This window comes from Neorhodopirellula pilleata (genome assembly GCF_007859915.1).
In the GTDB taxonomy this organism is placed as follows: Bacteria; Planctomycetota; Planctomycetia; order Pirellulales; family Pirellulaceae; genus Rhodopirellula; species Rhodopirellula pilleata.
Window position 1 is genome coordinate 424,893 of the sequence record NZ_SJPM01000005.1, and the last position, 57,671, is coordinate 482,563.

The window sequence follows — 57,671 nt, forward strand, 5'->3', positions numbered from 1 at the left end:
GGAAGCTATCGACCGAACTTTGGAAGCCGACCCGGCGACTAACGAGTTGACTTTGCGAGTTCAACAATGCCGAACGCGCTTGGGCAATTTGCAAACGCTGACGAATGATCGCTTCAGGGTCATCGGGGATCGTGGTCAGCAATTCGACCAAGGTGTTTTCCAAGATCACCAAGTTCTCACCCAAGCGAGCGATGTTTTCTTCCAGGTTTCGGATCTGCAATTGGTCCTGAAGCAATCCAAAATAACCGCCCGCTTGCGGGACACCACCGCCACCGCCACCGCCCAGGTTAGCGAATCCCGAATCGAAACCAGTGAATGCGCCCGTGTTGGCGGCGAACGTGCCACCGGTCCGGTTGACTTGGCTGTCATTGTTACGGCCGGTGACGATATCGAGATAGAACCCTCGACGGAATCGTTCGAAGTTTCGAACATTGGCGAGCAAACGACGCTCCGCAAGGGTCAACAGTTCCAAGACGCGATCACGGCCGGCGTCCCGCAATAGAGGTTGCAACAGGGTAAAGTCCAACAACGTCGACGTTGCCGCAGTGTCAGGACCGCTGAGATTCCAGACAACTTCGTTGGCGAAGTTCACGATAAGGTCCGCGCCGGTTGCAAACCGTCGCCGCATCGCCGCATCACCGCCAAGGGCAATCGACGTATCGCTGTTGCTGATCGCCCCGAATCGTTGGTTACGTTGGACAAACTCGGTGCCGGCTCCGGCAAAAAACTGAGTATCGAACTGAAACCGTTGGCTCGTCACGTCGAGGGCGGACAAGTAGAGCTGTTCCAATTGACGCTGGTAATCGGGCGAATGCAACAGTGCGATTTGAACCGCGTTTTCGGAATTCAGCTCCAAGATCCCGTTCTCATTGAGCGGCAAGAACTGCCACCAATCTGGGTTTTCGGCCGTATTGGTCAAACCCGGAGCCTCCCACATCGGGTAGCCACGTCTGCCGTCGACGCACTGCATGTATCGATGCGACGCGGGATCATCCAGCGGCATCGGCTGGAAATCCAGATCAAACGGATTGTACATCCGGCTACGTCGATCGATGTCAATGACTAGCGGCGTGTTTGGCGGCCGGGCGACATGCGAGGCCTTCTGTGCCATCAATGCGTGGGCTTCTTGGTCGGCCTGAACCCGATAATGGGTTCGTGAACAACCGCTCATCAGACTCAATCCCCCGATCGTCAGGACACCGAACACAGCGAACCGAAATGCAAGGCGGTTGCGTATGGGATGCTTAACCTGAGTCGTCGGTGGGGTCGCCATGAGATCATTTGCCCGGAGTGAAGATCCTATTCACCTCTTCCATTCGGACGATCCGACGAACCGGCTTGATCGTTCGGCCGTGCAAAGCCCGACTAACCCCCACCCTGGGCGGCCGGTCGGTCGGGTTGGCAAGGATTTACGGGTTGCAATGGTCAAGGTGGAAGGATTGATGAGGCCGGTTGCCCTGCGTTCGGAGCACGAAAGCTCGCCCTAACCAGAAAAGTTGATGAAAAAGGTGCCTGAACCGACCCTGATTGATTAGAATTTGCATTGATTCCACTCGGCGAAACCGCCGCTTTTCGACTCGCTCTTCCACCTCTTCCTGCCTTTTCTCAATGCAGTACGCCCTTCTCGCATTTCTGATCGTGCTGGTATTGGCCCAGGCATTCTTGCTGTGGAAAGCCAAGGACAGCTGGCGTTGGTACCCGATGGTAGCGATCATCACGACGACGATCTTGGCTGTCGTATTCCTTTTTCCCCTTGCCGGAGCGCTCAAAAGCCGAGCCGCGTGGCACCAAATCAAAGAGGAACTCGAAGAACGACTCGTGAAAGTCGAAGCCGAACAAGCGGAACTTCGTTACGGCGACCCCAATAGCCCCTTGGCCGAAGACGGTGTTTTGCCGATGGCCCAGAGGTTAGCGAAACTAGGAACCGAAGCCGGACGACGCTGGCGTGGATTGCGTTTAACGAACCAAAATTTCGGTGGTCAAACCTCGATCGTTTTGAGCGCGCCGGTGGATGCCAATCAAGTCGAGGGATTGCCGGAAGACGCTCCCGCCGACGCACAAGCCGCAGCGGCCGCTGCTCGTCCGCCCCTAATTCCCAATGGCATGGTCGTTTATGGTTTCGCCGAAGGTCAACAGCCCAACGTCGACCGAATGATTCCGACATTTTATCTGGGCGAGTTTCGCGTTACCGCCAGTACGCCCGACCAAGTGACGCTGACGACGACCGGACCCTTGCTACCGCGGCAACAACAAGCCATCACCAGCGGCCAAGCGTCGAGTTGGTCCGTTTATGAACTCCTGCCGCTCGATGGACACGAACCGTTCATCGCCGAAGGCAGTCAGCCGGACGACGATAACGTTTTTGGACGCATCGACGATGAATTGGTTAACCGAATCCTCTCGGGTGTATCCGACGCAACTCGCCAAAACTACTTGCGAGATGGCTCTCGATCGCTCGACGACGATCGGCCATTGACGCGATGGGTGAAAATCGAAATTACGAAATCGCACACGATCGACGTCGACAGTCCAGACCAACGCGGCGCCCTCGACGGGGGATTCTTCGACGGTAGCGGTCGCGCCGTCGACAGCCGTTTGCAAGCCGGAGGCGAAGGCAAAGTCAAATTCGACAAAGGCGAATTGTTGGTCCTCAAAGAAGAAGCCGCCAATGCCCTGCAACAAGAGGGCGTGGCCCGCTTGGTCGATACCTACTATTTGCGGCCATTGAACGACTATCGATTCGTACTGCGTCGGATTCGGTTGCGTTTAGCCGAACTGGAAACTCGGACCGAAGAACTCAATTTTGAACGGGACATTCTGCAACGGGCCATCGACGCGACAGTCAAAATGCTCGGGGAATATCAAACCGATAAGCTTAAATTGGAACAAGACCTCGCCCAAACCGAAACCGAGCGTAAGGCGATCCAAGATTACAATGAAAAACTGCGGGCAACCGTCAAAGCCACTCGCGAGAAACTCGTCGGCTTGTATCGCAGCAATCAATCGCTCGAAAACGAACTCGAACAAATCCATTTAGACATCAAGTCCAACATGGATTCGCTAACAAGCACCCGCTGAGTTTGCTTTGGCTTGCCAGACGCGCGAGTTTTGAAGTTGCACTTTTGCCTGTGGCATTTGTTTTTCGTAACCCGCTGCGTAAGTTTTGAAGTTGCGCTTTTGCCTGTGGCATTGGTTTATCGTAACCCGAAGCGTAAGCGAGGGATGAGTCAATATCAATTATCCCTCGCTTACGCAGCGGGTTACGAAGAAAGTGCAACTTCAAAACGCGCGAGCCGTCCTGGTCAAACGGAAGCTGGCGTACTTGTCTTAGCCGGCCGATGCTCGTCACTCTTGAGACGCTTCTCACATCGGCTTTTAGGCGATGACCGCGCCGAAGGCCGGGACCCTGAACGGTCCCCCAAAAACAAGTGAGAGTGCTGGGACTCGAACCCAGGACCATTCGATTAAAAGTCGAATGCTCTACCGACTGAGCTACACTCTCGTTGAATCGTTCGGGAACCCGATCCTACTTTGTGGACCGCAAGTTCTCCGTCCAGGTTCACAACCGGTCGGAAAATGAAACGAAAATACGATTTGATCGACGCGTCTTCGAGAGGACCGTCAAAACATCGTCAGTTTCGCGAGCATTCTCAGCGGAGCGGACAGGATTCGAACCTGCGGAACCAGTTTCCCGGTTCACCGATTTAGCAAACCGGCGCTTTCGACCACTCAGCCACCGCTCCAGGTGGTTTCTCAGGGAGTAGCATTCCCTGGGAACGTCATCGGTCAGTTGCGAATTGTGCTCCATCAAACTTGTTTTGACAACCCGGTTACATTCCTTTTTCAGGTGTTATGATTGGACGAAATCTTGCAACCGTGCTCTCCGTCTGCTGAACCGCCATGTCTGACCCGGAATGGGATCTCGACCCCAAGTTTGACTTTATCGAAGCCCACCGCATTGCGACCGGGAGTCGCGTGTCGCTTGACGACATCGACACTCAAATGGAAGGGCCGTTTCGCGGAAAAGACCACGGCCGGGCGTTCACGCATCAGGCCGTCGAAGACATCCGAAATCTGCAATACCGGATGTTTACCGAAGCGAAGCAGTCGCTGCTGATCGTTTTGCAGGCCCCCGATGCGGCCGGCAAGGATGGGCTAATCCGAAAAGTCCTCGGACAAATGAATCCCCAGGGGTGTCGCACCTACCCCTTTAAAGTTCCGAATTCGGAAGAATTGGCTCACGATTTTTTGTGGCGAATTCACGCATGCACGCCGGCGGCCGGGAAGGTTTCGATCTTCAACCGGTCACACTATGAGGACGTGCTGGTCGTTCGCGTCGAAAACATCGTGCCCAAGTCGGTTTGGAAGGAACGTTTCGAGCTGATCAATGATTTCGAGAAACTGCTCGTCCATCGGGGGACTCGCATCCTCAAGTTCTATCTGCACATCAGCCACGAAGAACAGCTCGAGCGATTCAAGAAACGTTTGGACGATCCGACCAAGCACTGGAAACTCAATGCCGGTGATTACGACGCCCGAGACAAGGCCGCCGCCTACCGCGAAGCCTATGAAGACGTCTTTGAAAAGTGCCATTCCAAAGACAGCCCATGGCACATTATTCCGGCGGACAAGAAGTGGTACCGCGACGCGTCCGTCGCAGCGATCGTTCGTCAAACGCTGCAAGAAATGGACCCACAACTACCTTCCATCGACGCCGACTTGGACGAAATCCGGCGACTCTACGAACGCGAATCCGCTGAGTTGCAAGCGAACAAAAAATAACGGTTCTCTCTTTGTCATTTTTTCCCTTTCCCCATTACTTTGCCCGTCATGACTATTCGCCGAAACCCAACCCGTCCCGTGCCGATCGGAAACATCACGATCGGTGACGGCCATCCGATCGCGGTTCAGTCGATGACGGCGACAAAGACCCAAGACATCGACGCGACCGTCGCCCAAGCCGAAGCGTTGCGCCAGCGCGGCGCGGGCGTGGTACGGATTGCGGTCGACAGCACCAAGGATGCCGAAGCGCTCGCCGAAATTCGACGACAGACGACGGCGAACTTGGCCGTCGACTTGCAGGAAAACTTTCGCTTGGCCGAATTAGTCGCTCCGCATGTGGACAAAGTCCGCTACAACCCCGGACATCTGTACCACCATGCTCGCGAATTAACGTGGCAGGACAAAGTCAAGTACCTGATCGATGTAGCCGGCTCGAACGGATGTGCCGTGCGGATCGGGGTCAATTGCGGAAGCGTCGATCCGGCTAAAAAAGAGAAGTATGCGGCAAACGATTCGATCACGCCGATGCTCGAGTCGGCATTGGAACATTGTGAGCTAGTCGATTCGCTCGGGTTTCATCACTTCGTCGTTTCGCTCAAAGACAGCGACCCGTCGAAGGTCGTCGAAGTCAACAAGCGGTTTGCCGAGCAACGCCCCGACGTTCCCTTGCACTTGGGAGTGACCGAAGCCGGAATGCCGCCCGACGGGATCATCAAGACGCGGATCGCGTTTGAACAATTAATCGGCAAAGGCATCGGCGACACCGTTCGAGTTTCGTTGACCTTACCGAACCCTCGCAAGCCCGAAGAAATTGATGCCGGTTTGGAGATCGTCGCCGACATTCAAGCCGGTCGCGTTCGCAGCGTCGTAAGATTTGACGACACGAAACTGAACATCATCAGTTGCCCGAGTTGTTCGCGGGTCGAGAACGAAGCGTTCGTGGACTTGGCCGCGAAGGTCAAGGAGATGAGCGCGTACGCTCAAGATTACGCGATCACGATCGCCGTCATGGGATGCCGAGTCAACGGACCAGGTGAAACCGACGACGCCGACTTAGGATTGTGGTGCGGCCCGGCCAAAGTCAATCTGAAGAAGGGCGAAGAACCGCTCGGTGCGTTCGGATACGACGAGATCCTACCCAAGCTGAAAGCCGAATTGGATGCGCTCGTCGACGCGAAAAAAAGGATGAGTACGTCCACTTTATAGCGAAAATCGCGAAGAAGTTCGGCCGTTCCTTAGCAGACCAAAAGTCTTGGCAACTTTCGCTACGGCGGCCGCACTGCATGCGGGCTGTTGATTTAATCAGATACAGCGATACAGTGATTAGCCGAAGGGTGTTAGCCTGGGCCGCTAACGGCGTGTTGATTTAATCGTAACCCGAAGCGTGAGCGAGGGATTGAGCGCCATTAAGTCCTTTGTATGTATCCCTCGCTCACGCTTCGGGTTTCGATGAGGACTAAATCAACAGCCCGCTAGCGCCATCGGCACACAAAAACTGACGAACGCACTCAATCAACGGCCCGCATGGATCAATTCCGGCGAGGTAAGTTTTCTCAGTTGGCGTCATTTTTACTTCAGTTCCGGCGACTGGATTGTCGAGTTTAACGATTAGACGGAATGTCCGCTTTCTACGTTTTATGCCGCTTGGGAACTTCGACCATGTCGCCGGTTGAATCACAGTTTCACGTCCCCCCGTTTCCTCCCTTTCCCAGTGCCGAGCGTTACGTTCGGTTGGGATCTCAGGACGAGGCGTTGCAGCGTCTCTGCCGTGCGGTGGACGCTTGGGAGGCCATCTCGTTAGTCATCGGTCCGCCCGGCATGGGCAAGTCGTTGATCTGCCGGATGCTCAAAAATCATTTCGCTCGCAAACGGGAAGTGATCGTTTTCGGCGACGCGATGTTGGAATCACCGGCGTCGTTACAGCGTCACCTACTGAGCCGATTGGATCGGATTCGAGGGATCTCGGCCGCCGCGACGGATCGTCAAGACCCGCAATTGGCGATCATCGACCGCATCGCCAATAGCTCGAAAGAATTCGCCGGACTGTTGTTGTTGGTCGACGAGGCCCAAGAGTTGTCTCCGGAAGTTCTCGATACGATTCGAATCTTAACCAACACCATGACCAACGACGGACGGCCGCGGGTCAGCGCCGTCTTGGCCGGCGGTCCTAAACTCGATGAAACGTTGTCGCTGCCGTCACTCGAGGCGCTCGTGCAACGAGTCGCCACCCGGTGCTATGTCCATCCTTTGTCGAGCGATGAGACAGTCCAGTACGTCCGCGAAGTTCTGCGACGATGCGGCGGTTGGGACGAGAGTCAAATCGAGGAATCAGCCATCCGATCGATTCATCGTGCCTGCAGTGGCGTTCCGCGACTGGTCAATCAATTGATGACCGCGTCAATCGAATACGCCTTGTCGAAAGGCAAGAAACAAGTCACCGGCCAAACCGTCGATCAAGCTTGGGCGATTTTGCAACAACTGCCCAGCCCGATCATCGACGAGCCAGAACTAAGCCGGCCGACGTTCGACGTCGAGTACGGACCGTTGCAGGACGACGACGATTTGGTTTCCGAACCGGTCGCCTCGTTTGAACCACACGAACCTGCGTGTGAGCCGACCGAAGGCTCGATCTTTGATCGTGGAGCGTCCATCGTCGACGACGATTTCGACATGCTGGAGATCGAACCGTGCGATGAACCGATGACGTTAATGGAGATGGATTGTCAAACGATCGGCAACTTCGAAAACATGCCTTCACAGTTCGCTGACTTCCAGATCGATTCGCTGCAATGCGATCCGATGCCATTTGATGTCGAGGGCGTCAGTCACAGCGAAGCAATTGGTGCTTGCGGTTCGTCAAACGACGATTTGTTTGGTGAGTTTGACGAGGAAGAATCGGTCGAGAATGCGGCTCCTGCACTCAGCTTCAACGAGAACGATTCGTTGCGTCGGCCGAGTGAAGACTTGGAAGAGTCTCTGCATCGCGAGATTTTAAGTCTACGCGGTGCCGCGTCGGCCCCGGTATTGTGGATGGAGGACGGCGATTCGGGCGATCCGATCGTCGACGATCGCGATCTGCTCGTAATCGAAGACGACGTGGAGGTCGACGGCGTCGCCGTGTCCAACGAAGTCGAGCGAATCGATCGCCCAGGCAAACCGGTCGCGGTCGATTTCCAAGCCATGCTCGCCAAAATGCGATCGCCGTCGAAGTAACTATCTATATGTTGCCCAGTGCCCACCAATCGTCGACGATCTCAGCGGACAAGACACTGATCTCGTTCTTGTGTCATGCCGTCGCAGCCAATCGAGCCGAGCGGAAAACGCTGACTTTGGTGACGCCGACGACGATCGCGCTTCAGCCTCAGTTCTTTTGCGACTTGGCGGAGACGTGGCATTCGCTCCGCCAACAGCTTTCGATCAGCGAGGAAACTCGCTTGCGAATCGACTGTTGCCACAGCCAATCGCGTGACGGTTGGCTGCGAAATCGGATCGAACAATTTGGGATATGGCGTTGCCGACGTGAGTTTGCCAAACGCCGAATCGAACAGCAAATTTCTTTAACCCGGTGTCTGATCATCGGTCGCCCCGATGATCACGACGGATCGATCGTGTTGGGGATCACGGACGAATCGACCAAGCTTCCCACGTGGGCCAAGCCCGCGATCATGCGATTGCCGCAAGCGGCGTGTTGATTGAATCGTAACCCGATGCGTCAGCGAGGGATGAGTCAACATCACTGATCCCTCGCTTACCGGCGTGTTGATTTAGTGAGCCGACAGCGTTAGCGGGCTGTTGTTTTAGTGGTATCGCAACCTTTTATCGTTTAACGGCAAGCCGCAGGCGTCGATTCGTGTCTTCTCGGACGCCTTTGGCTTGCCGTTAAACGATTAAATCGACAGCCCGCTAGCCGCGGGCTTTAAGGCAAATAAGCGATCATTCGGAACCCGTGGCTAGGGGCGTGTCGATTTAATCGTAACCCGAAGCGTGAGCGAGGGATACATCACTATTAAGTCCTTTGTATGTATCCCTCGCTCACGAAGCGGGTTACGATGAGGACTAAATCAACAGCCCTCTAGCTGTGTTGTGAGATAATCTCACTCCAGTTGGCTCAAGACGCGGCGAACGATCTGTTCGATCGCATCAACCGAGGAGGCGGCCTCCACCTTCGTCGCTCCGACATTACCCAAGCCAACCGAAACCGCTTGAGCGATTTTCGCAGCACCCTCGTTGGCTTGGTGGCGTTGTTTCGCTGTGATCGGAACACGACCGTTGCCCAAGTCCCAGCCGCGTGCCCTCGCACCAGCGCGGAATCCTTCGGGGAACTCGCCCAAGCCGATCATCATGTCAAACAGCGGAATGAGTTCGTACTGCAATGCGATCGCCCGGTCGATGTCTCCCGAGCGCACAGATTGGTAAATGGCCCGGGTCAGTTCGGGCAACACGCCGCTGGTCGCATTGGTGCCGCCGTCGGCCCCCGCGATCAACATCGCCGACAACGAAGGGTCCCATCCGGTCAGGAACGAGAAATCATCTCGCATCGGACGAATCGCCGACATCATTCGCATCAGATTGGGTAGGTCTCCCGAACTGTCCTTCAATCCGACAACACGCGGTTCCTCGGCCGCTAAACGAACGACCGTATCAACATCGATCGGCGATGCAAACATCGGAATGTTGTACAAGGTCACGTCGACATCCACGTGACGGGCGATGTGCTGGAAGTAAGCGTATACGCCTTCGCTGCTAAGACGGTAATAAAACGGAGCGACAATCGCGACCGCTCGCACACCCATTTGCCCGTATGCATTGCAAGCCCGAATCGTCTCATCCGCGTTCGCTTCGGCCGCCCCCGCCAGCACGGGCACCCGACCGGCCGTTTGATCGACAACCACCTCGACGATCCGACGGCGCTCGTTCGCCGTGAATCGCACAAACTCACCCGTGCTTCCGTTGGGATAGAGTCCGTCGACGCCGTGGTCGATCAACCAGTCGACATAGCCGCGAAGGGTTTCTTCGTCGACACGACCTGCCGAATCGACCGGCGTGATATTCGGAGTCAAAATTCCCGAGATGCGATCGGTCATGATATCGATATCGTTGTAAGGAGCGTTTAACGAACTACACCCGCCGACATCGGATCAATCGTTGCCGTCGTTGGCGTTTCAGTCGGGGCGGCCTCGCTCAAAAACTCATGGAACTGTTCGACCGGCTGATAGCCGATTCGATGAGCCAAGACCTTTCCGCGAGGGTGAGCTACTAGAGTAGTCGGATAAGCAGTGACTTCGACCCGCGAAAGTACTTGGGCATTCGAATCAGGCCGCAATCGGATCGGAATAAACCGCTTAAGCAGCCTATCCCGCACTGACGGTTCACACAGAGTATTCTTTTTCATCACATCGCAATACTGACAATGGTCACTGGTGATGAAAATCACCATCGGCCGACCGGTATCGCGGGCCGCCTTCCAGCCTGATTCCAGCGTATCGAACCATTTCAGTTCTTCCGTTGCGGCAAGCGGGCTTGCATCGCCGGCGGTCGAGTTGGTCAATCCGGTCGCCGCAACAGCCGATCGAGTTTCAGAAAAGTCACCCATTTCGGCCCAACTGCGTCCGCATTGCCCGATCGCAATCACCGCCAAAACCACACCGACGCCAAAACCCTGTTGAATCAAGTTCATTCATCGCACCTAGAAATAGTCTTGCCAATCCATCTTGCTGGTGAAGCGCCTCAGCCTGAACACCAGCAAGGGGGTTTGAACCACCGCTGTTTGGCAATAATGAAGAGAAGCAGCCGCTTAGATGGTGGCAGATTAGTCGGTCTGCGATGAATAGGCAAGAAGAAACGATTTTGACGGTTAGTTCAGGTCGTGTACAACGCGTTGAATCGCACGTAATCGACGGTTAGATCGCTCGACCAGTAGTGGCCATAACCAATTCCATGGCCGACGGCCAAACTTAGCTTCACTTCGGAGGCCGCTTTCATCGCGTTGCTCAACTTCGCCGCGTCGCAGGCGACCGGTTGGCCGCTTTCGAAAACGATGGTGCCCTCGATCGTCAGGCTGGTGTGGGCCACATCAATCTTGGGTCCCGCGTATCCGGCGGCCGAAACGATCCGGCCCCAGTTCGGGTCGGCACCGGAGATCGCGGTCTTGACCAAGGGACTGGCCGCCACGCTTTTGGCGATCACCAAGGCGTCGTCATCGGACTGGGCACCGGTTACTTCGACTTCGAAGAACCTTGCGGCGCCTTCCCCGTCGGCAACGATCAGCTTGGCCAAACGCAAGCAAGCTTCGGAGGCGGCGTCGACGAAAACATTCATGCCTTCGTCGCTCGCGAGCGATTGAGCATCACCGCCGCTCATTAAAATCACGGTGTCGTTGGTGCTCATGTGACCGTCGACGCTAACACGGTTGAACGACCGTTCGACGATCCGTTTTAAGGCCGTGGAGGCTTGACCGTCTGACAACGGGAAGTCGGTCACGACGACGCCGAGCATCGTAGCCATATTCGGGGCGATCATACCGGCCCCTTTGCACATCGCTGCGATGCGGTAGGTCTTGCCATCGAATGAAAACTCGGCTGCGGCGTTCTTGCGGTACGCGTCGGTGGTGCAGATCGCGTCGTTGGCGGCGAGGAAGTGTTCGAACCGATCGCCGAGTTGGCCGAACGCCGATTCGATACCGGCGCGAACCTTGTCCATCGGCATCGGGTGTCCGATCACGCCCGTGCTCATGACGAAGACGTCTTCGCCGTCGCAACCGAGTTGTTCGGCGACAAGTCGCCCCATCTCGCGGGCGTCGGCGTCGCCTTGTTTGCCCGTGCAAGCGTTTGCGTTGCCGCTGTTGGTGATCACGGCACGACAGGTCGCACGGGGTGAACGTTCGCGGCACAACGTCACGGGTGCGGCGAAGACCTGGTTCGTCGTCGTGACCGCCGCCGCGACGCATGGCCGGTCGGAAACGATCAGCGATACGTCCGGTTTGCCGCTGGCCTTGATGCCTCCGGTCGCGCCGGCGAATCGAAACCCGGCGGGCAGTTCAAACGGGGTCTCGGTAGTGTGGGGTTGGGTCATGAACAGGGGGATCCGTTTTGGACGTTTCGGTGAAGGATTGACGTCGAATCATAATGCGGCCGGGTATGATCCGTCGCGGCGACAAGCTATCAATGACGGCTGGTTTTTGGAAGCGTCGAGTCGGCTTCGTTAAACTTCTCACTTTTTCAATCGCTCGTCTTTCTGTTTTTTCGGGTACACACCGATCGCCTCCATGGAACGCCCCTTCCCGCCACCGCCTTTCAAAGGGACTTCTTCCAACGAATCGGAATCGAACGGGGCAACGTCTCATGATCCGGCGGACTTGATCGTGCGGACCCGCGACCTGACGAAGCGATATGGGAATTTCCTGGCGTTGGATCGGTGCAACTTGGAGGTCCGGGCTGGAGAAATCTTTGGATTGCTCGGCCCCAACGGTGCCGGCAAGTCGACCTTGATTCGGTTGTTACTGGGATACTTGCACGTCACGTCAGGTTCGTGTGAAGTCGTCGGAAAGAATCCGGAAATCGATTCCGTCGCCGTCCGCCGGGGCGTGGCCTACCTTCCCGGCGATGCGAGATTGCCGCGTCACATGCGGGGTGACGGATTGTTGAAATTCTTTGCTCAAATGCATCCGCTCGGCGACTTGAAACGATCCCTCGAGGTGGCCGAGCGATTGGAATTGGACTTGTCGCGGAGGGTCGCGTTCATGTCGACCGGGATGCGACAAAAGTTAGCGTTGGCGGTCGTTTTCGGTCCTCGCACGCCGCTGCTGATTCTTGACGAACCGACCGCGAACTTGGACCCGACCGTCCGCGGCGAGGTCTTGAACTTGGTCCTGACGCAGCGAGACGAAGGCCGCACGGTGATGTTTTCCTCGCACGTGCTTAGCGAGATCGAGCAAACTTGCGACCGGGTGGCGTTCCTACGTCGCGGGGAATTGGTCAGACGTTTGACGATGCAGGAATTGTTTCAACGACATCGGGTGACAGCGGTTTTAAACGACGAGGAAACCGACGGTAGCGATACGGATGAACCGTTGGGCAAGATTCCGGAAATCCTGGCCGATCGGATCGAACGCGTTTCGATCGTCGGACGGCAAGTGCGAATCGACACGGCGGGCGACTTGGGACCGGCGCTAAGTTGGTTGGCGTCGTTGCCGGTTCATCAAGTTCGGATCGAACCGTTGGGTCTGCACACGGTTTACCAATCGGTGCACCGTGCGGTCCCGGTGGCTGAGGCGACCGGCCCTTACGATTCTCCCGACGTGACCTCAGATCAAATGGGAGAGGTGTCATGATTGCGATCCGAGACATTGGCGTCGACCGCATGATGATCCGAAAATTCATCGGTCAGTCCTCGTTGTTGTTCGTGTTCTTGGCGATCGCCCTATTCGCGTTCGGGTGGGTGCGGGTGTGGGTGGTCAAGTTGCTCGACATGAGCCAATTTCAAACGATCTTGGAACAGTTCCGTGACTACGAGAAGTTCGCACCGATCGAGTTTGAGGCATTGTTCACTTACTCCGGCCGCGTGGGGATGACGTTCGATGAACCGATCGTGATTTTGTGTACGGTGATTTGGTGCATCGCTCGTGGTAGTGATGTCGTTAGCGGTGAGCTCGCCCGAGGGACGCTGGAGATGTTGCTCAGCCAACCGATCAGTCGCACGCGGTACTTGATGTCGCACGCCGTCGTCAGTGTCGGCGGATTGTTATTGTTGTGTTTGGTGTTGTGGGGTGGGGTTGCGATCGGGGTCCAGCGAACGATCCTGACTGAAACGATCCAACCACCGTCGATGCAGATCCCGTTCACCAATATCCGGGTGCCGTTGGACGACAGCGAACCGGTCGAGGTCTCGTTCCCGATGAGCGACCGGGTCGACATTCGCACTTACACGGCGTCGGTGTTTCACCTGTTTTGTTTCGGCTATTTTTTGTTGGGATTGAGCAGTTGTTTCAGCGCGTTCGACCGTTATCGCTGGCGAACGATCGGGGCGGTGATGACCGTCTACGTGATCGAGTTGGTGATGTACGGACTCGGTAAGGCGGCGGACTCGTTGTCGTGGCTGCAGCGGATGGCATTTTTTAATTGCTACAAGCCCCAAAAGATGACGTCGCTGGTTCGGGAGGGCGATCTTTGGTCGCCGTGGAGTCTTTCGGTACCGATCGAGCCGGGGGCGTTACCGCCGCTGGCTTATCCGTTGATCTTGTTCGCGCTCGGCACGATTGCCTTCGGGGTGGCGGTGGTCCAATTCAACCGACGTGATTTGCCGGCTCCCTTGTAGGGATCTTGTGGGCCCCATGTCGCAACCCTGCCTACCGCCGGGACGGGCCAACTGCTACATTATTTGCTCGCCAAAACCGGCGAACTCTCTCCCCGGAACCTTCCCGACGCGATTTTCGGCAGGCTTGGCCTTGATCCTGATCCTCAAAAACGGTGCGACGAACGAGCAAATCGACCACGTCCTCGCGCGCGTCGAGTCGATGGGGCTGCAATCGCATCTCAGCCGGGGGACGTATCGCACGATCATTGGATTGATCGGCGACGAATCGCAACTCAGCCAGGAGACACTCTCGTCGATCCCTGGTGTTTCTCAGGTGATCCCCGTTTTGCCGCCCTTTAAGTTGGCCTCCCGAGAGGCGCACCCCGAATCGAGCATTATCAACGTTTCGGGTGTCCAGATCGGCGGCGGTCATTTGGCGATGATAGCCGGGCCTTGCAGCGTCGAAGACCGCGACCGGATGTACCGAATCGCCGAAAGCGTTTGCGAGTCGGGGGCGAATCTGTTCCGTGGCGGGGCATACAAGCCGCGAACGAGCCCGTACGCGTTTCAAGGGCTCGGCGAAGCGGGCCTGGAAATTCTCCGTCAGGTCGGCGACAAGTTTGGCATTCCGGTCGTGACCGAAGTGACCGATCCGCGAAACGTCGAATTGGTCGCTCAGTACGCCGACATGTTGCAGGTCGGTGCTCGGAACATGCAAAACTTTGTGCTCTTGACCGAAGTCGGCAAGTCGCACCGTCCAGTCCTGCTCAAACGCGGCATGAGCGCCACGATCACCGACCTGTTGATGAGCGCCGAATACGTTTTATCCGAAGGCAACCCTGACGTCGTTCTATGTGAGCGGGGGATCAAGAGCTTCGATCCGTCGACTCGAAACCTGTTCGACGTCGCCGCCGTACCTGTCGTTCAGGGGCTGACGCATTTGCCGATCATCGTCGACCCATCGCACGCGACGGGGCGACCTGATTTAATTCCTCCGTGTGCTCTCGCCGGACTCGCCGCCGGGGCCGATGGGGTGCACATCGAAGTCCACGATTGCCCCGAAGAAGCCAAGAGTGACGGGCCGCAGGCGCTCCTGCCCGAACAATACCAAGAGATCGCTCAGCGGATGCGATTGATGGCCGACTTGCTCGGCAAGACCGTCTCCCCGCGTCCATCCCCGACGTCCGGATCGTCCGCCGGATCGGGGGCACCTTCGGGTGCGTCGAATTCCAACCTACCTCCCAAACCCCCGACCGAGGCCCTCGCGTGAGTCGTCGAATCTTAATTGCCGGAAACTGGAAAATGAATACGCGTGCCGCTTCGGCCGCCGCGCTCGCCAAATGCATCGTCGATGCCGTGGGCAATTCGTCGTCCGTCGAAGTCGCCCTGTGTCCGCCGGCGGTTTATCTGCATGTCGTCGCCGAAGCCACCGCCGGAACGCCCGTCGAAGTCGGCGCGCAAAACCTGTACCCGAGCGACGACGGAGCCTTCACGGGCGAACTCAACGCGGCCATGTTGACCGACGTGGGATGCCGGTTTGTGATTCTTGGTCACAGCGAACGCCGACAGTTGATGGGCGAAACCGACGCCGACGTCAGCAAAAAATTGCACGCGGCCTTGGCCGGTAATCTGGTCCCGATCGTGTGCGTGGGTGAAACGCTGGATCAACGCGAAGCGAACGAGACCGAGTCGGTGATCGAAACCCAGGTTCGCGGTTCACTCGAAGGGCTCGACGAAGTCCGCGCGGCGGGAATCGTCATCGCCTACGAGCCCGTTTGGGCAATCGGCACCGGCAAGACCGCGTCGAAAGAGCAAGCCGAAGCGGTTCACGCGTTCATTCGCGAACTGCTGAGCCAAATGTTCTCACCGAGCGTCGCAGAGCAAATTCGCATTCAATACGGCGGCAGTGTAAAGCCGAACAACGCCGAAGAACTGCTCGCCCAACCGAACATCGACGGAGCGTTGGTGGGCGGAGCGAGTTTGAAGGTCGAAGACTTTGCCGCGATCATTGCTGCAGGTCAAAACTAAAGCCGATCCCTTCATTCCCATTCAACCTACCGGTTCCTACCCAAACCACTTTTTAACGGACTGCCCTGACCATGTTGATTGCTCTCGACTTATCCTCTGCTTTGCCGCTCGCCTCCTTTGCCGGAATGGTCTTGGGGATGTTGATGGCGTTCTTGTCGCTGTTCTTGATTTTGTTGATCTTGGTTCAACGCGGACGCGGCGGCGGGCTCAGCGGTGCTCTGGGCGGTCCCGGTGGACAGAGTGCTTTCGGTAGCAAAGCGGGCGATACGTTCACGGTCGTGACCGTCGGCGTGGCGGGTGTTTGGATTCTCGTGTGTGCCTTCGCAATGTGGTTGCTCGGAATGCACGCCCCGGCTGTCGCTGATCGAAACGACGGATCGGACATTTCGGCCGGCCCCACCGACGGCGACGTCGAAGACATCGCCAGCGGCCTGGTCGTACCGACAATGGACGAAGAAAAAGAAAACGACTCGGACGTCGAACTGACCCCCGCCGAAGGAACCGAAGCGGAAATGAAGGAAGCCGACCCCGCTTCAGAAGAACCAAAAACCGAAGAACCCAAAGCCGACGCCCCTAAGCCAGAAGAAGCCGCAACCGAAAAGACCCCTGAATAGGCAGTACCCGCCACTCGCCACTCGCCACTCGCTTCTCGCTTCTCTCTTTCTATGCCTTCCAACTACCCGCACCTCCGCAGCATGACCGGTCAAGGGCGCTGCGAAGTGCGCGGCCAAGCCGGTGTGTTGGTCGTCGAGATGCGATCGGTCAACAACCGAGGGCTGAAGGTGGTCTTGCGGACCAACGACGCGTTGTCCGCTCACGAGTCGGAGATCAACAAGCAGGTCGCTGGGGTGGTTCAGCGTGGTACGGTCACCGTGCACGCATCGCTCCGACCGGCTCCGGGAGAGGATCTTCCTAGGATCAATCACGCAGCCGCGCTGTCGTATGTCATGCAACTGGGCAAGGTGGCCCAGGACTACGCGAATTCCGAGGGTAACGGCGGTACGGTGGCCAGCACGCTTGAGCTAACGAACCTGTTGAGCGTTCCCGGCGTGTTGAATTCTCGCGAAACCGACGCCGAAGGCGACGAAGGGCAAGCCGAGACAACTGCCCGCCAACAACTGCTTCGTGACGGAATGCAAACGGCGATCGAGCGATTTAACGAGATGCGGCATCACGAGGCTGTCGAAATGGCCAAGGCGTTGACGTCCGACTTGGCCATCGTTGCCGAGCGTTCCGCAGCAATTGAAACGCTCGCGCCAAGCGTGATCGACCGATACCGGGACCGTTTGCTCGAGCGGGTGGAAAAGACCCTGGCCGAGCATCGCATCGAAGCGGACAGAATCGACATCATTCGCGAAGTCCAGTTGTTTGCCGATCGTAGTGACATTAGCGAAGAGATCACGCGGTTGGCCAGTCATGTGACGCTGTTTACCAACGTGCTCGAGGGAAACCCCAGCACAGTGGGGGCGAATTCCGGCGGATCGGTAAAATCTGGCACGGATGCGGTCGGCCGTAAGCTAGACTTCATTATTCAAGAGATGTTTCGTGAGACGAACACGATCGGCAGCAAGGCGGGCAATGCGGAGATCGCCCAGCACGTCGTTGAGATCAAGTGTGCGATCGAGCGGATGCGAGAATTGGTGCAAAATCTAGAGTGATGTCCAACAACCCCCACCCTGGTCGACTCGTCATCATTTCCGGCCCCAGTGGTTCGGGGAAATCGACGGTGGTGCGCGAGCTTCGGAAACGTTGCGAGGTTCCGTTGGCGTTCTCGGTGTCGGCGACGACACGGGCTCCACGGGCTGGCGAAGTCCACGGCCGCGAGTATTTCTTTTTGAGCCCGGCGGAATTCGAGGCGAAGCGGACGGCCGGTGAATTCCTCGAATGCAAACAGGTTTTCAGCCTCGGGCATTGGTACGGGACGCTCGCCGATCAAGTTGCCACTGGCCTAAACGCCGGGAAGTGGGTAATTTTAGAGATCGATGTGCAGGGTGCGATGTCGGTGATGGCAGACGAGCGATACGAACCGGTGTCGATTTTCATCCATCCAGGCAGCATGGAAGAGCTGGAACGAAGACTCCGGGACCGTGGCACCGAATCCGAAGCTGCCATCGAGTCGCGGTTGCGAGCGGCTGGTCAAGAAATGCGTTTTCTTGATCGGTACCAACACGAAATTATCAATCAATCCGTCGACCAAGCGGTCGACGAGATTTGCCAAGTCTTGAAACAATCTCACAAGGAACACGCTGCGTGTTAGAAGAACTCAAAGAAGAAGAAATCGTCAACAAAGTCGGCGGACGTTTTAAGCTGAGCACGTTGATCCAAAAACGCTTGGTCCAGTTGAATCAAGGCAGCCGTGCGCTCGTCAACATCGATACCCACGACAAGATGTCGATCGTGTTGCAAGAGATCGTGCAGGACAAGATCTTTTTGAACTTGGACAACGAAATCGAGATGTCCGACGACTTGGATGCGATCATCGCCGCCGCCGAAGCCCCCGAACTGGACGCGTCGGACCTATAAGGTCCTCTCATCGCGAACGGTCATCCCGTCGCGAAAGTCGCCAACGGCGTGTTGAATGAATTAGCCGTACCGCGTTAGCGGGCTGTCGGTTTAATCGTATACCGAGTGACAACAATTAGCCGACGGGCGTTAGCCCCGGTTAACGGTCGCGGGAACCGCCGCTAACGCGGTACGGCTAATTAAATCGACAGCCCGTTAGCGGCGGTTAACTCTACACCATCCGTACCTAGTGCTTTGCTCCAACTTGATTTTAGTGTGCCCATCATCGTGGCACGGTGGTCCCCCACCGTGATTCTCGACGGAGGACCGTCGAGCCACTTTGTTGACACCCTAAAGTCAAATGTGGTAGAGGCACTAGTATTCCATCGCAGCTTGGTTTTCGGGTAGAAAAAGGTCTTTAAGCCCCTCTTCCCCCGAGACCACGGACGGTCGAATGTCAAACCGCAAGCTCTATCGTATCAAGCTGACAGACGAAGAACGCGAAACCTTTGCCAAGGTAGCCACCGGTAAACGTGGCAAGCTGGCGTTCACTCGAAACCCTCGTTTGCGTGCGTGGATTGAAGTCTTAGTAACCTGCAATACACGCGTAAAACGCCGAGGGTTTTCGAGTTTTCTAAATAAATCGCAAATCAAGCTTCGCTTGATTGAGGACTAGGCGACGCTCTGGTGCAATAAGATTCTCATAGGTTGACCTTCGCACTGAAAGCCAACTGACTGCACCAGTGCTGCACCCGGGATGCGGATATTGAAGTCGTCGCCGGAGGTTAGGCTGGGCAACGACAGCGAACTGGGACCGGGAAGCACGCCTTTGATGCCGCCTCCGACCATGTTCGTCAGCTCAGACACCGTATCGATGATGTCGTCATGGGTCACGTCCTCTGTGGCGACTTGAAGCATCTGAGTCGCGGCTTTGGCTGCCGATTCCGCGGTGAGCATTAACTGAATCACACCGTTCCATCCGCCACTGATGTGAATGCATCCGACGACATGATCGGTGTTGAGTGACTCTGTATTCGCCTCGTCGGTCTGTTCGCCCATCTCGCATTGGAGGTCAAGCATCGTGGAGAAAACGGAGTGAGTGATTTCGAAAATATTTTCTGTTTCGATCATGGGATTACTCGCAATAGAAATGGTGGAACGGAGTCTCAGCCGGACAAAAGGGTTCAGTTGGACTTAGGACGGTAGAAGACGGCTTTATTGATTAATTCGCGGTCAAAGCGATCGCAAATGTTCATCATGGACTCAGAGCCGCCTAAGAACAGGCAACCGTCGCTAGCAATACTTGAGTCAACGCGGTTCAGAATGTCAGTCTTGGTCTCAGGACAGAAGTAGATCAGCACGTTCCGCAAGAAGACGATGTCCAAACCTTGGAATTGACGAGGGAATCGTTCGATCAGATTCAGTTCAGAAAACTGAATCATGTCCCGGATGTCGTCCTTGATCTTCCACTGCATGCCATCACGAACGAAGTACTTCATCAGCAATTGCATGGGCAGACCACGGTTCACTTCCGTTTGGTTGTATATCCCGGAACGTGCCTTCGTCAGAATTTGATTCGACAGATCCGTTGCGTGGATGGTGACGTTCCAGTTCCGAAGTTCTGGAAACGAATCCAAAAGCAACATCGCGATCGTGTAGGGCTCTTGGCCACTCGAACATGCGTTAGACCAGATCGTCAGTTTGCGTTCCTTCTTTCGCTTTTCCATCATCTCCGGGATGATCGTTGTCTTGAGCAAATTGAAGGGATGGTCGATTTGCCTTCTTTAAGCATCGCCTTGGACGCTTTTGCTGGCCCGCTGAAGCGTCCAAACCGTTCACGCTTTTCGGCTGTATAATCCGAACACTCCTGAGATCCATCAGATGACTTAGTAAATCGCTTCTTCTTCAGCCTTGCGGCTGTGCCGATAGCCACCTACTCGTCGATAGACAGCTTCAGCGGAGGGGCATTATCTATTCCAAGAGCACAATCGTGGGCAATCGATTGGATTTGGGCGGAAGTGCTCCGATAAACAAACGGTCGTCAGCCCTGAAGAAGGGGCGGCGATGGGCACAAGACCGGTCACAATCGATGGAAAGGAGTTATTCCACGCAGCAGGCTGCGCGGTTCCTTCGCGTCAGCGTTTCGACATTCAAGCGACTCTGTGAGTCTCAGGCGGTTGACTTTCAACGGACGCCTGGCGGACATCGGCGTCTCTCGCATCAAGCTCTGGTGAATTTGTCGCGAAAGATTTGGAAGACAGAGCCAAACGCTTCGCCTAGGATTGAATCGTGTGCGGTGGTCTCGGAAAAACTGCTCGACGACCTTCTCCATGGTCGCGTGACGAGGGTCGTGGCGAGCATCCTCAACGACTTGAACACGCCGCATGACTTGGTTCAGGTTTTGGAGAGCAAGCTTGTGCCAGTCTTATGGAAGGTTGGCACCTATTGGCAAGAGTCAAAGATCGGCATTTACCAGGAGCGAATTTGCTCAGGCACCATTTTGACAGCTCTGGATCGTATTTCCGAGCAGATGCCATGGCCAGCTACACCGAAGTTCCTGGCTGTCGGTGGATGTCTTAAGCCAGGCGAGGATTCGATTTCATCGAAATTGGTCGCCCTTACGATTAGATCAGTTGGCGGACAGGCGATCGACCTAGGCTCCAACGTGCCATCCCAAGCGATGGCTGATGCCGCCAACCATTTTCAACCCCAAGTTATCTGGGTGAGCCACACTCACTTTCATGACAACGAAACGATCTTGCAAGCGCATACCGAAATGAAAGATCTATTGAAGTGCGATGCGAAGATTTTTATCGGTGGCGGTGGTTTGTCTCCAAGCGTGATTCGGACACTGCACTGGTGTCACTTTGTTGAAACTCTATCGCAGCTACAGGACACGCTCAAGGCGATCGACACAACCGATCAGTCCGGAAAACGATACCGAATTGATCGAGGAGGCGGACTTTTTGCTTTGAAAACTCAGCTACCCGAAACTGCTCAAAACTTTACTTGATGCCTCTATCTCATGTGCGAACTGATCGTCCACTGTCATTTCGCCTACCTGACCGGTAGGGAACGTGGTTGCGGTTTGAGAACTTGCTGCATAAGATGCGCTATTATCCGGCAGGTTGTTGATGGAACATGTAATGTGCGATTGCCTCTGGCTCCGAAACCGTTCTTGCGGTAAGAAATTCTGAAGTCGTGTTAAGTCTGTGAAGAAAAACAACTGGATTTGTTTGGGCTAAAACAAGATATCCGCCATCCAGTTCGATGGAGGAACGCTCAGGCTCGTGAGTCGTCCTCGATTAAAGAAATCGTTGAATCGCTCGCATCCTCGCTACGCGGTGTCATTGCATTTCGGTAATAGCAATTCGCAGTGCAGTGGGATACATCGTTGGTAAAGATCCATCGCTGTTGATGGGATGGGGCACAAAGACCCAGCCATGCTGGCGAGAGTTTATCAACACTTGTCACACAATCCCGAGCACATGCGGGATCAAGCCAAGAAAGCGACCGGCAATTAGCGAGTTAGCCTTTTGGTTGTAAGATTGCCCTGCTCGGTGGCAGCCGAGCAGGGCGTTTCAGCGAGCCTTTCGGTCGCCTCTGATGGTTCGTTAACCGTTACTCAAGCTGAATGTGTTTGAGTTGGGGACGAGTCTTTCGCTGCGGCTGCACAGGGATCTGCTGACTCCGACATTCATCCAAATAGGACTGAATGTCTTCGGATCGAAATCGGATCGCACCGCGACCATTGCCAATGCGAAGCACCGGAATCTTGCCAGCTTCAACCAGCTGATAAATTAGACTGCTCGATACACATAGCCATTTCGCCACATCAGCGACGGTCAAGAGGCTGTCTGGGTTTGATTGCTCAGTTGTCATGTCAGTTGTTCTCCTTAAAAGAGTCGCCGCTCGACTTGATTGCCGTAGACTGTCCATGGCGTATCTGGCTGTTCCTCACGACCATAGAGTTCGAGATAGGGACCCGGGCTTACCCGTTCGATGAGTTGGCGGATTGCAAACGGTTTTCGGCTGTGAAGGGACCGCTTGTGCAACAGCCCGCTCTGGCAAGACTTGTCCGCAAACGGAAGACTTCCACGCACGCCCGGCAGCAGGAATTCGTGTGAGACACGCCAATAGTTGCCCATGCCAAGTTGAGGCTTGATCCAAATCAGGCAAGACTTGAACGTGAAGCCCCAGGCTTCCATGACTTGAAACGACTCACGCAAAAAAGCGTTTGTTGCCCACAGGTGCAGATGAAGGGCGGGGCTGCCGCCGGGGTCAGGCTGGGTTTTCGGTTTTCGTCGCGATATACTACGGGAGGACCGTGGGGACATAGCACCGCAGAGGCTATTGACTTGGCGCCCTGTAGCGGAAACTATGACGGCATTGAGCTTGCTGAATCGGTAACCAATGAGGTGCGTGATGGCACGGATGAGTCGAGCGGAAGTCTTTGATCCGGGCGAAGTCGCGGTCGGACACGTGTTTAGCCGTACCGTCAGACGGTGCTTTCTCATGGGCGATGATCCTGTCTCTGGGAAGAACTTCGACCATCGCAAACGCTGGATCGAGGAATATTTGCAGCAATTCGCCGCGTATTTCGGTATCGATCTGCTTTGCTATGGTTTGCTAGCAAATCATTTTCATTTGATTCTTAGGTCTCGACCGGACGTCGTTGCGACTTGGAGCGATGAAGAAGTCGCCCGTAGGTGGATGTTGCTGTGCCCCAACCATCGCAAGGCGGACGGGTCGCCGATGGAACCGACCCAACCGGAGATCAACTCCATCGCCGGTTGTCCGGTTAAGCGTGAAGAGATTCGCCGTCGTTTGAGTGATCTGAGTTGGTGGATGCGGTTGCTGTGCCAGCGTGTGGCAATGCGGGCCAACCGTGAGGACGAAGAACACGGTCGCTTCTTCCAGGATCGATACAAGGCGACGCGGCTCACCGATGAGGCATCTGTGTTGGCTTGTGCGGCCTATGTGGATCTCAATCCGATTCGGGCGGCGATGTGCGAGCGGATCGAAGACAGTGATTTCACCTCGGCTCAGCGGCGAATCCAAGCCGAGCATGAAGAAGTTCACGAAACGCCACCCGACGAAACGCCACCCGACGAAGCGACACGTCACCAAACGCCACCCGACGAAGCCACGGGCGAGCGATCCGAACCGATCGCGAAATTGCGGCATCGTCGCGATTCGTTTCTGTCGCCTGTTTCGATCGACGAGCTGCTTGATCCGATCGGCCCGTGTGGCAGTGCCACGCCGGAGCGTTGCAGTGACAAGGGATTTTTAGCGATGTCGCTGGCGGACTACTTGGAACTATTGGACTGGACGGCCCGTCAGGCGGCCTCAGGCAAACGCGGCAAGACGCCCGCAAGTGTGCCGCCCCTTCTCCAGCGACTCGGTTTGGATCAAGCGTCTTGGTGTGAGTTGGTCAGCGACTTCGGCAAGCTGTTCTGCACCGTTGCCGGTAGCCCCGACAGTGTCGACTCCATGCGGAGTCACGGCACTCATCGACGTTATCATTTGCGTCGCCGGGCACGCGAGCTATTCGCGGTCACGGACTAACGTCCGGGATCAGCATCTTATTTACTTCAGCTCATCGGCCCAACAGGCCGATCGTGGATGAGGCATGCGATTTTCTCATCGCAAACGCCGCCAGGCGAGGCAAAACCAAAGCTGTCGAGGCTTCGGTGCAGGCGACTGTTGTTGAATCAGGGATGTAGCTTTGTCAAGCTAGATGCGGATGAGCTGGCAAAGTGTCGTGTCCCCAGGCTCGTGCCTGTGTCCCCAGGCTCGTGCCTTAGTTGGAGAGCGCCATGTGTCGGACGGTTGTTTGATCTCAGTGTTCCAGAAATCGTTTAACGGCAAGCCGCAGGCGTCAGTGTTTTCAGCGGCTCGGAGACGCCTGCGGCTTGCCGTTAAACGAAGCCCTGACACATGTTACGAAAACTCCCCGACGCGAACCTGGCGCTGTCCAGTTAGAACCCGAACAGTTCAAACACAAACTCAGGTGGTCCGGGAAGAGTGAAGCCTTCGCCGCTTTCCCACGCCTCTAGAACCTCGACGGGTGGCCCCGGAAGGCCAAGCTCCTTCGCGAATTCCTGACGCGCGACAATCCATGGCGGCGGTCCCATCGGGCGACTTGGCTGCTCGCCGCTTTGCCATGCTTCAACAACCCACGCAGGCGGTCCGTACGTCGGCGGGGTCGGAGCCTCGCCAGTCGCCCACGCATCAAGCACCCATGCCGGAGGCCCTGCGGCGGCTGGTTTTTCGGTGGGTTGCTGTCCGTTTGCGTCGGACGACATGGTGATGGCTGCTGCAACCAGTGCCAACGCAATCCCATTGAAACTCGTGATCTTCGTTCGCATCGAATTCTCCTTGAAACATTGTGGTAGAAACAAAACAACTGATCTGCTGCGTAGTGGACGAGATCACGAGTCCAGAAACGACGGCATCGGAAAGGGACTCGTGACCTCGTCCACTACGGCCAGCCTTTCTTTTCAGCTGTCTCGAACCACTAGTGATTCGTTGCGGCGGTTTGGTTACACGGTCTCTTCTGAAATTTCTGAGTTCGACCTCGGACCAGCTTTGCAGTTGCCGAAAGCTGCGGCCGGACTCGTCAGAATTACGACGAGCTTGGACCGAACCGCGAAGTGCGACCACGCTCGCGAAACGGAGATCGATAAACTTTGGAAAATTCCCACGCGGCCTGTAACCAATCGAGGAAACGTGGCCACTGATGTCTGGGCGAGGTGTTTCTGGTAGGAAATCAGACACTTCTCGCTGATCACCACCACGTAGGTCATCCTCTCCGAGGCTGATGCGAGCAGTGAAACGGTTGTTTCCAGTCTCGGAGAGAGCTTTTTTGCGAGGAGCTAAATCGATTCCCGGCACAATGAGAGCGAGAGGTCGGGCTGTTTTTTCACTCTCCCTCTGAGACGCCCCTCCCCGCTCGTTCCTCGCGACCCTTCCACAGGGAGAGTGAAAGGATCACGCTCTCATAATCACGAAGACCTAGTTAGTATCCCGATCAATAACGGAGACGGCGTCGTGACGCCAATAGAAATGCAAGCCACCGTCGGTGACTCGGACAAGTAGATGAGAACACTAACCCTAACGCCGAACTATTTCGCTCTGGATCAAAGTCTGGATCGCTTCTTCACGCTGGTGCTGGCAGCGGCGTTGCCTCATTCAGGCGCGACACCAGACGCATTGGTCGTCGCGGAGGAACGTCAGGAAATTGCGGCAGCAAGAGGTGGCGATGACGACGCGTTCCGGCGCATTGTTCAGCGATACCAATCGACGATTGCGACGCAAATGCAACGCTTCAGTCGCGATCCAACGGTTGTGGAAGAACTGGTTCACGATGTCTTTGTCGAAGCGTTTGTGAGCTTGAACGCGTTTCGTCATCGCAGTCCGTTTGAACATTGGCTACGTAAAATTGCAGTTCGCGTTGGGTATCGCCTTTGGAAAACGCAAGCTCGTGATCGACAACGTCGCGATGCGTTGTTGAGCGAACCGACTTTGCAAGCGGCTTTGCAGACGCCTTGCCAAACCGCATCCGATGCGAATGATCGGCTGCATATGGTGCTGGAAATGATGTCGCACCGCGATCGACTGGTGTTGACGCTGCTGTACTGGGACGACTGCACTGTAGCCGAAGCGGCTGAGTTGGCGGGTTGGACGCAGACGATGGTGAAAGTGCAAGCTCATCGAGCCCGAAAGAAACTGAAGCGGCTGTTGGAAGAAATCAACATCGAGGAGACGAACCATGACGCCTGACCATTCCGAACAATGGCTGCGAGAGCTTGCGTCCCGCAGCTCAACTGCTCCGCCGCCAGCGATCGACGTAACCGACTCGGTGATGTCCAGCATTCACGACATGCGTTCCATCGCGATTCCGTTTGACCGAACGCCACTTATTTTCGGTGGCATCACGATCGCGACGGCCGCATCGTTGATGGTCGTCTTGTTGCCAAGTTTGACCACCATGACTCAACCATGGATCAGCTTCTGGCTGCTATGAAATCAATCGCATGAATGAATCAACTCAATCATCATCGAAATCCATTCCATTGCAGCGTTGGCGTCGCGCTCTGCCGGCTTGGGTGCAGGTCTGCGTTCTGCTGTTGGTCTTTGCCAGCGGCATTGGTGTCGGTGCAGTCGGTGCATCGCAATACATGCTGTCGCGTATGCAACACTACCGGGAGAATCCGGAAGTCTTTCCCGAAGAGCTTTCCGCCAAGCTGCAAAGCCGCATGAACATGAGCGACGACCAGACATCGAAAGTACGCGATATCGTCACCCTTCGCCACGGAAATATTACGTCGCTGCGAGACGCCTCAGCACCCGGAATTTTGCAAGAGTTCTCTCTGATGGAACAAGAGATCGCTGACGTGCTCGATCCGGCCCAACGCGAGCAGTGGCACGAAACCGCCGACTGGGTCCGCAAAACTTTCTTGCCGACTGATCCCGCAGCACGTGACGTGGGCAATCCAGAATGAGTACCGTCACGCCGAAGCGAATCATTTGGAAGCGTCTGCTGTTCATTCCTCCCGTCCTACTCGGGATCGGAGTGCTGATTTTTGCGGCACAGCTGCGCACCGGGGCGGAACGTGTTCCCGAAGAAGAAGTCAGTCGAACGCTGCGTGTCATGCAAGTCGCCCGCATTCCTTTTGTGCCACGCGCAATCGGCTATGGAAATTCTCGACCCGCCCGAACTTGGGAAGCAGTCGCCGAAGTCAAAGGGCGAATCACCGAATTGAATCCGCAGCTTAAGCCCGGCGCATTCGTATCGGCTGGAAGCACTCTGTTGCGGATCGACGAAACGGATATCAAGATCGCGATCGCTCGGTTGGAGGCGGAGATCGAACGAGCCAATGCGAGCTTGGCGGAACTGGAAGTCAACGAGCAAAACTATCAGGCTGCCATCGCATTGGAGGAGGAATCGCTGGCTGTGGTCGAGAACGATCTTTCACGATCCAAGTTGCTTGCCACAAAGAACGCAACCTCCGCCGCAGAAGTCGACTCAGTACGCCGCAGTGTGATCTTACAGCGGCAAATGGTCCAATCGGTGAAAACCAAACTGAACCTGATCCCCGTGCAGATTGCATCCGCGAAAGCCAACATCCGATCCGCAAACGCAAATCTTGACGAAAAACGCCGCGACTTAGAACGCTGCACCATCGTGGCGCCATTCGACTGCCGCATTGGCCCTGTCGATCTTGAAGAAGGCCAATACCTTATTGCGGGAGAACGCTTGTTCGTAGCGCAGACAACCGATCGCTTTGAAATCGAAGCCCAAATTCCAGTCCCGCAATTGCGACGCCTTTTCAACGATAATTTGCGCCGAGGCGATCGCGCCCAAGCAATGGATGACAATGAACGCTCGATCACTCGCTATTTTAATGTGCAGGTTACGGTTCGCTATTCTGTTACCGGCGAAGAGCATCAACGTTCAGGAACCCTCGTTCGGATTCGCGAAGAGCTGGATCGACAGACGCGCGACGGTAGCTTGGTCGTGGCGATTGAGAACCCTGCCGACGACGATGAAACTGGGCCACCGCCGCTCAGTGGCGCAATGTGCGAAGTGGAATTGCGCGGCGATGTCATCGCAGAACAGGTCGTGATCCCGCTATCGGCCCTGCATGATGACCATGTGTTCGTGTTGGATGCCGATAGCCGCCTACAGCGTCGGGGCGTCACCGTGGATCAGACTCAATCGGATTGCGTTGTGCTACGCTCCGGATTGAATGTAGGCGAAACTCTCGTCGTATCCGATCCCACGCCCGCCATCGTTGGGCAGTTGATCCGTGCCGAAGACGACTATTTTCTCGCGGCAACCCTGCGGCGAGAAGCGTCTGGTGAGGAACCGCTGCGGTGATCGCTTATTTCACGCGACATCCCACGGCAGCCAACTTGCTGATGATCGTGCTGCTGTTTTTGGGACTGACTGCCATTCCCAAGTTGAAACGTGAAACGCTGCCGGACATCACGCCGAACCAACTGCAAGTCTCGGCCATGTATCCGGGAGCCTCTGCCGAAGAGGTTGAAAAATCCGTCGTTACCAAAATCGAGGAAGCGATCGACGGAATCCAGTTCGTCAAGGAGATCGTGTCCGATTGCCGTGAAGGCATCGGGGCAGTCACCGTCGAGATGGCAACGGGCGGCCACTCGATCGTGTTTAAGGACGAAATCGCGACCGCGGTCAAAGCCATTAATGACTTTCCGTCCAGCGTGGAGACGCCGATTGTTTCGCAAATCGCCGAGACCGACCGGGTGCTGACTGTTTTGGTGACAGGCGATCTATCGACGGGCGATTTGAAGACGCATTGTGAGGCGATCAAACGTCGCTTAGTCCAAATCCCTGAAGTCGACCTTGTTGACGTCACAGGTTTTTCAGAACGGCAAATTCGCGTCGAGCTGTCGATTGAAGCCATCCGCCGCTTCGGATTGACTGTTAAACAAGTCGCCGATCTCGTTCGTGCTCAGAACAGCGACTCACCGGCAGGCGGCTTGAAAAGTGATCAACGGGAACTTCTCCTAAGATTCGCAGACGAACGTCGAACGCTGAACGATCTCAAACAGTTGGTTGTCCTCGGCAATGCGTTCGGTTCGGAGGTTCTGTTGGGCGACATCGCCACGGTGACGGAATCCTTTTCGGCCGAAGAACAGAAAACGTTACTCAATGGCCAGCGTGCCGGAGTGCTGGTTGTTCGCAAGTCGAAGGCGGACGATATCATTCGCGTCGCGGACGCAGTCAGACGATTTGTCCAACAAGAGCAGGAACGCTATCCGATGATCACGCTGACGATCTCGGGCGATAGCTCGTCACTGGTACAAGATCGACTGGCTTTGCTGCTAAAGAATGGCGGACAAGGGTTCGTGTTGGTCTTCGCAACGCTGTGGTTGTTCTTCAACTGGCGATTGTCTTTCTGGGTTGCCGCCAGTTTGCCCGTCTCATTCCTCGGGGCCATCTTCTTCATGCCGCTGCTTGGACTGAGCATTAACATGTTCACGCTGTTGGGCATGCTGCTGGCGCTGGGCATTCTAATGGACGACGGAATCGTGATCGCGGAAAACGTGGCCGCCCATCGATCCCGAGGTGCGACCGCCCTGCAGGCCGCGATCGACGGCGTTTCCGAAGTTGCCGCTGGCGTTTTCTCGTCGTTCATCACCACCCTCTGTGTGCTCGGACCCTTGGCGTTCATCAGTGGGCGAATCGGCGAAGTCTTAGGCGTCATTCCAGTGATGTTGATTGTCGTTTTGACGGTCAGCTTGGTTGAAGCGTTTTTCATTCTGCCCGCACACTTGGGCCACGCACTCGAGCACGGAGATGTCAGTAGACCGAATCGCTGGCGCAGACGCATTGACGCTGCGTTTGAATTCCTTCGTGAACGCGTCTTCGGAACACTCGTTGATGCAGCCGTGAGTCATCGCTATCTGACACTTGGGCTAACCGTTGGAACTCTGTTGGCAACGATGGGGCTGCTCGCCAGCGGCACGCTGAAGTTTCTACCATTCCCGCAAGTCGAAGGTGACACAGTCGTCGCGCGGGTGGTTTTGCCTGCCGGAACTCCGTTGGAGCGAACGGAATCAGTGATGTTGGCCTTGTCGAACGGTCTCGATCGGGTGAACTCAAAACTGCAACCTGCTCAGCCGGAAAGCCAGCCGCTGGTTCAGAACCGAACGCTGGAATATGGAATCAACACCGAAGCGTTCGAGTCCGGGGCTCATGTCGCGACCATGACCGTCGAACTGCTGACGGTCGACCAACGCACGGCGCGAATCGACGACGTGATCGCGGCATGGAAGCAGGAGGTCGGTTCGCTGGCCGATGTGCTGTTGCTCACGATCTCGGCAGATTCGTTTGGCCCCGCCGGACGACCGATTGAACTGCGTTTAAAAGGCAACGACTTGGCGGAGTTAAAGCTCGCCAGCGCGGAGACGCTCGCGTGGTTCTCGCAATTCAAAGGTGTCCGCAACCTGTCCGACGACTTGCGAAAGGGCAAGCCGGAAATCCAGTTTCGATTGGCGACTGGTGCAACGGCACTGGGACTGACGACCTCTTCTGTGGCCGAACAGGTCCGAGCCGGGTTTCAAGGCGTGGATATCGGTGAAGTTCAGCTTGGCGATGAATCGCGAACGATCAACGTCGGCTTGGAATGGCTCGACCGCGATGGACTCAGTGACCTCGATGTTTTTCCAATCTCACTTGCCGATGGCAAACTGGTACCGCTGGCAACCGTTGCCGATCATCAGTCGACACGCGGTTGGTCGCGCATCAGTCGCGTCGATCGGAGCCGCGCTGTGACCGTGTTCGGCGACGTCGACTCCCGTATCACCAGCGGCAGTGCACTGGTTGCTCGTTTCCGCAACGAACAAGCCGATGCGTTACGCGACCGATTTCCCAGTGTTCAATTCGACTTCGGTGGTGAGACCAAAGAGACCCGCACGACCATCGTTTCCCTCGCGACCGGCGCCGCCATCGGTTTGGTAGGCGTCTTTGTGCTGCTTAGTTTCCAGTTTCGCAGCTACTTCGAGCCGCTTGTCGTGATGGCTGCCATTCCGTTTGCTTTGATCGGAGTTCTTTGGGGACACGTGATTGTCGGCATCGACATGACCATGCCCAGCGCGCTCGGCTTCGCGTCTCTTGCCGGCATCGTCGTCAACGATTCCATCTTGCTGGTCTTGTTCTTAAAAGAGCGGCGGTTAGAAAACACAGACATTCTCTCGGCAGCGACTTCTGCAAGCCGCGAACGCTTCCGAGCCATCGTGCTAACGTCACTTACCACGGTTGCTGGTTTGCTTCCGTTGATCTTCGAGACCAGCCTGCAAGCACAGGTTCTGATTCCGATGGCCGTCAGCATCGCCTTCGGCATCATGACGTCAACAGTTCTCGTTTTGCTAGTCGTACCCAGCCTCTACGCCGTGTTGGCCGACCTCGGCTTTGTGTCCAACGACGCGGCTGTTTCCGGGTTGTCTTAGCATTAGCTGGACAGCGCCAGGTTCGCATCAGGACTTTTGCGTGCAACTATTTGTTTAACGGCAAGCCGCAGGCGTCAGTGTTTTCAGCTGCTCGCAGACGCCTGCGGCTTGCCGTTAAACGATTTCTGGAAAACACTGAGATCAAGTACGCCTGCGGTAGTGGGCTGGCGGCCCGCAAACGATATCGTTCGTTCGGTCGGTTTATCAAAGCGTTCCGCAACTCGGCGACAGCCGAAACCGATTACCCCTTGCGACTGCCCCACGATTACCAGTACAGCGACGCCGATCCGAAGTCGGTCGTGCAGCCAGCTACTCCATTTGGCGATTCCGTCGATCTCACTGTTGGCCCAAGTCGTTCGGCAGCCTATGCCGCTTGGATGACGAGCGATTCAAATCCACGTTTTGCGAAAGTCATTGCCAATCGCTTGTGGAAGCGCGCGATGGGCATCGGTTTAATCGAACCGGTGGACGATCTGGATTCGGGTGATGCCGTAGGAGACAAGCGATTACTTCAATACCTCACGCAACTCATGCGTGACGTGAACTACGACTTGATTAAGTTTCAAAAGATTCTGTACCGCACCGAACTGTTTCAGCGGAGGGCGGTCAACTTTGAAATTGGCGATGGGCAACGATTCCTCTATCCCGGACCTCGGCATCGTCGGATGAGTGCGGAGCAAATTTGGGACTCCATGGGAATCCTGATCCGCGCGGACTTTGATGGTACGATCGCAAAGAAACGCGAAACCTTGGGAAGTCGATACAAAAAGAATACGTACAACACGCTGCGACAATTGAATGATGGCGAAGCAATTTTACAGCGCACCGAAGCGGTGGCCGAGCTGGTCGCGTCAGCAACGGAGAAAACGTACGAGTACCGACGCGAATTTGATAAATTGGCTGCCAGTAAAGACGATGCCGCTGCCAGCCGCTGGCTTGATAAGCTGCTCGCCGAAAACGATCGCGACCTATCTAAGTTTTCAGAACTGACAGGAAATGGCGACGATCCCGGTCCCGCCAAAATGGCGCAAACTGGATTTCACAACCAACGACAGGCACTCGTTCGCATCGCAACGACCAAATTCCCAAAATTGAAGGATCGCTACATCAAGCACTTCTTTCACGATACGCCCGGCAAGATCGCGGCGCAGGCCCGAAACGACAAAAAAAATGCTGCGATTCAGAACGAGTTGAAACGGCTAAAAGCCACAGGCGACGCTGCGGCTGTCAAGCGTTTTCAGCGAGCGCTTGCTCATCAGGAAAAGACTGCTGGAATCAAACGCGCCTCGGAGCTTGGCAATCCTTCCCCAGAGACTCATTTATTGCGAGAGATGGGCCAGAGCGATCGCGAGCTAATCAACAACAGTCGTCGCGAATCCAGCATTCCGCTCCATCTTGAGTTCCGAAACGGATCCATTGTGAGCCAGCTCAACGATCCAGAAACGCAACTATGGTCACATTTGAGAGAGCTTGACTCAAACACCGCGATCATTCGTTCACTCTATCAGCAAATGCTGACGCGCCCACCTCGACCCGAGGAACTGGAGCTCCTGCGTCCCGAATTTCAATCCACGACCAACGATGGAATCGAGACAACAGTCTGGATACTGCTCAATACTGCTGAGTTTGTATTTCTCCCATAGGGGAAAAATCACGCTGTACGCCAATCGACATTGTTGGGCAATTTCACTTCTATGGCGAAGGAGTGCAGACAATCTAGTAAGCCCGAAACGCTCCTCAACGTGATGATGACCCCGGTTTGGTTCGGATGCTCGGCCTGACTCTGAATTGAGTTGAGGCTCGAACCGAATTGCTCTCTCTCTAGTCGAAAATGACAAATCCCTCGGCCACCAAACATCTTGTGACCGGGGGATTTTTGGTTCGGATTGTGATCCGGTTTTTCGAAACTCCCCGAGGCGGTCGCTATCCGAACCGGGAATTCGTCGAGCTAGGTGCCTTTCGTACCAAGAGGTTACGTCGATTGCCTTACATCGAATGTTCAAGTGGAACTCCATTTTGGACCGAATTCGCGTGGAGTCCGAATCAGCCAAGCCGAAGCGGGATCGCATGCGATTGGCACATCATTATCAGGCATTGCCGGCTACTGGGGAGTTTGAATCGCGGGCGGCACTCGCTCGGCATCTAGGAGTCAGCCGTGCACGCGTCACTTAAATGTTTGAAACGACTGGATAAGGGTTGACGATGCCCAAGTCGCCGATGGCGAAACCTAAGCTTCCTCTCGGCGATGTGCGATATCAGAATCACTTTGAATCCTTAGTCACAAAGTCGGGGAGACGTTTGTCATTGGGGTCAACGATTCGCACTCGCTTGTCGTTTTTCAGTTTTGGGCCAGGAGTGCTGCGGCCGTTGTCCACCTGTTCGCGGAGCAGGTCTGCCATGCTCTTGACGCGGTCGGCGTGACCGGCGGCGAGGTTGTGGCTTTCGGTTGGATCCTCAGCGAGGTTGTAGAGCTGGACGAATGGAGGCTTCAGCAGATCGGCTTCGGTTGGTTTGCCGCCAAATTGGTCGAGTGCTGATCGCCACGCCTGTTCGGCGAGTGGTTCGTTGCCCGCTCCATTTTCGGAATTAACCTGCATGCCGCATGAAGGTGTGAGGCAGAGTTTCCAATCGCCTTGGCGAATCGCGAAGTGCATGGTCGATTCCATGACGAGATCGGTCCGAGTTCCTCGTGCTGACGGACTGCGTAGTAATGGTGCGAAGCTGATCGAATCGGGTGCTTCCGTTTGTCCCGTTACTTCACCGGTTAACTCCGCGAAGGTCGCCATCAAATCGCAGAGACCGACAAGCGAGTTGCACGTTGCTCCCTCGGGGATGACGCCGGGCCAGCTTGCAATCAGCGGAATTCGCAGACCTCCTTCGTAGATCGAGAACTTGTAGCCGCGATAAGGCCCGCTCGGAAAATGGCCCTTTTCTTCGAGCTGGTGAATCTGGGCTGGCGTTGCCTTGAGGATGTTGCCGGCGTAGGGCGCAGGCCCGTGATCGGAAGAGAACAGGATCAACGTGTTGTCACTCAACCCTTTGGCCTTGAGCGCGTCAGTAACTCGCTGAACCGAATGATCGACTTCCATCACGAAGTCGCCATACACGCCCAGTTTTGATTTGCCTTGCCATTTGACGCCGGGACTGGTTGGAGTGTGAGGTGCTGTTAGGGCGAGGAACAGAAAGAACGGTTGCTCGGTGGTCTGCTGTTCGAGGAAGGACTCCGCTTCTGTGTAGAAGGTTTCGAGGACTTCGTGATCCTCGAAATCCATCTCGGCAGGCCCGACTCGGTTGAATGCACTCCAGCCTTTTTGTGCGGTCACCGCCCCCTGCCAGACATTGTTCCGCGCAAACGCATAGGGATACATGTCGAGCGAACCGGGCAGGATAAAACTCTCATCAAAGCCAAATTGCACCGGGCCGTATCGAAGTGGCTTGGTGAAGTCGACGTTCGTGAGCCCTTGGTTCTCCCCGTCGCGCGTGGCCATCGTGGTGCCTAGATGCCATTTGCCAACGTAACCGGTTTGGTAGCCGGATCGTTTGAGCAGCTTGCCGAGCGTTGATCGCTCGGTGCCGGGACGAGGTCCAACGAATCCCCACGGCCCGTTGTTGGTCGTTGCGCCGAATCGCCAATTGTAGCGCCCCGTCATGATGGCTCGACGAGTGGGACCGCAAATGGAAGCATTCGCGTGCGCATCCGTGAAACGCAGTCCCCGCGCCGCAAGTGCGTCGATGTTGGGCGTGTCGATCAGGCAACGGTCACCGCCGTAACACTTGACGTCGCCGATCCCGAGATCATCGGCGAGGATGAAAACAATGTTTGGTTTCTCTACTGCGTGGGCAAATGAAGCCACGCACATCAATAGTGAAAGAAGTATGTATTTCATTGACTTATTGATGTCCTCGGAGCACTGCGGCCACTGTTCTTGCTTCTGTCCAGTTGCTGTTTCAGCTCTTTTACGATCTCCGGATGCTGGAAGTAGAGATTCGTTGTTTCACCCGGATCGTTCTCGATGTCGTAGAGTTGACCCGGTGCGTTGGGGGCTGATTCCGGCAGAGCGTATAAACTCTTCAGCTTGCCCCCGCCGTAGTTGTTGCCGCCGGAGCCTTTGTGATCGAGGTACTTCCACTTGCCTTTGCGAATCGCCAGCGCAAGGCTAATGGTCTGGTGGAGTGTAAAGTCCCGAACCTCTTCGTTCGTCTTGCCGAGCAGCACGGGGAGGACGCTCACACTGTCTTCGGCACTATCGCTGGGAAGATTCGCATCAACGATTTCCGCACACGTTGCCATGATGTCGGTCAGGCAGACGGTTTGGTCGACAACTGAGTTTGCCTTTACGCGTCCCGGCCAGCGGACGACCAACGGAACACGGTGGCCGCCTTCCCAGTTGTCTCGCTTCATCCCTCGCCACGGGCGAGCACCGTCGTGCTGATACTTCGATCGCATGTTGAGCACCGTGCCAACTTCCGGACCGTTATCGCTGGTGACGATCACTAACGTGTTATCCGCGATGCCGAGTGATTCGAGTTTCTCCAGCAATCGACCGACGATGTGATCAAATTCAAAGATGAAGTCACCGTGCGGACCGGCATCTGTCTTTCCCTGGAACTCCTTGCCCGGAAACGATGGCAGATGAACTGCTTGAAGTGAATGAAACAGAAAGAACGGCTTGTCGGGTTTCTGTTTGCGATGGCGATCGAGAAAGTCGAGACTCTTCTGCAAGAACACCATGTCGACTTCTTCATGGTCGAAGTCAGGCGCGATCATGCCGGGGCGACAGTCAAACGACCATTCGTGAGTCGGCAGCTTCGACTTGTCGACAATCTGCGTCGGCGGAACAGGGATGCGATCGCCGTCAATGAAAGCGTAAAGCCAGTCGCTGGTCGGGCAGCAAGCCGTGCCGAAGAAGTGATCGAACCCGCGATGGATCGGACCGTCAGTTATTCCGCGTGAGTAATCGACTCGCCGAACGGCATCCACACCGCGATTGGCTTTCACGCTGCGGTCAGCGTCCTTCGGCGGCTCTTTGTCATCAATCACATTGCCGTCGCGATCGAGAAACGACATACCGATATGCCACTTTCCGAACATGGCCGTTTCGTAACCTTGATCGCGTAACATCCCGGGAAGCGTCAGCCGGTCTTTTGTGATTAGGCACGGGCCGCCGACTCCCGTGAACACACCGGCGTAGTTAAGTCGAAATGCCATTCGCCCCGTCATGATGCTGTAGCGGGTCGGCGTGCAAACGGTCGAAGGACTATGGGCGTCGGTGAACCGCATCCCTTCGCTTGCCATGCGATCAAGGTTCGGCGTTGGAGCTTTCGCTTCCGAGTTGTAACACCCAACATCGCCGTACCCGAGGTCATCGGCAAGAATCAGGACGATGTTCGGTTTGTCAGCGGCGGAGCCAACCGGCGCGATACTTAGCAAGCAGGCCAATGTGGTGAAGTAGACTCTGGTCACGTTACTTTTCTCCCAGCCAGCGACAGGCGTTCGCCAAAATCTGCATCACTTCGGGCTGCTTGTAGACGGGGAACGTTTCGTGGCCCGGTCGGAAGTAGAAGACGGTGCCTTTTGCGATCTTCCACGTCATGCCGCTGCGAAATCGTTCTCCCGACTCCCACGTTTCTTCAAAGACAACTTCGTCCGGCTCCGGAACGTGAAAGGGTTCGTCGTACATTTCGGTACTTCGCATCGCCATTGCTTTCGGCAGTCCCTCCGCGATTGGATGATCGGGCTTCATCACCGTCAACGTGCTTGGCGCACCGTCGGGCCGATACGCCGGAAAACAGCAGTTGGGAAGATCGACGCGGACTTTTGCTAAGTTCTTCCCTTGCTTCAGCGCCAGATAGGCAGGCGTGACGATCGAGTCGCGTGTCGGGACCATCCGTCCCGGCGGACGAACGAATTCAAACTCGATCGGCTTGCCACCTTCAGCAGGCGTGTACTTTCGGCGTGCATCGAACATTGTGCGTTCATTCATCGCCTCCATGAACGGCGTCGAAAAGTGCGCCGAATGAAGGAAGATCATGTTCAGTTTTCCGGACTTCAACCGCTTCATGATTTTGCGTTGTACGGTGTCCGGTGAGACTTCCCACTGCCGGACATGGCCCCACCAAATCATCACATCGGCCCAGTCGAGGTTTTCTGCTGTCAGTCCCTGCTCGGGGTCATTCAGGTTCACGCTCCGCAACTCGAAGTCGTCTGATGACGCATCGAGCCTGCTGGCAATTTCGTTACCGATGAAGTTCTCGTAAGCCTCCGCCTGCCGATCCTGCTGCTCGTCCCAAACGAGAATATGAATCGTTTCGGCCTGCAAAACGCTCGCATGAGCAGTCATTGCAAGACACAGAAGTAAGAAGATTCTCATCATGTCGGTGTTTCCTTCGTTTTAGTTATTGATGCTCACTCTGTTGGTGATGAATCCGCCAATTGATGAACTGTGTTTTGAATCGTGCCTGTAAACGTCTTGCCGCTTTCGCTCTTTAGCTTGTACGAAATCTGCATGCACCAAGTCGGACGCATGTGCGGTAACCGCAATGTGACCGATCGGCCGTCTTCCGAGACTTCGGCGGAATCAATCGTCAACGATTGTTCGTCGTAGAGGTCCGATCCGTAGTTTGCCGTTCGCTTCAGTGCCCATGTGTCGACGAGATAGCTGTTCGGATCAGATGCGGATTGCACATCGACAGCTTGCGAGAACGTGATCGTCATGCCTTCGCTGTGGGCGGCGAGCCCGATTGGCAGCAACGATTCTGCACCCGTGTAACGAATGCGATAAAGCCCACCGGGACTCTCGCTTTGATCGCTTCCCCAAGCGTGCATGCCGCAAGCGTACATCTGCCCGTTTTCTGGATGAAATCTCGCTCGCATCACGCCGGTCGGAAATTGTGGGAGTGGCAGCCGACACATTCCGCCTTGCCAGAAATCGCCGACCTTTTCATGCGGCACAATGTAGACTTTTCCGTAACCGTACGACAGATTCAGCAACGAACCGTTCAGTGGCCCCCACGCGTCACTGTTGACCCAAAGCAATTCTGATGGCGAGCGATCGAATGACTTGTTGGGCCAGCAAAGTGGTTGCTCCATTGCATTGTCACTCGAGTCGGCCGGAGCACCGTAGCTGTACATGTTCCCATAGAAGCCACCTTCAATGACGCGGTTGATCCGGTTCATTGGATTCCAGTGGCCTTCCTGATCCGTGACGAAAAACGAACCATCCGGATTCAGGCAAACACCATTGGCCGCTCGAAACCCATTGGCCAGAATCGTTGTCTTCATTCCATCGGCGCTCACTCGAAGTAGCGTTCCATGCTGAGGCACCAGCGAATCGCGTGCGTGACGGGCACTCTTGGCATAGTACAGGTTGCCTTCCGCGTCAGCCTGTAATCCCATCGCGAATTCGTGGAAGTGGTCAGTAACTTGATGATCGTTGTTGAAGCACTCGTAGAAGTCGGTTTCTCCGTCACCGTTGAGGTCGTTGAGGATGACGATCTGGTCTCGACAGGTGACAAAAATTCGACCGTCAACAATCTTGATCCCAAGCGGATGAAACAGCCCGGATGCAATCCGCCTCCAGTTGATCGAACCATTCAAATCTCTAGTGCTATCGACGATCCACACATCGCCGTCACAACAGCAGGCAACCAGACGATCGCCGCCCTTGAAAAAGTCCAGCCCCGACATGCGAAGCCGACTCTTCCACGGATTGCTGGTTGGACGCGTTAAAGTATCGACCGCGAAAGGACCATCATTCTTTGCATATTTCGGTGCCGTTGATTGAACCTCAGGCCATTGAGCAGGCCCGCCACGAGTCAGCAAGCTCAAGTCATCAATTTTGTCGAACTTTGAATTCACGACGCTCGGGCGAACATCATCTCCCGCGATCCGCAGTGTGAAGTTGATCGGAGTCTGCGCCGAAGGGATACGAACAACGGAAAAACCTCGGTCTTGCTCGATCGCCAGCGAATCTCCAGCCACCGCGGAATTCATCGAATCAGGTGCAACTCGCAGCGTCAGATCATGGGATGACTTGCCGACATTCAGCGTGCGAGTCCAAATCGTCGCGTCATCGTGTGTTTCGACGGCATGAGCTTCCAAGACATCGGCGTCACCGACTCTGTAGGAGGCGATCACTCGGTCGCCGTGCTTGTAAGTGCCTTTGTACTGTGCCCAGTCGCGCGGAAGCGGTCCGTAAGCACGTCCGTCTTTGCCAAGCATGCGAGGGTCCTCAAAGCTGCCGGTGATCGGATGTGCCCAACCGGGCCCGGGTAGACTCTCGAAGTGCAAGTCGCCGACGGTACGCGGAGTGACGGCGTGATTGCCGTTGAACAGGATTCCTTTCCAGTCGATGAACCCTTTTCCCGACCACGCTCCGGCGATTCGCATCGTATCGTGATCCAGTGCAATCCAGTGCGAACCCGCTGCGATCCCACCAACACCCTTGTCCAGTCGAATTGCGATTCCCTTGTAAGCAAAGTTCGTATCGGTCGGCCATGTTTCGCGGGGCGGGCGACCCTCCCGAGCCGCCAACTCGTTTTCCTCTTTGGAAATCGCAGGCCGAGCAGCTTTATTCAGTCCAGCCATTTCATAAGTACTAATCAGGAACGGACCGTAGTCCATTTCGCTCCACGGTTCGCTCTTGATTGGCGCCGGTCCACGAAGTTTCCCCTTCGGCAAGCTTGCAAGGTACGCATCGTCAATGTTGGTGAATTGTGAAGCGTTGTGAGGTTTCAGGTAAGCCTCACGGATGTAGTGAATGACATCATACTTTTGCTGCGGAACCAATTGCCGTTGCGACAGCATCATCTTGTAGCCGTGCGTGATCGTTTTGTAGAGCGAATAGGGATCGCTGCCGTTCTTGAACTCACCGTCAGCGAAACGTATCGCATTGGGCAGCGAACCAGCTTCGGCCAGTGTGCCATGGCAGTTGACGCACAAGCTGTCGTAGAGTGCTTTTCCACGGTTTCGCGATCGAGCATCCCATGATCGAATCAGTCCCGCATGATTGAGATCGCTTTCGTACGCGGGCAACGGCGGCGGAACGAGTAAGGAAACATCGGGTTTCAGACGAGCAGCATTTTCAGGTCCGGCTTGACCGAGTTCCACCAGATAGCTGACGAGGTCATAGAATTCGTCTATGTCTTGTAGCTGATTGATAAGCCCAACCGGCATCATTGAATTTGACGGCAACCGTTCTTCTATCTCATCCAGCGAGACTGTGCGGGTCTTCTCTTCGCCGGGGACAAAGATGACCAATTCGTCCTCGGATTTTCCGCGAATCATTCCGGTTAACAGACGACCGCTGTCTAACAGCAGTTTTTCGGACTCATAGCCTTTGCTGACTACTTTCGACGGGTCCAGAATGGACTCAATAACATGTTCGTAAGTTGCCCGCTCACTTAAATCGGACAAATCCGGTCCAAGCAACTTCGCTCCCTCACCGGCAGTATGACACTGCGTGCAACTCAGACCTTGACGATAGAACAGAATCGCACCCCGCGAAGGATTACCCAGTACTCGGGCATGACGAGCGATGTCGGAAATTGGCCGCTCGGAAAGTGTTGCTTCGAGATTTGGCGGTGCTGCACCAGTCGTTCCCGCCAACATGGCCAAACAGAAAGCGAGCATCGTGTGTAAAAACGGCTTTCGATACATATCTTTAAATCAAAGGAAGAAGGTCGGCTCAACAAAACTCACGGCATGCCGTTTTCGTACAGTTCGGCGATCTGGTCGGCGGGGAGTGCGTCGTCGAAGATCATGAGTTCATCCATCGCGCCGTTGAAATTGCGAATCAGACGAATGTCAGCGGGAGGAGGGCTCCAATTGCCGATTTCAGCTTTGCCAATCGCAAGCGGGACAACCTTTTGCAACTCAAGAGTTCCCAACAAATTTCCATCGCGATAGTGCGAAACGATCGCCTGTTCACCGTCGTACACCGCTGCTAGTTGCATCCAGCGACCAAAGTCGGATGGCTGCATCACAAAAGGGGCGCGTGAGTTGTTGGCGTGATCGTCTTTGTTGTTCCAAACGGCTAGCTCCACAAAACCCGCTTTGTGAATCTGCCAGTGAACGGCTCCGACGCGATCCCAACCGTCGCTCAACAGCAGCGAATGGAATTGATTGTCAAATCCGTCAATTCTCAACCATGCAACCAGCGTGATTGATCTACTAGTGTCTGGCACTTCGATGCGCACGCGATCACTGGGGCGTTTGAAATCCAATGCCGTTTTATTCGGCCATCGCCCCGTGCTCCAACGAGCACCGATCACGGCGCCTCGCAGTCCGTCATCACGATCCGCAGAATAGTTCAGTAGTGAGCGAGGTGCGTTCACGTCACGCTCGAAATCGTAGCGAACCAATAGTCGAGGATCGTCTTCCAAAGTCTGTGTTGCATTCACCCAGTTCGTGTAACGTGTTCGCAGACGCTCGCTTAACTGAATCGAATCAGTGAAGCGGGAGTCGTCAGCGACAATCGCGGTGGACTCGCCAGTCAACTCGACACGACGCGCTTCGCCCGCGACCAATGACTGTCCCTGATTCGGGTGCCTTGGCCTCTTTGGCTTGAACAGTTCAACTTTGCCGTCAAAGACATGCACTTCCGTCCCGGAATCCTGTCCGACTTCCACGCCGAACGAAGTGCCCAGATCAACCAACTCAACACTCTCAGTGCTGATCGTGAAACCATGAGCGTGGTGTGGCACATGTGCTCTTAACTTGCCCGCGTGAAGGATGCCTCCATTCTCTGACACCACGGATAACAGCGACGGACCTTCGAGAACGACCAACGCACCGCTGTAAAATTCCAACTCGACGGTTCCCGCTCGCAAGTTCAAACGTCTGGGGGAGATTGCGTCGCCGACTCGCAGAGAATGCTCTTCCCAATCCGCGTCAATGGCACGTGCCAGAACCGCCACGCCGGGGTCATCCTGACCTACCGGATCGACCGCCGCTATCTGCTCAATTGGTTTGAGTTCCCATTGCCGAAAACCAAGCCACGCGATGCCAATCAGTAGCACCGCGATGACTGCAACTGTCGCCCATACTTCGGCACGCAGTCGTCGAATCGTTCGTGCTGTTGTGATGTTGTCATCACTGAGTGGAGGGAGATTCTCAGCAGCCGACGCATACCCGCGAAGGTCTGAGTCCAGCATCCGGTATTCGAGCAGTGTTCGCCGCAGCGATGAGTCGCTTCGCAACAACGCTCCCAGTTCAGAAAACTCGTCATCGGTCAGTGAGCCGTTGCAATAGCCGTCAACCAATTCGAGTGCATGTTCGTCGAGGTTCACCGCGATCCCTCCGCCGATTGTCGAGCAACCGTCTGTTCAATGCACGATCGCAGATTGAGGCGGATACGAGCCAGTGCCTTATAGAGCGCTGTCGGTGTTCGTCCGACTTTGCCGGCCGCATCCTGGATCGACACTCCGTCCGCATACGCGACACGGATCAGCTCAAGCTGAGAAACTTGCAGCCGACCCAAACAATCCTGTAAAGCTCGGTGTCGCAACGGCTGATCCGTTGCGAGTTCTTCCGCCTCAGTCGCCAGCAATTCAAGAACATCCTCGGTGAACAGAAGCCGATCCGTCGCCTTTCTGCGACGGTACAGGAGCACTTCATATCGAGCGATCATGAAGGCCCAGTCAATGAACTTTGAACCTGGCCGATCGGGATCGAACTGCTCAAACTTCTTCCACATCACCAAACTGGCTTCCTGCATCACCTCATCAACGCCCTCGAAACTTGGCAGCAGCGACGTAACAAACGCCCGCACACTGCCCTCATGCCGGGAAAACAGGCGAATAAAGTCGTCATGAGCATCGCTAGAATTATGGCCAGTCGTCATGTATGGATACTTCGCTAACGCCAAAAATTGCCCGCCGGAAATTGTACTTTCCAGCATATTAGACCGTTTGCGGAATCTACTCACGGATCGGGTCCGTCAATCATGCTGGGCAAAGCCGAACCAACGATCGCTGCTAAAGAGAAGAAGCCAAATGGGTCAGCGACGGTCTTACTTTTGGTCAATACGGATTCGGAAAAAGATTTCCGAATTCCATTTCGTAGAGCCCGGCGTACTTGGGGGCCAGCCCTTAGGTTTGCCCACATTCTCCATGTCGATTCAGCGATGTGTCAAGTCGCCCCGCGCGTGAAACAATTTTGCGCTGACTGAAGGTGTGTGGAATATTTCACAGCGAAAGTCCTGGATGAAGTGTTTGACCGAGGAGGGTGTTGTTTCTGTGAAACGGGTTCGAGGCTTGCCTGTCGCGGCTTGATCGTGACGCTTGCTTAAGACGACTTAGTCACTAGCGCCGCTTTCATGGATGCCCCCTCGATGATTTCTTCCAGCCAAACGTTTGGACATGCGAATTTTGCGGACGCACAACTTGGCGACAAACGTAGGACCGAGCGACTTGTTGCTACTGCTAACTTGATGGCTCGAAGGCCAGGAGGCTCCTTGCCGCAAAAACTGAATAACCCCAAAGATCTTAAAGCCTTCTATCGCTTGGTGAACCGCAAGGAGGTCACGCACGATGCGATTCTTCAATCGCATCGCAAGGTGACGTTTGAAAAGATCGACCGGTGTCAGTCTCCCGTATTGATACTGCACGACGCTACCGAGATGGATTTCACAAGTCATTCGTCGGTTGCAGCTAACTTGGGGCAAATTGGTAACGGACACCAACGCGGTTACATCGCGCAAAACTCATTGGCCGTCGACTCAAGAACTCGATGCGTCTTGGGGCTAGCCAATCAAGTCCTGCATCATCGTGTCAGCGTCAGCACCGACGAAACGCGATCACAAAAGCGAGAGAGGGAATCGCGGGAAAGCATGCTGTGGATCAAGGGAACTACCCCGCTCGGAACAGACCGAAAATGGATTGACGTTTGCGACCAAGGTGCCGACACGTTTGAATTTCTTGAGCACGAGGTCAACAGCGGACGTCGTTTTGTCATTCGTGCCGCATACGATCGCCGCGTTGTGATCGGGCATGACGCCCCCACGGTACTCCAATCCTCCAAGTTGAAGACTTACTCGCGCACACTTGCGCCAGTCGGCACTTGGACTCTGTCAGTCACGCATCAAGTCACAAAGAAGAGTCCCAAAAGAAATAAGGGCAAGAAGAAGAAGGTCACGCGGATCGCTCGAGAAGCAACGATGGGTGTCTCATTCGCGGCTGTACAACTCATGTCGCCACAAAAGAAGTGCGCCAGACACGGCAACACTCCCCTCAAAGTCTGGGTCGTTCGCGTTTGGGAGATCGACCCGCCAGAGGGTCAAGAACCACTCGAATGGTTTCTATTGACAAACGAGGTCGTCGGAAGCTTCGCCGCAGCTTATCGAGTCGTGGGTTGGTACGAACTTCGCTGGATTGTAGAAGAATATCACAAGGGGATGAAAACAGGTTGCCAGATCGAGAGCCCCCAATTCACCACCGAAGAACGATTGCAACCTACGATCGCATTACTTTCGATCGTGACACTGACGCTGTTAGCGATGCGCGACGCAAGTCGTCGATCCGATGCGAAGATTCGGCGAGCCAGTGAGATCATCAGTCGCGAATATCTTTCCGTCCTGAGTGCCTGGCGACAAGGAAAGATCAACAGCGACTGGACGATTCATGAATTCTACTACGCTCTTGCACGTCTTGGCGGACACCAAAATCGTAAAGGCGATCATCCACCTGGATGGCAAACAATCTGGAAAGGCTGGAACGACTTACAAGCGATGGTCACTGGAGTCGAAGCGATGACGAAGCTAAAAAAATGTGGGTAAACCTAAGGGCCAGCCCCCAAACCCCCGAGATTTTTTGAGGCATAGCGAGTGGTGTTCGATGTGACTTTGTGTAGCATGAGGTTGCTCGGTGAAACGGAGGTCGGCTCTGGTGAGAACCAACCGTCCAAGGGATAGCCGAGTCGATGGTGCGTCGATAATGACAAACCGTGGCGGTGCTTCATGGATGCACTGGTTGTGTTCATGCTGCACCGCCTTGCTTGACATCTTTCCAGAGGGAATCAGTTCGTACCATCGTGTTCATGATGCTCAGAAGCTTTCGCATGCAGGCAACGATCGCAACTTTCGACTCTTTGCCTTTGCTCTTTAAGTGCGTGTAGTACGCTTTCAGGACCGCGTTGTGACGGATACCCACCACCGCCGCCATGTAGAGCACGCGGCGAACGTTGCCGCGTCCTCCCCCGATGAAACGTTTGCCTGACTTGCTGCCTGAATCTCGATTGATCGGGGCAACGCCGACCAGCTTGGCGATCTGCTCGCGGTTGAGCTTGCCGAGCTCCGGTAGTGATGTGATCAGCGTCGAAATGAGGACGGGACCGACACACTTAATTGAACTGAGAATCTCGATCATGCGTTTGTTTTCTTGATCAACCTTGAGCATCTTCGCCAGATCGGAATCAATCTGTTTTAGCTGCTTTTTCAAGCATTCCAGCACGACACGGATGCTTTCTTTGGCGTCCTCGTCCCAGGTTTGCTTCAGACGGTTTTTCTCTTGGTTGATCAACCCGAGCAACTGGTTACGACGGTCCACCAGCGCGCGGTGTTTCTTCTCGTGATCTGACTTGCAGGCAACCGGAGTCGGCTGAACGACCTCGCCGTAGCGGGAGATCACTGCCGCGTCGATCGGGTCCGTTTTGGCGTCGATGCCAATGCCTTTAGCAAAGTCTCGCACTCGGCGAGGGTTGACCACAGCGGCCTCGATCCCGGACTGCTCAAGTTGATGCAGAAGCATCTTTTCGTAGCCGCCGGTGGCCTCCATGACGACGATCGTCCGTTGACGTTTGCGTTTAAGCGTTTTGCTGAACTCGTGGGTGTCCTCCTCGGTGTTGTTTAGTTGGCTGAATGCTTTGGTGTCGGGTCGATAGACATCAAGTTTGTCCTTCGAAATATCGACGCCGACAAAACAGGTTTCGTTTTCTTACTCATCAAAATCCCATCCTAGTAAATTCGAACTTGCAGGTCGTGCAGTTCATGCGACGGTTCGGGCTGGTAGATGAACGTCTTGCGATCTCGCTGACCCACGGCATCAAAGTGCCAAGGCCTATTCGATCTACAAGACGTTTGGAAACAACCGATTCCAATCCGTTAAAATAATTGGAATCGTGAGAGATTGTCGTCGCACGGTAGATACTAGGAAGTCTGCGGCACGACGCCGCCCAGGCGTTGGATCCAAGGGGAGCCGCAGGCGACTCGGCGACGCACACGAAGTGCGTCGCGGCTGTTATCGGCTGGAGGACACCGGTGGGGAGTAGATCGCTGAACGACAGCGAGGAGGCTCACGCCGGGGGCAGACGCGGGATTCGGGATTGACGGACGGTTGAAATCCGAATCCGGAGTTTTACCCTTGCGAAACACCTTCCCGGGCTTGAGCAACTTGTTCCGCTCCCCTTACGCGTTAAGCGTTATCAGCCGGTGGTCGAGCGAAGCGAGTACCACCGGCTAATAACGCCACATCTCCTTTGACCCCGAACGGGGTCGCAGCACATTCACTCAGGATGCTGCGACCCCGTTCGGGGTCGACGTTCATTCATTTCTTCCCAATCCACAGGTGCGGTGCGCGACCTGTGGCTAATTGCTTGGATCCCTTCGGGATGGTTGAGACGAGATTGCCGAGCAGCGGTTTTGATGTTTGGGAGGCTGACGGTGGAGTGAGGACTCACTTCGGATTCGTCTTGCAGTTCTGGCAGGAAGATTGAGGGCGGCAAGGAGTTATCCAACGCGATCGAAGTCCATACGGTAGAATTTCCACGATCGAAATCATTTCCGCCAAAACGGAGAACAAACAAATGTATGACCAACGCGAAGCTGCATCTAGGATCACCCCGATCGGGTCTTGCTCCAGAGATCCGAGTGGGTTCGATGGGAGGTTCTATGGGTTTGTCGGCGGGAACTCACGGATTCGTCGGAAGAACCTTTAAGTGGCACCGCCGACGTGAGGGTGGTTATTCTTGAAGTTCGGCCGCGATGAGTTCAGAGTTTCTTAAAGGATTTCATTCCATTGTTGTCAAATCCCTTTCGTGAACTTTGGGGCCTCAACCCCGATGTGGATTTTCTGAATCATGGCTCCTTCGGTGCCACGCCGATCAGCGTTTTGGACGCACAACGTGAATGGATGCTGCGGTTGGAAAGCGATCCGATCGAGTTTCTCGCCCCCGAGAGAACGTTGTTACCGAAGCTGGATTTAGTGCGTCGCTTGGTCGGGTCGCTCGTAAACGCAAGTCCTGAGGACATTGCGTTTGTTCGCAATTCGACCGAAGGCGTCAATGCCGTCTTGCGGTCATTTCGCTTCACCTCCGGCGATGAAGTGATGATCACCAATCATGGGTACAACGCCTGCAACAACGCCGTTCGTTACGCCGCCGCGAAGGCGGAAGCTGTGGTGACCGAGGCGATCGTGCCCTTTCCGATCGACTCCGAAACCCAAGTCCTCGACGCCATCGAATCCAAGATCAGCCCGCGAACTCGACTCTTGCTGGTTGATCATGTGACAAGTCCGACGGGTCTCGTGTTTCCAGTTCGCGAAATCGTTCAGCTTGCTCACGAGAAGGGAATCCGCGTGATGATTGATGGTGCGCACGCCCCCGGTATGGTGTCGGTGGATCTTCAAGACATCGACGCCGATTATTACACAGCCAATCATCACAAATGGCTGTGCGGTCCCAAGACATCCGGTTTCCTGCACGTTCGAAACGACCTGCAACACGAGGTTCGACCAACGACCATCAGTCATGGTGCCAATACCGATCGGTACGGCAGTTCCAAGTTTCAAGGCGAATTCAATTGGGTCGGAACGTACGATCCGACTCCGATCCTTGCCCTGCCTGATGCGATCGGTTTCTTGTCGTCGCTACTTGACGGCGGATTGCCAGAGCTAATGACGCGTAATCGAGATTTGGCACTCCGAGGACGGGAATGCCTTCTTCAAAAAATGAAGACTGCCGAACCGGCGCCTCGGGAAATGATCGGCAGTCTCGCCACGGTTCTGATTCCTATGCAAGGTTCTCTCACACCAAGTCAGGCACAATCAATCAAGCAGAAACTGTTCGATGACTATCGCATCGAAGTTCCCGTCTTTCAGATTAGCGAACAACGCACTTGCCTTCGCATTTCGGCTCAAGCGTACAACTGCCTCGAACAGTATGAACGACTCGCTGACGCGATTGAGGAACTTCTAGGATGACGCTGTCGATGCCAAACGGGGAACCGCCTGTCATCTCACGACGTCAAGACGCGTTCGGAAAAACTACCTGATTTCCTAACCCGACGCGTCACTCGTCGAGCGTTGCAACACGCCAGCGCATCGAGCTGGAAAAAAGAAACAGATCGTCGAAGTAGCGTGGGCCCCATACTCGCCCTCCCCCTCGCTTCGCTCGACCCCTCCCAAAGGGTGGCCTGACGAATCGGTGTTAAGACGGGTCAAAAAAGTGGTCGCATCGAGATAAGGTCATAGGAACGCGTTTCAATATTGACAGACCTCAATAACACCATCCGGTATACAAATTCTAAAAATCAGAAAGTCGAAAATGATGCGAAACAAGCGACCATTTTCGCGTTCCAAATCCTTACCGGCTTTACCCAGTTCCGCACCGATTCGTCAGGCCACCCAAAGGGAGGGGTTCTTCTGCCTTGCTCCGCTGGGCAACTTGAATCGGACCACAAAACTGTCCATCTCGAAAACCAATCAAGGTTTCAAACGCAACGGCATCAATCTACGGACTTGTGTGGTACGACGAGCTGCGTAAGCGAGGGATCATTGATATTGACTCATCCCTCGCTTACGCAGCGGGTTACTAAAAACCAATCCCACAGGCAAAATCGCAAATTCAAAACTCACGCATCGGGTTATGATTCTCTTGCTTGATGCAAATGTGGAAGTTCTTTCCCAACAGCTACCCCGCTGGCGTTAGTAGCCGGCCGAACCGGTTGCCGTTGCGTTGATCATTGGCATGCCCAAGCGTTCTCTGGCTGGGCCTAAAATTTCAGCCGTCCGGCTAGCCCCGCAACGTGAGACGCCGAGTTCGCGAACGGCTAGCAAACCTTCCAGATCTCGAACACCACCGGCGGCTTTCACTTGGACCTGCTCACCGGCATGTTGTCGCATTAACTTCAAGTCGTCGTGCGTTGCTCCGCCGGTGCCGTAGCCGGTGGAGGTCTTCACCCAATCCGCCTTCAGTTCCGTGCAGATTTGGCAGAGCTTGATTTTCTGTTCGTCGTTGAGGTAACAGTTCTCGAAGATGACTTTGATCTTCTGGCCGGCCGCGTGAGCGATCTCGACGACGGCCGCAATGTCGGATTGGACGTACTGCCAATCGCCCGAGAGCACTTTGGAAATATTGACGACCATGTCGAGTTCCTCGCATCCATCGTCGATCGCCCGCTGAGCTTCCGCTTGCTTGATCGCCGTCGTGTGTCCACCGTGGGGGAAACCGATCGTCGTCGATGCGGCGACACCTGTTCCTTTGAGCTTCTCGGCACAGCGTTTGAGATAGTACGGCATGATGCACACGCTTGCGACTTCGTAGGCGATCGCCAACTCGATGCCGGATTCTAGATCGTCGACCGTTAACGTGGGATTGAGCAGCGAGTGGTCGATCATTTTTGAGAGGTCGTGATAAGAATAATCACTCATCGAAAGGTTTCCGCAACGTGGACAGGGGGTAGGCAATCGAACCGATTACGCTAACGAGGGACATGGTCTGCGTCAACGTGCGGACGGTGACATAGAAGACAGACATGGAAAACGGACCGGCAACCAGTCCCCTCCAGGTCGCGAGTTTTTCTGGTCTAATGAGATGCCTTTCTGATCCGTTCTGCGTTGACCCTCGTGAATTATTTTCAACAGAAATGTCAATGCCTGACGACGACTCCCTGACCGCCTGTTTGCCATCGAATCCATTTGCCAGCCGTTTTGTCAAAGCGGGGGCGATGGTCTACCGTCACCCGGAAACGCTGTCCGCGATCGGCGTTCTTGATTTGGTCGCCCATTTGGAACAAGTTCGCTTCGGTTCGATCGAGGGGGATCATGGGACCGGCAAGTCGACATTGCTGCACTGCATGGCAACTGCGTTGATGCAACGGTTCCCCGGCGGGCAGTGGGTTCAGCTCGGTCGCGATCCGGCGATGTCCTGGCTCGGGCGTATCGTCCAACGGATCGATAACGCGGTTGCGTCGTGGCGGGCGCAAACCCGCACGGCCGCCGGAGGCGTGTTGGTCGTCGATGGTGCCGAACAACTGCCACCGGGTGTGCTGACCTGTTTGCGGATGCGTGCGAAATTCCGAGGTCAGGTTTGCCTGATCACCACGCACAAGCCACGGTGGGGATTCGCGTGTCTGCATCGAACGTCGCTGAATCAACGACTCGTCGAGACGATGTTCGCTGAACTGGTAGCTTCGATACCGGAGGCGACTGTTCGCGAGAAAATCGATAAACATTTCCGGACGTTGGACTTAAGCGAGTTCAGCAATGTCCGTGACCTTTGGTCGTCGCTGTACGACTGGGTGGAGCGGGAACATTCCGGCACCAGGGAATCCAGGCCCCCGCGCGAGTCCGATCGACTAAACTAGTGCGTCGACGTTCCCCACTCCTTGCTTTGTGAATTGACTCATGCAGTCCATTTTGAATTTCAACCATCACTGGTATCGAATCGTTTGTCTGTTTCTGCCGCTGATCGGTGTGATGGCTTCGGCGGCCGGCGACGAACCAAGTTCCTCCCGCAACGACACCATTCATGACGTCGTGATTTACGGCGGCACGTCGGCGGCCATCACGGCCGCGATTCAAGTTAAGTCGATGGGGCAAACGGTGATCGTCGTTTCCCCCGACAAGCATTTAGGCGGTTTGACCGCCGGTGGTTTGGGATGGACCGACTCGGGACGCAAGGAAGTGGTCGGGGGGCTGGCCAAGCAGTTCTATCAGCGTGTTTACAAACATTATCAACAGCTTCAAGCGTGGACCTTCCAAGAACGCGAAGCCTACGGCAATCGGGCGCAAGGTCATCAAGCGAGCGACGAAGAAGACGCATCGATGTGGGTGTTCGAACCGCATGTCGCCGAACAAATCATTGACGACTGGATGGCCGAAAACGATATCGTCGTCGTGCGTGAAGCTTGGTTGGATCGCGAAAACGGTGTGGTCGTCGAGGACGGCAAGATCCTCAGCATTCGAACCCTCGACGGTCGAGTCTATGCCGGAAAGCAATTCATGGACACGACCTACGAGGGCGATTTGGTCGCCGCCGCCGGCGTGCAAACCACGTTCGGACGCGAGGGCATCGCAGACTACAACGAACCCCACGCCGGCGTGCAAACGGGCGTTCTTCATCACGCACACCATTTCGACGTTCTTAAGAAACGCGTCGATCCGTACGTCGTTCCAGGAGATCCGAGCAGCGGCGTAATTCCCTTGGTCAGCGACCAACCGCCGGGCGAATTCGGCAGTGCCGACAAACGCGTTCAAGCGTACTGCTTTCGAACCTGCATGACGAATCATGCCGACAATCTGTTACCTTGGCCCAAGCCAGAAGGTTACGACCCGGCAGTTTACGAAATCATGATCCGATGTTTCGACGCCGGCTGGAAAGACGTTTTTAACAAGTTCGATCCGCTGCCCAACTTCAAGACTGACACGAACAACCACGGCCCGGTCAGTTTCGACAACATCGGCATGAACTACGACTATCCTGAAGCGACTTACGAACGACGACGTGAGATCATTGCCCAACACGAGCAATACCAAAAAGGTCTGCTGTACTTCATTGCCAACGACCCACGCGTTCCCACCGACATCCAAGAGCGGATGCGTTCGTGGGGATTGGCCAAAGACGAATTCACCGACAACGGGAACTGGCCGCACCAGATTTACGTTCGTGAAGCTCGGCGGATGGTCGGCGATTTTGTCATGACGGAGAATCACTTACGCAAAGACCTGCCGACGCCCGAATCGGTCGGGATGGGATCATACGCGATCGATTCGCACAATACCCAGCGATACATCACTCCCGAAGGTTACGTGCAAAACGAAGGCGACCTCGGGGTTTCGACCAACGGGCCGTATGAAATCGCGATGGGGGCGTTGTTGCCCAAGGCGAGTCAGTGCACGAATTTGACGGTGCCGGTTTGCGTGTCGGCGACTCACGCGGCGTTCGGATCGATCCGCATGGAACCCGTATTCATGATCTTGGGACAATCGGCGGCAACCATCGCGGCGATGGCCAACGAACAAGATATTCCGGTTCAAAAAGTCGCCTACGAGCAAGTCAAGCAGCGACTGTTAAGTGATGGTCAAGTATTGCAGACGCCTCCCAACTTGAAGGTAGCTCCCAAAGGCAATCCAGTTTCGTCTCAATCATTTCCCGGAGTCACGGTCGACGATGCCGATGCAAATCGGACCGGACATTGGACCGCCAGTCACTCGAGCAATCTGTACGTCGACGCCGGGTATCAACACAACGGCAACGATTCAGACGTGACCTCGACCGCCACCTTCACAGGAAAACTACCCACGAGTGGTTGGTACGAAGTGCGGATGATCTACCCGCACAACTCCAACCGGTGTGCCGACGTGCCGGTGACTGTCGCCCATGCCGACGGACAGACGACGATCCGCGTCAATCAAAAACAAAACAACTCCAAAGGACATCAAGGCACCTGCGCCGCGATGTTGGGGCGATACCGATTCGCTCAAGGTACTGACGCGACAGTCACGATCAGCGACGAGGGGACAGATGGTTACGTCGTCATCGACGCGATCAATTGGGAGCCGATCGAACCATGATCGAAGTGAGTGTGGGGGGCCCCAGGGCTCCGTTTCGGATCGTGCAAATGAGACGTTCGCGATAATCCGTTGTTTCCAGACAACTTTCCCACAACGCAGTGTTTGACTGCTCGGTGCGATCGACTGCGGGGAGGACGGACAATCGCAATTTTTGGTCATCGAATCTTCACGGACCGCCCCGGTCGAGGTTAGCGTATGCGACTCATTGATGGAGCATTCCTTTCCTCTCAAGCAGACGCCGATGACCCACGAAGACTTTGACGCCTCCGCCCCCGATTCTGATCCCTCCGCCGCCTCCGAGCTTGATTCGGCCGCCGATTCGAGCCGTGACGCCACCTCGCTTTCCACCAAACCGCGTTTCGACGCATCAGAAATTTATGACGATGTTGCCGACGAGGAGGGCACGCCCTCGGATGTGGTGACGAGCGAGTGGATGTCGAGCGATGAACCGGTCTCGGAGGTGTCTGACAATAGCATTGAAGCTGAGATTTCTAGCCGTTTCCAGCCCGCCGGTTCGGATGAAGAATTGTTGGAGTTGCAACAACCCTTCGTGGGCCGCTGGAACACGCTGGTCAGCACGACGAACTGGGAAAAAGGCCGAATCATCAGCCAGTGGCGTGAGGCGTTGATCGAAGCGGGAGCCCCGGCGACGGAGTACTCCGATGAGGCTTGGGCGTCACGCGTCGGAGGCGTCACGTCGCCGCACGTCGGACGACTTCGACGCGTCCACGATCGTTTCGGCGAGCAAGCGGCGACCTATGATTCGCTTTATTGGAGCCATTTCCTCGCGGCCTTGGATTGGGACGACGCGGCGTTGTGGTTGCAAGGTGCGGTGGAAGAAAAATGGTCGGTTTCGAAGATGCGTGAACAGCGTTGGAAAGCCAACGGTGAACTCGAATCGGAACGCCCCAACGGCAGCCAAATCATCGAAGTCGACCTCGATGAAGACACACCGGATCTCGGAACCGCGCCGGCACAAGGTGGAACCAACACGCGTGACTATGACGGCGATACCGCGGGCGTAGCCGCTGGCCCGGCCTACGAGCCACCGGACTTCGGCGACGAGTCAGAATTGGCGGCGCTGCCCGAAGGCAATCACATGAACGACGCCAATCAAAGCGATGAAGGCGGGATCGCCACCGAACCGCCGATGTCCCCGTTGCAACCGTTCGCGGGTTTGCCTGAGCTTCCCGATGATATGGCGGATGTGATCGAGTCTCTGAAACTAACCGTCCTGAGACACAAGTCGGCAGGCTTCGCCGAAGTCAAAGCCGACACGATCCGCCGCTACCTCGAAGCGGTCGCTATGTTGATCGAATCGTGAGCGGAGGCGGTTGGCTTTTGGCTTTTAGCTTTTGGCTTTTGGCTTTTGGCTTTTAGTCCTCCGTAAACTTAAACCTCAACTTAAACTTAAACCCTCATTCAACCCGCCCGCCAATCACAGTTCACCCGTCCCAAGTAGGCTGGGTCGCAGCGATAGCGGAGACCCGGCATCCAGAGCCAATTGGCATGCAAGCCCCTAGATTTTAAACTCGTTTCTGGTCCGCCTTCGGCGGGAGGGGGTTTAGGTTTAGGTTTAGGTTTAGGTTTAGGTTTAGGTTTAGGTTTAGGTTTAGGTTTAGGTTTAGGTTTAGGTTTAGGTTTAAGTTTAAGTTTAAGTTTAAGTTTAAGTTTAAGTTTAAGAGATGGCGTCGGAGAACGCGGCTGCTGGCTAATCGCCAAAAGCTAACCGCCAACTGCTACTTGCCGGGTGTTCGTCGCCGAAGCTCTCCTCCACCCAGCCTACGACTGCAATACTTCTCGCACGACGTGGCCTTCCACGTCGGTCAGGCGGAATTCACGGCCTTGGTAGCGGTAGGTGAGTTTTTCGTGGTCGATCCCGAGCTGATGCAAGATCGTGGCGTTGAGGTCGTGAACGTGGACTCCGTTTTCGACGATGTCCATACCGAAGTCATCCGTCACGCCATGAGTGACGCCGCCCTTGACGCCGCCGCCGGCTAGCCAGACCGTGAACGCATCCTTATGGTGATCGCGTCCGGGAACGCCGCCGTCGCGATTCGGGTCTCCTTGGCTCAGCGGCGTGCGGCCGAACTCCGACCCCCATACGATCAAGGTGTCTTCGAGCATTCCTCGCTGTTTCAGATCCGACACCAGTGCGGCCATCGCCTGATCAACGTCTTGGCACTTGGCGGGCAATCGTTTTTGCAAATTGCCGTGATGATCCCAGTCGGAATCATACAGTTCAATCATCCGCACACCTCGTTCGACCAAACGGCGAGCGAGCAAGCAGTTGTTCGCGAACGATGCCTTGCCGGGCGAGGCCCCGTAGGCCTGCAGCGTCGCGGCGGTCTCGCCACTGATGTCCATCAGGTCAGGCACCGAAGCCTGCATTCGAAACGCCATTTCGTACTGCGCGATCCGCGTTGTGATTTCAGGATCGAGAGTCGAATCCAAATGATGTTGATTGAGTTGCCCGAGCGTATCAAGGACCCGGCGCCGATCGTCGATCGAATGTCCGTCCGGGCTCGATAGAAACAAAACCGGATCACCCGCCGAGCGGAATTGGATGCCTTGATAAACGCTCGGCAAGAAACCCGTCGACCACAAACTCGTTCCCGCGCCGCCGGGAGGACCGCTGAGCAGGACCACGTAGGCGGGCAAATCTTCGTTCTCACTGCCCAACCCATAAGTGACCCACGACCCCAAACTCGGCCGGCCGCCGCGTCCGAATCCGCTGTGCAAGAACATCTGAGCGGGCGCGTGATTGATCTCCTCGGTGTGCATTGACCGGATGATCGCGATGTCGTCGGCAACGCCGCTCAAATGCGGTAGCAGTTCCGACATCGTTTGTCCCGACTCACCATGTTGGGAAAATTTCCAGGGCGACGCGGCCAAAGTCGATGTCTTGCCGATGAACGCAAAATCACGGCCGGCGGTGACCTCGGGCGGACACGGTTTGCCGTTCCATTGATCGAGCGTCGGTTTGGCGTCGAATAGATCCAATTGCGACGGAGCACCGATCATGTGCAAATAGATGATGTTCTTGGCCTTGGCGGCGAACTGCGGCGGCCGCGGTGCCAACGGGTTTTCGTTGCTCGACGCGGTCGCTCGCTCTTGTCCTAACAGCGACGCGAGCGCCATCGCGCCCAAGCTCACCCCACCGGCTTGGGTGAAGCCTCGTCGATTGATGAGGTGTTGGTTTCGATGATCGGGTCGTTGCTCAGTTCGATGCTCAGTTCGATGGCTCATCGGTTCATTCCTTCGTGATGGTTTCGTGCAAGTTCAACAACACCGTCGCGACGGCGTACCAGGCGGCGAACTGGCGTTTGGTAACAGGACCGGGCAACGAAACACCTTCGGCGAGTCGCTCGGCACCACTGGGGTCTTGTTCGATCGTTTCGGTTTGAATCTGCCAAAGATCCGACAAGGCGTCGACTTCGTTCGGCTCGGGATGGCGGGCGAGAACGCGTCGGAATTCGTCGGTGATCGTGGAGGCGACCGAAGCGGACGTGGCGGCCGACGATGCCCGCACCGCGATCGCCTTGGCGACATCGACGTAAACCGGGTCGTTGAGTAACGTTAATGCCTGCAACGGCGTGTTGCTGCGAGAACGTTGGACCGTGCAAGCGAACCGGTTGCTCGCGTCGAAATTGATGAAACTGGGATACGGTGCCCCGCGTTTGATCACCACATAAACACCACGGCGATATTTCTCGTCACCAGGACTGACGACGTAGGGGTAGTTTTGCCCACCGACTTTTTTCCACAAACCATCGGGTTGATAGGGACGAATGGGTGGTCCGCCTGCCTTGAGCGAAATCAACCCCGAGACCGCCAACGCGTTGTCCCGGATCATCTCCGCATCCATTCGCACCCGTGGTCCGCGAGCCAGATAACGGTTTTGATCGTCGATCGCGAGTAACGTCTCGTTGAGCGCGGAGGATTGCTGATAGGTGGATGACATCACGATCGTTTTCAAAACGTGTTTCATCGACCAACCATTCTCAATGAACTCGACCGCCAACCAATCCAGTACACCGGGGTGCGTCGGTCGATCGCCTTTGAGGCCAAAATCTTCGGGCGTTCGCACCAAACCTTCGCCGAACAGTTCCATCCACCAACGGTTCACCGTCACGCGAGCGACCAACGGGTTGTTCGGGTCGACCAGCCAACGTGCGAGATCGAGTCGATCGAGACGCTGCGTCGAATCATCTCCCGATATTTCACCATTAACTGCACCAGAGTCCAGCGGGTGTAAACAGGCCGGCACGCCGGGTTGGACAGACTCACCG

The 57,671-nt window shown here is 55.5% G+C and carries 46 protein-coding genes, 2 tRNA genes and 1 pseudogene (2 of these 49 cut by a window edge); 28 read left to right on the forward strand and 21 right to left on the reverse strand.

Annotation, left to right across the window (positions count from 1 at the left end; all coding sequences use genetic code 11):
- Nucleotides 1–1,171: the start of a hypothetical protein gene (locus tag Pla100_RS14435; RefSeq protein ID WP_146578399.1), read on the reverse strand. 1,526 nt of this gene lie to the left of the window's left edge; 1,171 of the gene's 2,697 nt are visible here — the first part of the coding sequence; it begins with the start codon at nucleotides 1,169–1,171; the stop codon falls past the left edge of the window.
- A 437-nt stretch (nucleotides 1,172–1,608) separates the two neighbouring features.
- Between Pla100_RS14435 and Pla100_RS14440 the strand changes: the two genes are divergently transcribed.
- On the forward strand, nucleotides 1,609–3,078 hold the full coding sequence (locus Pla100_RS14440) for a hypothetical protein (protein ID WP_146578400.1): 1,470 nt from the start codon (nucleotides 1,609–1,611) through the stop codon (nucleotides 3,076–3,078).
- Nucleotides 3,079–3,429: 351 nt separating this feature from the next.
- On the opposite strand, the gene Pla100_RS14445 is transcribed toward Pla100_RS14440, so the two are convergent.
- Together Pla100_RS14445 and Pla100_RS14450 are read right to left on the reverse strand one after the other, a co-directional pair.
- Nucleotides 3,430–3,502: transfer RNA gene (locus Pla100_RS14445), tRNA-Lys, on the reverse strand.
- 152 nt (nucleotides 3,503–3,654) lie between these two features.
- Nucleotides 3,655–3,743 (reverse strand) — tRNA-Ser (locus Pla100_RS14450).
- A 157-nt stretch (nucleotides 3,744–3,900) separates the two neighbouring features.
- On the opposite strand from Pla100_RS14450, the gene Pla100_RS14455 reads away from it, so the two are divergent.
- From Pla100_RS14455 to Pla100_RS14470, 4 genes are all read left to right on the forward strand, one after another.
- On the forward strand, nucleotides 3,901–4,782 hold the full coding sequence (locus tag Pla100_RS14455; protein WP_146578401.1) for a PPK2 family polyphosphate kinase: 882 nt from the start codon (nucleotides 3,901–3,903) through the stop codon (nucleotides 4,780–4,782).
- Nucleotides 4,783–4,830: 48 nt separating this feature from the next.
- The gene (gene ispG, locus Pla100_RS14460) at nucleotides 4,831–5,988 is read left to right on the forward strand and encodes a (E)-4-hydroxy-3-methylbut-2-enyl-diphosphate synthase (RefSeq protein WP_146578402.1); all 1,158 of its coding nucleotides are present in this window, start codon (nucleotides 4,831–4,833) and stop codon (nucleotides 5,986–5,988) included.
- A 453-nt stretch (nucleotides 5,989–6,441) separates the two neighbouring features.
- Nucleotides 6,442–7,995 (forward strand): ExeA family protein, encoded by a 1,554-nt coding sequence (locus Pla100_RS14465; protein WP_146578506.1) that lies wholly within the window; start codon nucleotides 6,442–6,444, stop codon nucleotides 7,993–7,995.
- An 8-nt stretch (nucleotides 7,996–8,003) separates the two neighbouring features.
- On the forward strand, nucleotides 8,004–8,474 hold the full coding sequence (locus Pla100_RS14470; RefSeq protein WP_146578403.1) for a hypothetical protein: 471 nt from the start codon (nucleotides 8,004–8,006) through the stop codon (nucleotides 8,472–8,474).
- Between the two features lie 402 nt (nucleotides 8,475–8,876).
- Here Pla100_RS14470 and Pla100_RS14475 read toward each other — a convergent pair whose 3' ends face one another.
- The 3 genes from Pla100_RS14475 to argJ all read right to left on the reverse strand — a co-directional run bounded on the left by Pla100_RS14475 (nucleotide 8,877) and on the right by argJ (nucleotide 11,853).
- The gene (locus Pla100_RS14475) at nucleotides 8,877–9,866 is read right to left on the reverse strand and encodes a dihydrodipicolinate synthase family protein (protein ID WP_146578404.1); all 990 of its coding nucleotides are present in this window, start codon (nucleotides 9,864–9,866) and stop codon (nucleotides 8,877–8,879) included.
- Nucleotides 9,867–9,892: 26 nt separating this feature from the next.
- Nucleotides 9,893–10,459, reverse strand: coding sequence for a thioredoxin family protein (locus tag Pla100_RS14480; protein WP_146578405.1), 567 nt, complete (start codon nucleotides 10,457–10,459; stop codon nucleotides 9,893–9,895).
- A 182-nt stretch (nucleotides 10,460–10,641) separates the two neighbouring features.
- Entirely contained in the window at nucleotides 10,642–11,853 is a 1,212-nt protein-coding gene (gene argJ, locus Pla100_RS14485) for a bifunctional glutamate N-acetyltransferase/amino-acid acetyltransferase ArgJ (RefSeq protein ID WP_146578406.1), read from the reverse strand.
- 193 nt (nucleotides 11,854–12,046) lie between these two features.
- Here argJ and Pla100_RS14490 point away from each other — a divergent pair, with 193 nt between their 5' ends.
- From Pla100_RS14490 to Pla100_RS14535, 9 genes are all read left to right on the forward strand, one after another.
- Nucleotides 12,047–13,111: an ABC transporter ATP-binding protein gene (locus Pla100_RS14490; RefSeq protein ID WP_146578407.1), complete on the forward strand. Its 1,065-nt coding sequence runs from the start codon at nucleotides 12,047–12,049 to the stop codon at nucleotides 13,109–13,111.
- A complete protein-coding gene (locus Pla100_RS14495) occupies nucleotides 13,108–14,094 on the forward strand; it encodes an ABC transporter permease subunit (protein ID WP_231603056.1) in 987 nt (328 codons plus the stop codon). Before Pla100_RS14490 ends, Pla100_RS14495 begins: the two co-directional genes overlap by 4 nt.
- Nucleotides 14,095–14,224: 130 nt before the next feature.
- Nucleotides 14,225–15,343, forward strand: a complete 1,119-nt coding sequence (aroF, locus tag Pla100_RS14500; protein WP_146578408.1) for a 3-deoxy-7-phosphoheptulonate synthase — start codon at nucleotides 14,225–14,227, stop codon at nucleotides 15,341–15,343.
- Nucleotides 15,340–16,101 carry a triose-phosphate isomerase gene (gene tpiA / locus Pla100_RS14505; protein WP_146578409.1) on the forward strand — a complete coding sequence of 254 codons (762 nt, stop codon included), beginning with the start codon at nucleotides 15,340–15,342 and terminating at the stop codon, nucleotides 16,099–16,101. The genes aroF and tpiA overlap by 4 nt, the downstream gene beginning before the upstream one ends.
- A gap of 71 nt (nucleotides 16,102–16,172) precedes the next feature.
- Nucleotides 16,173–16,715, forward strand: a complete 543-nt coding sequence (gene secG / locus Pla100_RS14510) for a preprotein translocase subunit SecG (protein WP_146578410.1) — start codon at nucleotides 16,173–16,175, stop codon at nucleotides 16,713–16,715.
- Between the two features lie 51 nt (nucleotides 16,716–16,766).
- A complete protein-coding gene (locus tag Pla100_RS14515; RefSeq protein WP_231603058.1) occupies nucleotides 16,767–17,759 on the forward strand; it encodes a YicC/YloC family endoribonuclease in 993 nt (330 codons plus the stop codon).
- Nucleotides 17,759–18,358, forward strand: a complete 600-nt coding sequence (gene gmk / locus Pla100_RS14520) for a guanylate kinase (protein WP_146578411.1) — start codon at nucleotides 17,759–17,761, stop codon at nucleotides 18,356–18,358. Before Pla100_RS14515 ends, gmk begins: the two co-directional genes overlap by 1 nt.
- Entirely contained in the window at nucleotides 18,352–18,624 is a 273-nt protein-coding gene (locus Pla100_RS14525; RefSeq protein ID WP_146578412.1) for a DNA-directed RNA polymerase subunit omega, read from the forward strand. Before gmk ends, Pla100_RS14525 begins: the two co-directional genes overlap by 7 nt.
- Before the next feature lie 433 nt (nucleotides 18,625–19,057).
- Nucleotides 19,058–19,279, forward strand: a complete 222-nt coding sequence (locus Pla100_RS14535; RefSeq protein WP_146578413.1) for a hypothetical protein — start codon at nucleotides 19,058–19,060, stop codon at nucleotides 19,277–19,279.
- Here the strand turns inward: Pla100_RS14535 and Pla100_RS14540 are convergent.
- Together Pla100_RS14540 and Pla100_RS14545 are read right to left on the reverse strand one after the other, a co-directional pair.
- The gene (locus tag Pla100_RS14540) at nucleotides 19,276–19,734 is read right to left on the reverse strand and encodes a chemotaxis protein CheX (RefSeq protein WP_146578414.1); all 459 of its coding nucleotides are present in this window, start codon (nucleotides 19,732–19,734) and stop codon (nucleotides 19,276–19,278) included. The genes Pla100_RS14535 and Pla100_RS14540 overlap by 4 nt on opposite strands.
- A 53-nt stretch (nucleotides 19,735–19,787) precedes the next feature.
- Nucleotides 19,788–20,360, reverse strand: a complete 573-nt coding sequence (locus Pla100_RS14545) for a CheR family methyltransferase (protein WP_261344796.1) — start codon at nucleotides 20,358–20,360, stop codon at nucleotides 19,788–19,790.
- Between the two features lie 539 nt (nucleotides 20,361–20,899).
- On the opposite strand from Pla100_RS14545, the gene Pla100_RS14550 reads away from it, so the two are divergent.
- On the forward strand, nucleotides 20,900–21,616 hold the full coding sequence (locus Pla100_RS14550; protein ID WP_197167944.1) for a cobalamin B12-binding domain-containing protein: 717 nt from the start codon (nucleotides 20,900–20,902) through the stop codon (nucleotides 21,614–21,616).
- 608 nt (nucleotides 21,617–22,224) lie between these two features.
- On the opposite strand, the gene Pla100_RS14555 is transcribed toward Pla100_RS14550, so the two are convergent.
- Together Pla100_RS14555 and Pla100_RS14560 are read right to left on the reverse strand one after the other, a co-directional pair.
- Nucleotides 22,225–22,485 (reverse strand): helix-turn-helix transcriptional regulator, encoded by a 261-nt coding sequence (locus Pla100_RS14555; RefSeq protein ID WP_197167945.1) that lies wholly within the window; start codon nucleotides 22,483–22,485, stop codon nucleotides 22,225–22,227.
- A 14-nt stretch (nucleotides 22,486–22,499) separates the two neighbouring features.
- Nucleotides 22,500–23,120: an MT-A70 family methyltransferase gene (locus Pla100_RS14560; protein ID WP_315853478.1), complete on the reverse strand. Its 621-nt coding sequence runs from the start codon at nucleotides 23,118–23,120 to the stop codon at nucleotides 22,500–22,502.
- Here Pla100_RS14560 and Pla100_RS14565 point away from each other — a divergent pair.
- Nucleotides 23,029–24,171 carry a hypothetical protein gene (locus Pla100_RS14565; RefSeq protein WP_146578419.1) on the forward strand — a complete coding sequence of 381 codons (1,143 nt, stop codon included), beginning with the start codon at nucleotides 23,029–23,031 and terminating at the stop codon, nucleotides 24,169–24,171. The genes Pla100_RS14560 and Pla100_RS14565 overlap by 92 nt on opposite strands.
- Nucleotides 24,172–24,584: 413 nt before the next feature.
- Here Pla100_RS14565 and Pla100_RS14570 read toward each other — a convergent pair whose 3' ends face one another.
- Nucleotides 24,585–24,974 (reverse strand): hypothetical protein, encoded by a 390-nt coding sequence (locus Pla100_RS14570; RefSeq protein ID WP_146578420.1) that lies wholly within the window; start codon nucleotides 24,972–24,974, stop codon nucleotides 24,585–24,587.
- Between the two features lie 730 nt (nucleotides 24,975–25,704).
- Here Pla100_RS14570 and Pla100_RS14575 point away from each other — a divergent pair.
- The 6 genes from Pla100_RS14575 (at nucleotide 25,705) to Pla100_RS14600 (ending at nucleotide 33,236) form a co-directional block, all read left to right on the forward strand.
- Nucleotides 25,705–26,388: an RNA polymerase sigma factor gene (locus Pla100_RS14575; RefSeq protein WP_146578421.1), complete on the forward strand. Its 684-nt coding sequence runs from the start codon at nucleotides 25,705–25,707 to the stop codon at nucleotides 26,386–26,388.
- Nucleotides 26,378–26,632: a hypothetical protein gene (locus Pla100_RS14580; protein WP_146578422.1), complete on the forward strand. Its 255-nt coding sequence runs from the start codon at nucleotides 26,378–26,380 to the stop codon at nucleotides 26,630–26,632. Before Pla100_RS14575 ends, Pla100_RS14580 begins: the two co-directional genes overlap by 11 nt.
- A 10-nt stretch (nucleotides 26,633–26,642) precedes the next feature.
- Nucleotides 26,643–27,110, forward strand: coding sequence for a hypothetical protein (locus Pla100_RS14585; protein ID WP_146578423.1), 468 nt, complete (start codon nucleotides 26,643–26,645; stop codon nucleotides 27,108–27,110).
- Nucleotides 27,107–28,489, forward strand: coding sequence for an efflux RND transporter periplasmic adaptor subunit (locus tag Pla100_RS14590; RefSeq protein ID WP_146578424.1), 1,383 nt, complete (start codon nucleotides 27,107–27,109; stop codon nucleotides 28,487–28,489). The genes Pla100_RS14585 and Pla100_RS14590 overlap by 4 nt, the downstream gene beginning before the upstream one ends.
- Nucleotides 28,486–31,593, forward strand: a complete 3,108-nt coding sequence (locus Pla100_RS14595; protein ID WP_146578425.1) for an efflux RND transporter permease subunit — start codon at nucleotides 28,486–28,488, stop codon at nucleotides 31,591–31,593. Before Pla100_RS14590 ends, Pla100_RS14595 begins: the two co-directional genes overlap by 4 nt.
- Nucleotides 31,594–31,670: 77 nt before the next feature.
- On the forward strand, nucleotides 31,671–33,236 hold the full coding sequence (locus tag Pla100_RS14600; RefSeq protein ID WP_146578426.1) for a DUF1553 domain-containing protein: 1,566 nt from the start codon (nucleotides 31,671–31,673) through the stop codon (nucleotides 33,234–33,236).
- 618 nt (nucleotides 33,237–33,854) lie between these two features.
- Here Pla100_RS14600 and Pla100_RS14605 read toward each other — a convergent pair.
- The 6 genes from Pla100_RS14605 to Pla100_RS14630 are packed head-to-tail and all read right to left on the reverse strand — an operon-like array spanning nucleotide 33,855 to nucleotide 43,493.
- Complete coding sequence (locus tag Pla100_RS14605; protein WP_146578427.1) at nucleotides 33,855–35,480, reverse strand: sulfatase family protein; 1,626 nt, start codon at nucleotides 35,478–35,480, stop codon at nucleotides 33,855–33,857.
- The gene (locus tag Pla100_RS14610; RefSeq protein ID WP_231603060.1) at nucleotides 35,477–37,057 is read right to left on the reverse strand and encodes a sulfatase-like hydrolase/transferase; all 1,581 of its coding nucleotides are present in this window, start codon (nucleotides 37,055–37,057) and stop codon (nucleotides 35,477–35,479) included. Before Pla100_RS14610 ends, Pla100_RS14605 begins: the two co-directional genes overlap by 4 nt.
- Before the next feature lies 1 nt (nucleotide 37,058).
- Nucleotides 37,059–37,967, reverse strand: a complete 909-nt coding sequence (locus Pla100_RS14615) for a ThuA domain-containing protein (protein ID WP_146578428.1) — start codon at nucleotides 37,965–37,967, stop codon at nucleotides 37,059–37,061.
- Nucleotides 37,968–37,999: 32 nt separating this feature from the next.
- Entirely contained in the window at nucleotides 38,000–41,251 is a 3,252-nt protein-coding gene (locus Pla100_RS14620) for a DUF6797 domain-containing protein (RefSeq protein WP_146578429.1), read from the reverse strand.
- A gap of 38 nt (nucleotides 41,252–41,289) precedes the next feature.
- Nucleotides 41,290–42,882 (reverse strand): LamG-like jellyroll fold domain-containing protein, encoded by a 1,593-nt coding sequence (locus Pla100_RS14625; protein WP_146578430.1) that lies wholly within the window; start codon nucleotides 42,880–42,882, stop codon nucleotides 41,290–41,292.
- The gene (locus Pla100_RS14630) at nucleotides 42,879–43,493 is read right to left on the reverse strand and encodes a sigma-70 family RNA polymerase sigma factor (protein WP_146578431.1); all 615 of its coding nucleotides are present in this window, start codon (nucleotides 43,491–43,493) and stop codon (nucleotides 42,879–42,881) included. Before Pla100_RS14630 ends, Pla100_RS14625 begins: the two co-directional genes overlap by 4 nt.
- A gap of 432 nt (nucleotides 43,494–43,925) precedes the next feature.
- On the opposite strand from Pla100_RS14630, the gene Pla100_RS14635 reads away from it, so the two are divergent.
- Nucleotides 43,926–45,368: an IS4 family transposase gene (locus Pla100_RS14635; protein WP_231603061.1), complete on the forward strand. Its 1,443-nt coding sequence runs from the start codon at nucleotides 43,926–43,928 to the stop codon at nucleotides 45,366–45,368.
- A 199-nt stretch (nucleotides 45,369–45,567) separates the two neighbouring features.
- On the opposite strand, the pseudogene Pla100_RS14640 reads toward Pla100_RS14635, so the two are convergent.
- Nucleotides 45,568–46,497 (reverse strand): annotated as a pseudogene (locus Pla100_RS14640) (IS110 family RNA-guided transposase); the annotation flags it as partial.
- A gap of 1,107 nt (nucleotides 46,498–47,604) precedes the next feature.
- Between Pla100_RS14640 and Pla100_RS14645 the strand changes: the two are divergent.
- Entirely contained in the window at nucleotides 47,605–48,786 is a 1,182-nt protein-coding gene (locus Pla100_RS14645) for an aminotransferase class V-fold PLP-dependent enzyme (protein ID WP_231603062.1), read from the forward strand.
- Between the two features lie 723 nt (nucleotides 48,787–49,509).
- Here the strand turns inward: Pla100_RS14645 and deoC are convergent.
- Nucleotides 49,510–50,235, reverse strand: coding sequence for a deoxyribose-phosphate aldolase (deoC, locus tag Pla100_RS14650; protein WP_146578434.1), 726 nt, complete (start codon nucleotides 50,233–50,235; stop codon nucleotides 49,510–49,512).
- 221 nt (nucleotides 50,236–50,456) lie between these two features.
- Here deoC and Pla100_RS14655 point away from each other — a divergent pair, with 221 nt between their 5' ends.
- From Pla100_RS14655 to Pla100_RS30800, 4 genes are all read left to right on the forward strand, one after another.
- Complete coding sequence (locus Pla100_RS14655) at nucleotides 50,457–51,170, forward strand: ATP-binding protein (protein ID WP_146578435.1); 714 nt, start codon at nucleotides 50,457–50,459, stop codon at nucleotides 51,168–51,170.
- Nucleotides 51,171–51,210: 40 nt separating this feature from the next.
- Nucleotides 51,211–53,379, forward strand: coding sequence for an FAD-dependent oxidoreductase (locus Pla100_RS14660; RefSeq protein ID WP_146578436.1), 2,169 nt, complete (start codon nucleotides 51,211–51,213; stop codon nucleotides 53,377–53,379).
- Nucleotides 53,380–53,587: 208 nt separating this feature from the next.
- A complete protein-coding gene (locus Pla100_RS14665; RefSeq protein ID WP_231603063.1) occupies nucleotides 53,588–54,703 on the forward strand; it encodes a hypothetical protein in 1,116 nt (371 codons plus the stop codon).
- Nucleotides 54,704–54,883: 180 nt separating this feature from the next.
- Entirely contained in the window at nucleotides 54,884–55,108 is a 225-nt protein-coding gene (locus Pla100_RS30800) for a hypothetical protein (protein ID WP_197167947.1), read from the forward strand.
- Nucleotides 55,109–55,161: 53 nt separating this feature from the next.
- Here the strand turns inward: Pla100_RS30800 and Pla100_RS14675 are convergent, their stop codons facing one another.
- Both Pla100_RS14675 and Pla100_RS14680 read right to left on the reverse strand, forming a co-directional pair.
- Complete coding sequence (locus tag Pla100_RS14675; RefSeq protein ID WP_146578438.1) at nucleotides 55,162–56,628, reverse strand: DUF1501 domain-containing protein; 1,467 nt, start codon at nucleotides 56,626–56,628, stop codon at nucleotides 55,162–55,164.
- Between the two features lie 4 nt (nucleotides 56,629–56,632).
- Nucleotides 56,633–57,671 carry the 3' end of a PSD1 and planctomycete cytochrome C domain-containing protein gene (locus Pla100_RS14680; RefSeq protein WP_231603064.1) on the reverse strand. Its footprint extends 2,123 nt past the window's final position, so only the last 1,039 of its 3,162 coding nucleotides appear in the window; its start codon lies off the right edge, out of view; it ends in the stop codon at nucleotides 56,633–56,635.

Excerpts from the sequence above, each read along its gene's own strand:
- Pla100_RS14440 (WP_146578400.1), top strand. The coding sequence starts at position 1,609 with ATGCAGTACGCCCTTCTCGCATTTCTGATCGTGCTGGTATTGGCCCAG.
- Pla100_RS14455 (WP_146578401.1), top strand. The coding sequence starts at position 3,901 with ATGTCTGACCCGGAATGGGATCTCGACCCCAAGTTTGACTTTATCGAA.
- ispG (WP_146578402.1), top strand. The coding sequence starts at position 4,831 with ATGACTATTCGCCGAAACCCAACCCGTCCCGTGCCGATCGGAAACATC.
- Pla100_RS14465 (WP_146578506.1), top strand. The coding sequence starts at position 6,442 with ATGTCGCCGGTTGAATCACAGTTTCACGTCCCCCCGTTTCCTCCCTTT.
- Pla100_RS14470 (WP_146578403.1), top strand. The coding sequence starts at position 8,004 with ATGTTGCCCAGTGCCCACCAATCGTCGACGATCTCAGCGGACAAGACA.
- Pla100_RS14475 (WP_146578404.1), bottom strand. The coding sequence starts at position 9,866 with ATGACCGATCGCATCTCGGGAATTTTGACTCCGAATATCACGCCGGTC.
- Pla100_RS14480 (WP_146578405.1), bottom strand. The coding sequence starts at position 10,459 with ATGAACTTGATTCAACAGGGTTTTGGCGTCGGTGTGGTTTTGGCGGTG.
- argJ (WP_146578406.1), bottom strand. The coding sequence starts at position 11,853 with ATGACCCAACCCCACACTACCGAGACCCCGTTTGAACTGCCCGCCGGG.
- Pla100_RS14490 (WP_146578407.1), top strand. The coding sequence starts at position 12,047 with ATGGAACGCCCCTTCCCGCCACCGCCTTTCAAAGGGACTTCTTCCAAC.
- Pla100_RS14495 (WP_231603056.1), top strand. The coding sequence starts at position 13,108 with ATGATTGCGATCCGAGACATTGGCGTCGACCGCATGATGATCCGAAAA.
- secG (WP_146578410.1), top strand. The coding sequence starts at position 16,173 with ATGTTGATTGCTCTCGACTTATCCTCTGCTTTGCCGCTCGCCTCCTTT.
- Pla100_RS14515 (WP_231603058.1), top strand. The coding sequence starts at position 16,767 with ATGCCTTCCAACTACCCGCACCTCCGCAGCATGACCGGTCAAGGGCGC.
- gmk (WP_146578411.1), top strand. The coding sequence starts at position 17,759 with ATGTCCAACAACCCCCACCCTGGTCGACTCGTCATCATTTCCGGCCCC.
- Pla100_RS14535 (WP_146578413.1), top strand. The coding sequence starts at position 19,058 with ATGTCAAACCGCAAGCTCTATCGTATCAAGCTGACAGACGAAGAACGC.
- Pla100_RS14540 (WP_146578414.1), bottom strand. The coding sequence starts at position 19,734 with ATGATCGAAACAGAAAATATTTTCGAAATCACTCACTCCGTTTTCTCC.
- Pla100_RS14555 (WP_197167945.1), bottom strand. The coding sequence starts at position 22,485 with ATGACAACTGAGCAATCAAACCCAGACAGCCTCTTGACCGTCGCTGAT.
- Pla100_RS14565 (WP_146578419.1), top strand. The coding sequence starts at position 23,029 with ATGGCACGGATGAGTCGAGCGGAAGTCTTTGATCCGGGCGAAGTCGCG.
- Pla100_RS14560 (WP_315853478.1), bottom strand. The coding sequence starts at position 23,120 with ATGAGAAAGCACCGTCTGACGGTACGGCTAAACACGTGTCCGACCGCG.
- Pla100_RS14570 (WP_146578420.1), bottom strand. The coding sequence starts at position 24,974 with ATGCGAACGAAGATCACGAGTTTCAATGGGATTGCGTTGGCACTGGTT.
- Pla100_RS14575 (WP_146578421.1), top strand. The coding sequence starts at position 25,705 with ATGAGAACACTAACCCTAACGCCGAACTATTTCGCTCTGGATCAAAGT.
- Pla100_RS14580 (WP_146578422.1), top strand. The coding sequence starts at position 26,378 with ATGACGCCTGACCATTCCGAACAATGGCTGCGAGAGCTTGCGTCCCGC.
- Pla100_RS14585 (WP_146578423.1), top strand. The coding sequence starts at position 26,643 with ATGAATGAATCAACTCAATCATCATCGAAATCCATTCCATTGCAGCGT.
- Pla100_RS14590 (WP_146578424.1), top strand. The coding sequence starts at position 27,107 with ATGAGTACCGTCACGCCGAAGCGAATCATTTGGAAGCGTCTGCTGTTC.
- Pla100_RS14605 (WP_146578427.1), bottom strand. The coding sequence starts at position 35,480 with ATGAAATACATACTTCTTTCACTATTGATGTGCGTGGCTTCATTTGCC.
- Pla100_RS14615 (WP_146578428.1), bottom strand. The coding sequence starts at position 37,967 with ATGATGAGAATCTTCTTACTTCTGTGTCTTGCAATGACTGCTCATGCG.
- Pla100_RS14620 (WP_146578429.1), bottom strand. The coding sequence starts at position 41,251 with ATGTATCGAAAGCCGTTTTTACACACGATGCTCGCTTTCTGTTTGGCC.
- Pla100_RS14630 (WP_146578431.1), bottom strand. The coding sequence starts at position 43,493 with ATGCTGGAAAGTACAATTTCCGGCGGGCAATTTTTGGCGTTAGCGAAG.
- Pla100_RS14635 (WP_231603061.1), top strand. The coding sequence starts at position 43,926 with ATGATTTCTTCCAGCCAAACGTTTGGACATGCGAATTTTGCGGACGCA.
- deoC (WP_146578434.1), bottom strand. The coding sequence starts at position 50,235 with ATGAGTGATTATTCTTATCACGACCTCTCAAAAATGATCGACCACTCG.
- Pla100_RS14655 (WP_146578435.1), top strand. The coding sequence starts at position 50,457 with ATGCCTGACGACGACTCCCTGACCGCCTGTTTGCCATCGAATCCATTT.
- Pla100_RS14660 (WP_146578436.1), top strand. The coding sequence starts at position 51,211 with ATGCAGTCCATTTTGAATTTCAACCATCACTGGTATCGAATCGTTTGT.
- Pla100_RS14665 (WP_231603063.1), top strand. The coding sequence starts at position 53,588 with ATGGAGCATTCCTTTCCTCTCAAGCAGACGCCGATGACCCACGAAGAC.
- Pla100_RS14675 (WP_146578438.1), bottom strand. The coding sequence starts at position 56,628 with ATGAGCCATCGAACTGAGCATCGAACTGAGCAACGACCCGATCATCGA.